Source organism: Phaeovulum vinaykumarii (genome assembly GCF_900156695.1).
Taxonomy (GTDB): domain Bacteria; phylum Pseudomonadota; class Alphaproteobacteria; order Rhodobacterales; family Rhodobacteraceae; genus Bieblia_A; species Bieblia_A vinaykumarii.
The window spans coordinates 225,941-281,845 of sequence record NZ_FTOM01000003.1 but is presented as its reverse complement, the minus strand read 5'-3'; the positions used below and the strand labels follow the sequence as shown (position 1 = coordinate 281,845).

The 55,905-nt window shown below is 70.1% G+C and carries 50 protein-coding genes and 1 pseudogene (2 of these 51 only partly in view); 26 read left to right on the top strand and 25 right to left on the bottom strand.

The features are described from left to right. The 3 genes from BW949_RS09355 to trpB form a co-directional block, all read left to right on the top strand. A protein-coding gene (locus BW949_RS09355) for a phosphoribosylanthranilate isomerase (protein WP_076365398.1) crosses the window boundary here: on the top strand, positions 1 to 468 show its 3' portion. Its footprint begins 171 nt before the window's first position; 468 of the gene's 639 nt are visible here — the last part of the coding sequence; the start codon falls outside the window, past its left edge; it ends in the stop codon at positions 466 to 468. 156 nt (positions 469 to 624) lie between these two features. After that, positions 625 to 867 (top strand): hypothetical protein, encoded by a 243-nt coding sequence (locus BW949_RS09350; protein WP_076365396.1) that lies wholly within the window; start codon positions 625 to 627, stop codon positions 865 to 867. A gap of 2 nt (positions 868 to 869) precedes the next feature. Continuing rightward, positions 870 to 2,102 (top strand): tryptophan synthase subunit beta, encoded by a 1,233-nt coding sequence (gene trpB, locus BW949_RS09345; protein ID WP_076365394.1) that lies wholly within the window; start codon positions 870 to 872, stop codon positions 2,100 to 2,102. 201 nt (positions 2,103 to 2,303) lie between these two features. Here the strand turns inward: trpB and BW949_RS09340 are convergent, their stop codons facing one another. The 4 genes from BW949_RS09340 to BW949_RS16795 form a co-directional block, all read right to left on the bottom strand. Beyond that, positions 2,304 to 2,795, bottom strand: a complete 492-nt coding sequence (locus tag BW949_RS09340) for a pentapeptide repeat-containing protein (RefSeq protein WP_097177025.1) — start codon at positions 2,793 to 2,795, stop codon at positions 2,304 to 2,306. Positions 2,796 to 2,988: 193 nt separating this feature from the next. Then, positions 2,989 to 3,930: a site-specific tyrosine recombinase XerD gene (locus tag BW949_RS09335; RefSeq protein ID WP_076365390.1), complete on the bottom strand. Its 942-nt coding sequence runs from the start codon at positions 3,928 to 3,930 to the stop codon at positions 2,989 to 2,991. Continuing rightward, complete coding sequence (locus tag BW949_RS09330; RefSeq protein ID WP_076365388.1) at positions 3,927 to 5,612, bottom strand: hypothetical protein; 1,686 nt, start codon at positions 5,610 to 5,612, stop codon at positions 3,927 to 3,929. The genes BW949_RS09335 and BW949_RS09330 overlap by 4 nt, the downstream gene beginning before the upstream one ends. Next, positions 5,599 to 5,811: a hypothetical protein gene (locus tag BW949_RS16795; protein ID WP_143524434.1), complete on the bottom strand. Its 213-nt coding sequence runs from the start codon at positions 5,809 to 5,811 to the stop codon at positions 5,599 to 5,601. The genes BW949_RS09330 and BW949_RS16795 overlap by 14 nt, the downstream gene beginning before the upstream one ends. A gap of 192 nt (positions 5,812 to 6,003) precedes the next feature. Here BW949_RS16795 and BW949_RS09325 point away from each other — a divergent pair, with 192 nt between their 5' ends. Genes BW949_RS09325 through BW949_RS09315 form a run of 3 tightly spaced genes read left to right on the top strand, consistent with a single transcriptional unit; the run spans position 6,004 to position 8,091 of the window. Then, on the top strand, positions 6,004 to 6,615 hold the full coding sequence (locus BW949_RS09325) for a shikimate kinase (protein WP_083947683.1): 612 nt from the start codon (positions 6,004 to 6,006) through the stop codon (positions 6,613 to 6,615). After that, the gene (aroB, locus tag BW949_RS09320; RefSeq protein WP_076365386.1) at positions 6,612 to 7,721 is read left to right on the top strand and encodes a 3-dehydroquinate synthase; all 1,110 of its coding nucleotides are present in this window, start codon (positions 6,612 to 6,614) and stop codon (positions 7,719 to 7,721) included. The genes BW949_RS09325 and aroB overlap by 4 nt, the downstream gene beginning before the upstream one ends. Before the next feature lie 16 nt (positions 7,722 to 7,737). Next, positions 7,738 to 8,091, top strand: coding sequence for a hypothetical protein (locus tag BW949_RS09315; protein WP_143524433.1), 354 nt, complete (start codon positions 7,738 to 7,740; stop codon positions 8,089 to 8,091). A gap of 96 nt (positions 8,092 to 8,187) precedes the next feature. On the opposite strand, the gene BW949_RS09310 is transcribed toward BW949_RS09315, so the two are convergent. The 6 genes from BW949_RS09310 to cobA form a co-directional block, all read right to left on the bottom strand. Further along, entirely contained in the window at positions 8,188 to 9,006 is an 819-nt protein-coding gene (locus BW949_RS09310; protein ID WP_076365382.1) for a ferredoxin--NADP reductase, read from the bottom strand. A gap of 64 nt (positions 9,007 to 9,070) precedes the next feature. Further along, positions 9,071 to 9,460: a DUF934 domain-containing protein gene (locus tag BW949_RS09305; protein ID WP_076365380.1), complete on the bottom strand. Its 390-nt coding sequence runs from the start codon at positions 9,458 to 9,460 to the stop codon at positions 9,071 to 9,073. Beyond that, positions 9,457 to 10,266, bottom strand: a complete 810-nt coding sequence (locus BW949_RS09300; RefSeq protein ID WP_083947695.1) for a phosphoadenylyl-sulfate reductase — start codon at positions 10,264 to 10,266, stop codon at positions 9,457 to 9,459. Before BW949_RS09300 ends, BW949_RS09305 begins: the two co-directional genes overlap by 4 nt. Next, positions 10,259 to 11,929, bottom strand: a complete 1,671-nt coding sequence (locus BW949_RS09295) for a nitrite/sulfite reductase (protein WP_076365378.1) — start codon at positions 11,927 to 11,929, stop codon at positions 10,259 to 10,261. Before BW949_RS09295 ends, BW949_RS09300 begins: the two co-directional genes overlap by 8 nt. A gap of 38 nt (positions 11,930 to 11,967) precedes the next feature. Next, the gene (locus tag BW949_RS09290; protein WP_076365376.1) at positions 11,968 to 12,339 is read right to left on the bottom strand and encodes a DUF2849 domain-containing protein; all 372 of its coding nucleotides are present in this window, start codon (positions 12,337 to 12,339) and stop codon (positions 11,968 to 11,970) included. Further along, complete coding sequence (gene cobA / locus BW949_RS09285) at positions 12,336 to 13,163, bottom strand: uroporphyrinogen-III C-methyltransferase (protein ID WP_097177016.1); 828 nt, start codon at positions 13,161 to 13,163, stop codon at positions 12,336 to 12,338. Before cobA ends, BW949_RS09290 begins: the two co-directional genes overlap by 4 nt. A gap of 136 nt (positions 13,164 to 13,299) precedes the next feature. Here cobA and BW949_RS09280 point away from each other — a divergent pair, with 136 nt between their 5' ends. After that, positions 13,300 to 13,761, top strand: a complete 462-nt coding sequence (locus BW949_RS09280; protein WP_076365374.1) for an Lrp/AsnC family transcriptional regulator — start codon at positions 13,300 to 13,302, stop codon at positions 13,759 to 13,761. Positions 13,762 to 13,885: 124 nt separating this feature from the next. On the opposite strand, the gene BW949_RS09275 is transcribed toward BW949_RS09280, so the two are convergent. From BW949_RS09275 to BW949_RS09265, 3 genes are all read right to left on the bottom strand, one after another. Then, on the bottom strand, positions 13,886 to 14,482 hold the full coding sequence (locus BW949_RS09275; protein ID WP_235816256.1) for a CinA family protein: 597 nt from the start codon (positions 14,480 to 14,482) through the stop codon (positions 13,886 to 13,888). Further along, entirely contained in the window at positions 14,479 to 14,976 is a 498-nt protein-coding gene (locus tag BW949_RS09270; protein WP_076365372.1) for a phosphatidylglycerophosphatase A family protein, read from the bottom strand. Before BW949_RS09270 ends, BW949_RS09275 begins: the two co-directional genes overlap by 4 nt. A 390-nt stretch (positions 14,977 to 15,366) precedes the next feature. Continuing rightward, positions 15,367 to 16,509, bottom strand: coding sequence for a bifunctional 2-C-methyl-D-erythritol 4-phosphate cytidylyltransferase/2-C-methyl-D-erythritol 2,4-cyclodiphosphate synthase (locus BW949_RS09265; RefSeq protein WP_076365370.1), 1,143 nt, complete (start codon positions 16,507 to 16,509; stop codon positions 15,367 to 15,369). A 337-nt stretch (positions 16,510 to 16,846) separates the two neighbouring features. Between BW949_RS09265 and dusB the strand changes: the two genes are divergently transcribed. From dusB to ntrX, 5 genes are all read left to right on the top strand, one after another. Beyond that, entirely contained in the window at positions 16,847 to 17,896 is a 1,050-nt protein-coding gene (gene dusB, locus BW949_RS09260) for a tRNA dihydrouridine synthase DusB (RefSeq protein WP_076365368.1), read from the top strand. Next, positions 17,893 to 18,999, top strand: a complete 1,107-nt coding sequence (locus tag BW949_RS09255) for a two-component system sensor histidine kinase NtrB (RefSeq protein WP_076365366.1) — start codon at positions 17,893 to 17,895, stop codon at positions 18,997 to 18,999. The genes dusB and BW949_RS09255 overlap by 4 nt, the downstream gene beginning before the upstream one ends. A 17-nt stretch (positions 19,000 to 19,016) precedes the next feature. Then, entirely contained in the window at positions 19,017 to 20,384 is a 1,368-nt protein-coding gene (locus tag BW949_RS09250) for a response regulator (RefSeq protein ID WP_076365364.1), read from the top strand. Between the two features lie 177 nt (positions 20,385 to 20,561). Next, entirely contained in the window at positions 20,562 to 22,913 is a 2,352-nt protein-coding gene (locus BW949_RS09245; RefSeq protein WP_083947693.1) for a sensor histidine kinase NtrY-like, read from the top strand. Beyond that, positions 22,910 to 24,331 (top strand): nitrogen assimilation response regulator NtrX, encoded by a 1,422-nt coding sequence (gene ntrX, locus BW949_RS09240; RefSeq protein ID WP_076365360.1) that lies wholly within the window; start codon positions 22,910 to 22,912, stop codon positions 24,329 to 24,331. The genes BW949_RS09245 and ntrX overlap by 4 nt, the downstream gene beginning before the upstream one ends. Positions 24,332 to 24,418: 87 nt before the next feature. On the opposite strand, the gene BW949_RS09235 is transcribed toward ntrX, so the two are convergent. Beyond that, complete coding sequence (locus tag BW949_RS09235) at positions 24,419 to 26,818, bottom strand: putative bifunctional diguanylate cyclase/phosphodiesterase (protein WP_159440059.1); 2,400 nt, start codon at positions 26,816 to 26,818, stop codon at positions 24,419 to 24,421. Between the two features lie 366 nt (positions 26,819 to 27,184). Then, positions 27,185 to 28,234 carry an ABC transporter substrate-binding protein gene (locus BW949_RS09230; protein ID WP_076365356.1) on the bottom strand — a complete coding sequence of 350 codons (1,050 nt, stop codon included), beginning with the start codon at positions 28,232 to 28,234 and terminating at the stop codon, positions 27,185 to 27,187. Between the two features lie 309 nt (positions 28,235 to 28,543). On the opposite strand from BW949_RS09230, the gene BW949_RS09225 reads away from it, so the two are divergent. The 7 genes from BW949_RS09225 (at position 28,544) to BW949_RS09195 (ending at position 37,512) form a co-directional block, all read left to right on the top strand. Beyond that, positions 28,544 to 29,779 carry an aminotransferase class V-fold PLP-dependent enzyme gene (locus tag BW949_RS09225; protein WP_179747541.1) on the top strand — a complete coding sequence of 412 codons (1,236 nt, stop codon included), beginning with the start codon at positions 28,544 to 28,546 and terminating at the stop codon, positions 29,777 to 29,779. Between the two features lie 454 nt (positions 29,780 to 30,233). Continuing rightward, positions 30,234 to 32,366, top strand: a complete 2,133-nt coding sequence (locus BW949_RS09220) for a malate synthase G (RefSeq protein ID WP_076365354.1) — start codon at positions 30,234 to 30,236, stop codon at positions 32,364 to 32,366. A 168-nt stretch (positions 32,367 to 32,534) separates the two neighbouring features. Beyond that, positions 32,535 to 35,126: an aminopeptidase N gene (gene pepN / locus BW949_RS09215; protein WP_076365352.1), complete on the top strand. Its 2,592-nt coding sequence runs from the start codon at positions 32,535 to 32,537 to the stop codon at positions 35,124 to 35,126. A gap of 173 nt (positions 35,127 to 35,299) precedes the next feature. After that, positions 35,300 to 35,731 carry a hypothetical protein gene (locus BW949_RS09210; protein WP_076365350.1) on the top strand — a complete coding sequence of 144 codons (432 nt, stop codon included), beginning with the start codon at positions 35,300 to 35,302 and terminating at the stop codon, positions 35,729 to 35,731. Positions 35,732 to 35,877: 146 nt separating this feature from the next. Continuing rightward, entirely contained in the window at positions 35,878 to 36,252 is a 375-nt protein-coding gene (locus tag BW949_RS09205) for an NADH:ubiquinone oxidoreductase subunit NDUFA12 (RefSeq protein WP_076365348.1), read from the top strand. Between the two features lie 268 nt (positions 36,253 to 36,520). Further along, positions 36,521 to 37,024, top strand: a complete 504-nt coding sequence (gene mlaD / locus BW949_RS09200) for an outer membrane lipid asymmetry maintenance protein MlaD (RefSeq protein WP_076365346.1) — start codon at positions 36,521 to 36,523, stop codon at positions 37,022 to 37,024. Then, entirely contained in the window at positions 37,021 to 37,512 is a 492-nt protein-coding gene (locus BW949_RS09195; protein WP_235816255.1) for a DUF2155 domain-containing protein, read from the top strand. The genes mlaD and BW949_RS09195 overlap by 4 nt, the downstream gene beginning before the upstream one ends. Here BW949_RS09195 and aat read toward each other — a convergent pair. From aat to accB, 3 genes are all read right to left on the bottom strand, one after another. Next, entirely contained in the window at positions 37,476 to 38,129 is a 654-nt protein-coding gene (aat, locus tag BW949_RS09190) for a leucyl/phenylalanyl-tRNA--protein transferase (RefSeq protein WP_076365344.1), read from the bottom strand. The genes BW949_RS09195 and aat overlap by 37 nt on opposite strands. A gap of 96 nt (positions 38,130 to 38,225) precedes the next feature. Continuing rightward, positions 38,226 to 39,572, bottom strand: a complete 1,347-nt coding sequence (gene accC, locus BW949_RS09185; protein ID WP_076365342.1) for an acetyl-CoA carboxylase biotin carboxylase subunit — start codon at positions 39,570 to 39,572, stop codon at positions 38,226 to 38,228. An 8-nt stretch (positions 39,573 to 39,580) separates the two neighbouring features. Beyond that, positions 39,581 to 40,075: an acetyl-CoA carboxylase biotin carboxyl carrier protein gene (gene accB / locus BW949_RS09180; RefSeq protein ID WP_076365340.1), complete on the bottom strand. Its 495-nt coding sequence runs from the start codon at positions 40,073 to 40,075 to the stop codon at positions 39,581 to 39,583. A gap of 294 nt (positions 40,076 to 40,369) precedes the next feature. On the opposite strand from accB, the gene BW949_RS09175 reads away from it, so the two are divergent. Together BW949_RS09175 and preA are read left to right on the top strand one after the other, a co-directional pair. Next, positions 40,370 to 41,692: an NAD(P)-dependent oxidoreductase gene (locus BW949_RS09175; RefSeq protein WP_076365338.1), complete on the top strand. Its 1,323-nt coding sequence runs from the start codon at positions 40,370 to 40,372 to the stop codon at positions 41,690 to 41,692. A gap of 19 nt (positions 41,693 to 41,711) precedes the next feature. Continuing rightward, positions 41,712 to 43,016 carry an NAD-dependent dihydropyrimidine dehydrogenase subunit PreA gene (preA, locus tag BW949_RS09170; RefSeq protein ID WP_076365336.1) on the top strand — a complete coding sequence of 435 codons (1,305 nt, stop codon included), beginning with the start codon at positions 41,712 to 41,714 and terminating at the stop codon, positions 43,014 to 43,016. A 153-nt stretch (positions 43,017 to 43,169) separates the two neighbouring features. On the opposite strand, the gene BW949_RS09165 is transcribed toward preA, so the two are convergent. After that, complete coding sequence (locus BW949_RS09165) at positions 43,170 to 43,862, bottom strand: TetR family transcriptional regulator C-terminal domain-containing protein (protein WP_083947681.1); 693 nt, start codon at positions 43,860 to 43,862, stop codon at positions 43,170 to 43,172. 223 nt (positions 43,863 to 44,085) lie between these two features. Here BW949_RS09165 and aptA point away from each other — a divergent pair, with 223 nt between their 5' ends. Then, positions 44,086 to 45,411, top strand: a complete 1,326-nt coding sequence (aptA, locus tag BW949_RS09160) for an omega-aminotransferase AptA (RefSeq protein ID WP_076365334.1) — start codon at positions 44,086 to 44,088, stop codon at positions 45,409 to 45,411. Positions 45,412 to 45,479: 68 nt separating this feature from the next. On the opposite strand, the gene BW949_RS09155 is transcribed toward aptA, so the two are convergent. From BW949_RS09155 to BW949_RS09140, 4 genes are all read right to left on the bottom strand, one after another. Further along, positions 45,480 to 46,232 carry a TSUP family transporter gene (locus BW949_RS09155; RefSeq protein WP_076365474.1) on the bottom strand — a complete coding sequence of 251 codons (753 nt, stop codon included), beginning with the start codon at positions 46,230 to 46,232 and terminating at the stop codon, positions 45,480 to 45,482. 191 nt (positions 46,233 to 46,423) lie between these two features. Next, positions 46,424 to 47,302, bottom strand: coding sequence for a phosphoserine phosphatase SerB (serB, locus tag BW949_RS09150; RefSeq protein ID WP_076365332.1), 879 nt, complete (start codon positions 47,300 to 47,302; stop codon positions 46,424 to 46,426). 90 nt (positions 47,303 to 47,392) lie between these two features. Continuing rightward, the gene (locus BW949_RS09145; protein WP_076365330.1) at positions 47,393 to 48,598 is read right to left on the bottom strand and encodes a DegT/DnrJ/EryC1/StrS family aminotransferase; all 1,206 of its coding nucleotides are present in this window, start codon (positions 48,596 to 48,598) and stop codon (positions 47,393 to 47,395) included. Beyond that, positions 48,595 to 49,275 carry an HAD hydrolase-like protein gene (locus tag BW949_RS09140; protein WP_076365328.1) on the bottom strand — a complete coding sequence of 227 codons (681 nt, stop codon included), beginning with the start codon at positions 49,273 to 49,275 and terminating at the stop codon, positions 48,595 to 48,597. The genes BW949_RS09145 and BW949_RS09140 overlap by 4 nt, the downstream gene beginning before the upstream one ends. Positions 49,276 to 49,387: 112 nt before the next feature. On the opposite strand from BW949_RS09140, the gene glmU reads away from it, so the two are divergent. Both glmU and glmS read left to right on the top strand, forming a co-directional pair. Continuing rightward, positions 49,388 to 50,749 carry a bifunctional UDP-N-acetylglucosamine diphosphorylase/glucosamine-1-phosphate N-acetyltransferase GlmU gene (gene glmU / locus BW949_RS09135; protein WP_076365326.1) on the top strand — a complete coding sequence of 454 codons (1,362 nt, stop codon included), beginning with the start codon at positions 49,388 to 49,390 and terminating at the stop codon, positions 50,747 to 50,749. Further along, positions 50,749 to 52,563, top strand: a complete 1,815-nt coding sequence (glmS, locus tag BW949_RS09130; RefSeq protein ID WP_076365324.1) for a glutamine--fructose-6-phosphate transaminase (isomerizing) — start codon at positions 50,749 to 50,751, stop codon at positions 52,561 to 52,563. The genes glmU and glmS overlap by 1 nt, the downstream gene beginning before the upstream one ends. A gap of 13 nt (positions 52,564 to 52,576) precedes the next feature. On the opposite strand, the gene BW949_RS09125 is transcribed toward glmS, so the two are convergent. Then, entirely contained in the window at positions 52,577 to 53,377 is an 801-nt protein-coding gene (locus tag BW949_RS09125; RefSeq protein ID WP_076365322.1) for a pyrroline-5-carboxylate reductase family protein, read from the bottom strand. Continuing rightward, on the bottom strand, positions 53,374 to 54,009 hold the full coding sequence (locus BW949_RS09120) for a TetR/AcrR family transcriptional regulator (protein WP_076365320.1): 636 nt from the start codon (positions 54,007 to 54,009) through the stop codon (positions 53,374 to 53,376). The genes BW949_RS09125 and BW949_RS09120 overlap by 4 nt, the downstream gene beginning before the upstream one ends. Before the next feature lie 220 nt (positions 54,010 to 54,229). Here BW949_RS09120 and BW949_RS09115 point away from each other — a divergent pair. Together BW949_RS09115 and BW949_RS09110 are read left to right on the top strand one after the other, a co-directional pair. Then, positions 54,230 to 55,752 (top strand): annotated as a pseudogene (locus tag BW949_RS09115) (oxidoreductase); the annotation flags it as partial. A 68-nt stretch (positions 55,753 to 55,820) separates the two neighbouring features. Beyond that, positions 55,821 to 55,905, top strand: partial view of a DNA alkylation repair protein gene (locus tag BW949_RS09110; RefSeq protein WP_076365318.1) — the 5' portion only. The gene runs 608 nt beyond the window's last position; only the first 85 of its 693 coding nucleotides appear in the window; its start codon is at positions 55,821 to 55,823; the stop codon falls past the right edge of the window.

Below are 55,905 nucleotides of genomic sequence, written 5' to 3'. Positions count from 1 at the left end.
CTGACGGTCGATGCGACCGACGCCGAGCTGGACGCGATCCTGGCGCGTGTGCCGATCGAGATCCTTCAATTGCACGGGCGCGAGAGCCCCGCGCGCGTGGCCGAGATCCGCGCGCGCTTCGGGCTGCCGGTGATGAAGGCGGTGGGCGTGGCCGGGCCGGAGGATCTGGCGCTTCTGGCCCGTCACGAGGCGGTGGCCGACCGGGTTCTGGTCGATGCCAAGGCCCCCGCGGGCGCGGCGCTGCCGGGGGGCAACGGGCTGTCGTTCGACTGGCGGCTGGTGGCCGGGCGCGCCTGGCCGCGGCCCTGGATGCTGGCGGGCGGGCTTTCGCCCGAGAACGTGGCCGAGGCGGTACGGCGGACCGGGGCGCCGGCGGTCGATGTGTCCTCGGGGGTCGAGCGCGCGCCGGGGATCAAGGACGCCGCGCTTGTGCGGGATTTCGTGGCCGCGGCCAAGGCGGCGGGCTGAGGGGCCCCCTCGCCCGGCGGGGGGCGGGCGGCGGACGTGGCAGGGGGGCTGTCTGCCCCCCTGACCCCCCGAGGATATTTTGACCAGTTCGAAGGCGGGAACTTTACCCCGCGGGGCGGGCGCGCTATCTGCGGGGCAGGTAGGCGGAGGCGTGGCATGGCGCTTGTGGTGTCTTTGGAGAAGGATGAGGGCCGAGAGCTTCGCGCGGCGCATCCGACGCGTGTTCCCTGCAAGTATATCGTCGGGGAATGCGACGGCCGAAAGGTGCTTCAACTGAACACCTACGGCTCGGGGGAGCGCGCTCACCCTGGCAAGCTCAGTCAGACGCTTCAATTCGACGAGGATGCCGCGTCGCAACTTTTCCGGATGTTGAAATCCGAATTTGGTTTCGAGGAATGACCATGGCCGAAGATCTGCTCAACAGCTACATGACCGCGCCGGACGAGAATGGGCGCTTCGGCATCCATGGCGGGCGGTTCGTCTCGGAAACGCTGATGCCGCTGATCCTGGAGCTTGAGGCGCAATACGAGCATGCCAAGACCGACCCGACCTTCTGGGCGGAGATGGATCTCCTGTGGCGCGATTACGTGGGCCGGCCGTCGCCGTTGTATTTCGCGCCGCGCATGACCGAGGAGCTGGGCGGGGCCAAGGTCTATCTCAAGCGCGAGGAGCTGAACCACACCGGCGCGCACAAGATCAACAACGTGCTGGGCCAGATTTTGCTCGCGCGGCGCATGGGCAAGACCCGGATCATCGCCGAGACGGGGGCTGGCCAGCATGGCGTGGCCACGGCCACGGTCTGCGCCAAGTTCGGGTTGAAGTGCATCGTCTACATGGGCGCGACGGATGTCGAGCGCCAGGCGCCCAACGTCTTCCGCATGCGGCTGCTGGGGGCCGAGGTGGTGCCGGTGACGAGCGGCCGCGGCACGCTCAAGGATGCGATGAACGACGCGCTTCGCGATTGGGTGACCAATGTGCGCGACACCTTCTATTGCATCGGCACGGTCGCCGGCCCCGCGCCCTATCCGGCGATGGTGCGCGATTTCCAGTCGATCATCGGTCGCGAGACCCGCTGGCAGCTTGAGGCCCACGAGGGTGAGGGGCGTCTGCCCGACACGATCATCGCCGCCGTGGGCGGAGGGTCGAACGCGATGGGGCTGTTCCACCCGTTCCTGGATGACAAATCCGTCCGCATCATCGGCGTCGAGGCCGGCGGGCATGGCGTCGATGACCGGATGGAGCATTGCGCCAGCCTGACGGGCGGGCGTCCGGGCGTTCTGCACGGCAACCGCACCTATCTGTTGCAGGACGAGGACGGCCAGATCCTTGAGGGGCATTCGATCTCGGCCGGGCTCGACTATCCCGGCATCGGCCCCGAACACAGCTGGCTGCATGACATCGGGCGGGCGGAATATGTGAGCATCACCGATGCCGAGGCGCTCGACGCGTTCCAGTTCTGCTGCCGGACCGAGGGCATCATTCCGGCGCTGGAAAGCAGCCACGCACTGGCGCATATGATGAAGATCGCGCCCGATCTGCCCAAGGATCATATTATCGTGCTCAACCTTTCGGGGCGCGGCGACAAGGACATCTTCACCGTCGCCAAGCATCTGGGCGAGGAGATGAAGGTTTAATCGGGCGGGAGGCAGGGCGCGCCGAGAAGGCGTCTCTGGCTTTCGGCCATGGGCCGGTCGCGTGCGCCGAGCGTGACCGGCCCGGCCAGCCCCCTGGCGGCCGGTCCGCCATCGCCCAGAGCGCGGGCAGGTCGCTGTAGGTCAGGGTGGCGGCGCCGAAGTTCGTGTCGCTGACATGGGCGCCTGTCAGATCGGCCGAGATCAGGACCGCGGCGCCGCGGCCGCCCCCGCGAGGTCGGCGCCGCGCAGCTTGCCCAGCGACAGGGCCGCGGCGCGCAGATCGGCACCGTCGAGCCGCGCGCCTGACCGCGTGGCGCCGGCCAGCCTCGCCCCGCCCATCTGCGCATCTTCCAGATCGGCGCCGGTCAGGTCCACGCCGTCAAGACGGCTCAGGCGCAGATCGACGCCTTCGCCGTTCGGGCCGCGCAGACGCAGCCCGGTCAGATCGACCGGGGCGCGGCAGCTCATGGCCTTGGCATCCCAGCCGCCGCCCATGCGCGCGCAGGAGAGGTCAATCCCGCGCAGCGACACGCCCTGTCCGGCCAGATATTCCAGCGCCGCGCGCTTGCCCGAGTTGCCGGTGGCGGGGGTGGTCAGGATGCTCCAGGCCCAGTTGATCGCTTCCTCGCGGCGGGTCTGGCGTTCTTCCTTGTAGACCCAGACCCCGAAGATGATCGACACGAAAGTCGCCATCAGCACCAGGCGTTCGGCCCAGTCCCAAAGGCCGGTGAGGCCGCGACCGCCGGCGGTCCGGGCGGGGGGCGGCCCGCGCGGCGGCGGCTCTGGCGCAGGTTCAGGGCGTTACGATCCGGCATGGGGGCTTCCTTGTCCCGGTCCCGACCGCCCCCGCCTGGGCGGCCCCCCGCGCAAGGTCAAGGCGCGGGTGTCAGTCCTCGCGCGCCAGCGGATGGTGGGTCAGCACCAGCGCGCGCAGGCGGTCTTCCAGCACATGGGTATAGATCTCGGTCGTCGAGAGATCGGCATGCCCCAGAAGCGTCTGGATCGCGCGCAGGTCGGCCCCGCCTTCCAGCAGATGCGTGGCAAAGGCGTGGCGCAGGACATGCGGGCTGACGCGGGCGGGGGGGATGCCGGCGCGGGCGGCGATGTCCTTGAGGAGCGCGTGAAACCCCTGCCGCGTCAGATGCCCCTCGACGCCCGAGGACGGAAAGAGGAACCGCGAGGGGGGGGCGCGGCGGGCGAGACGGGCCTCTTCCTCGGCGGCGTCGCGCAGCGCCAGCCATTCGGCCAGCGCCGTGCGCGCGGGCCCCGACAGCGGCACCATGCGTTCCTTGCCGCCCTTGCCGCGCACCAGGATCATGGCCGGATCACCGCGCACGGCGGCCACGGGCAGGCCGACCAGCTCGCTGACGCGCAGCCCGGTGGCATAGAGCAGCTCGATCAGGCAGGTGGTGCGGGCGCGCTCGGCCTCGGTGCGGCCGGTGTCGCGCGCGGCGGCCAGCAGCGCCTCGACCTCGGCCGGCGACAGCGTGCGCGGCAAGGCGCGCTGCCGCCCCGGCCCCGAGAGGCGCTGCGCGGGGTTGTCGGTGCGCCAGCCCTCGTCATAGGCAAAGCGGTAGAGCTGGCGGATCGAGGACAGGCGCCGGGCGCGGGTGCTCTGGGCCAGGCCCTGGGCCTCGCAGGATATCAGATAGTCGCGGATGTGATCGGCCCCGGCCGCCGCCATGTCCAGACCGCGATGCGCCAGCCAGCCGGCAAAGTCGTTCAGGTCGCGGCCATAGCCCAGAAGCGTGTTGCGCGCGGCCCCGCGTTCGGCGCTCTGGGCCTGAAGGAAGGTCGAGATCCAGCGCGCATCGGGGGTGGCGCTCATGTCGCCTCCTCGGCCAGCAGCAATTCGAGCGAGACCCGCCGCGCCACCGTCTCGAGCCCGGCATTGCGCAACAGCACCAGTCCGCGCGTCAGATCGCGCGTATCGCCGCGCGCGGCGCGGGCAATGTCCTCGATGGCCAGCAGGAGCGCCTCGCCCAGACGGTCGCCGGCAACCAGATCGGCATAGGGCGGCCCGACCGGGGGCAGCGTGTCGAAAGCGGCGGTGATGGCTTCAGCCAGCGCGCCGCGCCGCGCGGTTTCGGGAACGCGCGCGGTGCCGCCCTGCGCCACCGCCTTGAGCAGCAGCTCGGCGTCGTCCACGGGGCGGCGGTCATGCGCGATGGTCTCGTAATCCTCGGACAGAAGGCCCAGCCGGAAGGCCGCGGCGCGGGCCTGGGGCGTCAGTCGCGGCGCCAGATCCCAGACCGCGCGGGCGGCAAAGCCCGCCAGCTGCGTTTCCAGGCCCGCCTTGCGCATGGCCGCGATCGCGCGGGGCAGGGCGGCCGAGACCCGTGCCGGATCGCGCGCCCCCAACGCCGCATCGAGCGCCGAGACCGCGGCGACGCGCTCCCACACCCCGCCCGAGGCCGCGGCCGCGCGTTCGGTGTAAAGGCCCAGCAGCTGGTTGGGGTCGATCGCGCCGGCGCGGGCCAGCCGTTCGGCCGCCTCGAGCCGGGCCTTCCAGCCGACCTGCGCGCCCAGATCCGATTGCGCGAAGGCCAGCGGCAGATTGGCGGTGGGCAGCGCCTGGCCGATGGCCTCATAAAGGCGCAGCGTCAGCGGCGTCACCCGCGCGGGCGGCGGCAGATCGGCGGCGCCGTCGGCCATCTCGGGGTCGAGGAAGCGCTCCAGAAGGTCTTCGGTCAGCGGGTCGAGCGGTTCCAGGTTACGCCCGGTGGTGAAGGCCAGATCCGCCGCCGGCCAGTCGCCCGCGCGCGCCAGACAGAAGATCCGCGCCGCCAGCGCCGGTTGCGCACCGGGCGCGGCGCGCAGGGCGTCACAGGCGCGCTCCTCCTCGCCCAGCAGAAGCGCCACGTCGAAGAGCCGCTTGAGCCGCTCGGGATCGGCGGTCCCGGCGGTCATCAGAAGCGCATAGGCAGGCTCCAGCGCGCCCATCTCCAACAGCCGGTCGATGCGCGCCAGAAACAGCGAATTCCGCGCCCGGTCGGCGCTGCCGGCGCGGTTGCGCGGCGGGTCCAGCTCGGCCAGGAGCAGCCGCTCGAACAGGTGATGCAGCGCGGGCGGCATCTGCGTGCCCTCGCGGCGCACCAGGCGCGCCAGTTCGCCCTCGGGCGTGGCCCCCCACAGCCCCTTGGGCAGCCCCGAGCGCGTCAGCCCCAGAAGCCCCGCGGTTTCGGGGTCGGGGGCGTCCAGGGGCGTGATGTCGATGGGGTCGACCGCCAGCAACCCGGCCAGATCCGGGGCGGTCAACGCCGGATCGGGCGTGCGCACCGTCCCGCCCGCACCCGAAGCGGATGCGCCCGAATGCGATCCCGACACCCCAGGCCGGACGGCCCCTGCGGCCGGGGTCAGGCGCGGGGCCCCATCGGCCGGTTCCTCGAGCGATTGCGACAGCCAGTCGATGCTGGACAGGGGCGCGCCGGGCGCCGTCTCGGCCCCGGCGGCGCCCGCCCAGGCCAGTTGCCCGCACAGGAGGAGGATCGCCCCGTCATTCCCCCGCATTCAGCATCACCGGAACGCTCACGGGGATGCGCCGCGGCGCCATATCCCCGAAATAGGCAAAGCCCACCAGCCCCAGAGCCGCCAGGATTGCCAGATATATCAATGCCTTGAAAATTCGCCCCATGCCTCGATCGTCGTCCCTTTTGCGGATCTTGTCGATATCTTCATGACCGAAACCACGCCGCGGGCCTGTGGTCAAAGCGCCGCGCAACCTTTGATATCTCGGATTATATATGGCTTTTTTTGCGAGATCACGTCATTCAGGGCGAAATTTCGCTCCGGCGGCGAAGGCTTGCGCATCTGCGGGCCGGCCCCCGGAAACCCGCTCGTTTCGGCCCCGTTCCGGCGGTGCCGCCCCGTTCCCCTTGTTGTTGCGAAGCTGTCCGCCCCGATGCCGTTTCCGCCGTCTCCGCCGCCCGCCGCCCCTGCCGCAGATGCCACCGGGGGGCATGGCGGCCCGCGCCTTCTGTGCCCCGTCGTTCTGGTGGGGATGATGGGGGCGGGCAAGACCGCGGTCGGGGCCGAGCTGTCGCGCCGGCTGGGGGTCGCGTTTCTCGATTCCGATGCGCAGATCGAGCGCGCCGCCAATGCCACCATCGCCGAGATCTTCGCCCGCGACGGCGAGGCCTTCTTCCGCGCCCGCGAGACCGAGGTGATCGCGCGGCTGATGGCGGCGGGGCCGGCGGTCATCTCGACCGGGGGCGGGGCCTTCCTGTCCGAGGTCAACCGCGCCACGATTGCCGCGTCGGGGGTGTCGGTCTGGCTCAAGGCCGATCTCGAGATCCTGTGGAACCGGGTGCGCCACAAGACCACGCGGCCGCTTCTGCGCACCGCCGATCCACGCGCCACGCTGGCGGGGCTTCTGGCGCAGCGCGAACCGCTCTACGGGCTGGCGCAGGTGATCGTGGAGGCCGAGCCGGATCTGAGCATCGAGGGCATGGCCCTCAAGGTGATCGAGGCGCTTCGGGCGCGGGGCGGCGTTCTGGCCGCGGAAGGGGAATGAGCATGCAGGCTGTGAACGTGGATCTGGGGGCGCGCGCGTATCAGGTGCGCATCGGCGACGGGCTGCTGGCGCGGGCCGGCGCCGAGATCGCGCCGCTGCTGCGCCGTCCGCGCGTGGCCATCGTCACCGAGGAACGGGTGGCCGCGCTCCATCTTGACGCGCTGCGCGCAGGTCTGGGCGAGATCGAGGCCCCGGCGCTGATCCTGCCGCCGGGCGAGGCCACCAAGGGCTGGCCGCAATTCACCCGCACGGTCGATTGGCTCCTGGAACAGAAGGTCGAGCGCGGCGGCATCGTCGTGGCCTTTGGCGGCGGCGTGATCGGCGATCTGGCGGGCTTTGCCGCCGCCGTCCTGCGCCGCGGCGTGCGCTTCGTGCAGATCCCGACCACGCTTCTGGCGCAGGTGGACAGCTCGGTCGGCGGCAAGACCGGGATCAACTCGGTCCACGGCAAGAACCTGATCGGCGCCTTTCACCAGCCGTCTCTGGTGCTTGCCGATATCGGCATCCTGGGCACGCTCGATCCGCGCGACTTTCTGGCCGGCTATGGCGAGGTGGTCAAATATGGCCTGCTGGGCAGTGCCGAATTCTTCGACTGGCTCGAGGTGAACGGCCCGGCGCTGGCGGCCGGCGACATGGCGCTGCGCGCCGAGGCGGTGGCGCGTTCGGTGAAGATGAAGGCCGACATCGTGGTGCGCGACGAGACCGAACAGGGCGACCGCGCGCTGCTCAATCTGGGCCATACCTTCGGCCATGCGCTCGAGGCGGCGACGGGCTATTCCGACCGGCTGCTCCACGGCGAAGGGGTGGCGATCGGCTGCGCGCTGGCGTTCGAGTTGTCGGCGCGGATGGGGTTGTGTGCGCAAGAGGCCCCCTCGCGCGTGCGGGCGCATCTGCGCGCCATGGGGATGCGGGTCGATCTGCGCGACATCCCCGGCGATCTGCCCGGCCCCGAAGGGCTGATGGACCTTATGGCGCAGGACAAGAAGGTGCAGGACGGGCGTTTGCGGTTTATCCTTGCGCGCGGAATCGGGGCGTCCTTCGTGACGGATGCGGTCGATCCGCAATTGGTGAAATCGCTTCTGGCCGAGGCGCTTTCCATGCGTTGAAGGCCGGGGAGGCTGGATGCGCAAACATGACAGACAGATGACGGCGCGGGCGGTGGCCGCGGCGCCGTGGGCCAATGTCCCGAGAACCAGTGTTCTGGGGGGCGCCTTGCTGGGGGGCGCCGTTCTGGGAAGTATTGTCCTGGGCGCGGCCCCCGCCTGGGCGGCCAAGATCCCCCGCGACGCGGGCTATGCACGGGTCAAGATCGAATGCACCCGCTGCCATCGGCTGGACAATATCGTGCAATCCGAGGGCTTCACCGCCCCCGACTGGCGCGATTTCGTCGTCGAGATGACCGACCTCGAACGCCGCCCGGCCGTGCTCGAGGAAATCGTTGGCTATCTGGCGCGCAATTTCCCGCCCGACGACTGAACCGCGCGGCCTCCCTTCCCTTGGGGGGGCGGGCCGCACATGAAAACGCCGCCCCCCTGGGGGCGGCGTTTCGGGATCGTCGGGGGGCAGGTCGGCTCAGACGCCGTCGCCCACGAAGGCCTTTTCCACCACATATTCGCGGGGTTCGGAATTGGCGCCCTCGCGCAGGCCGAAGCTTTCCAGAACCGCCATCACGTCCTTGTTGAAGGCCAGCGACCCGCAGACCATGGCGCGGTCGTTCTCGGCGCACATCGGATCGAGGCCGAGATCGGTGAAGACCTTGCCCGAGGACAGGTTGTCGGTGATCCGTCCCATGTGATGGAAGTCTTCGCGCGTGGTGGTGGGATAATAGAGCAGCTTGCCCTCCACCATCTCGCCGATCAGCGGGTCGTCCTTGAGGCTTTCCACCAGCTGGCGGCCGTATTCCAGTTCGCCCACCTGGCGGCAGGTGTGCATCATGATGACCTGGTCGTATTTCTCATAGGTCTCGGGCTCGCGCATCAGGCTGGCAAAGGGCGCGATGCCGGTGCCGGTGGCCAGGAACCAGATCCGCTTGCCGGGCAGCAGCGCGTCATGGACCAGCGTGCCCACGGGCTTGGGCCGCAGGATGATCTGCTCGCCCACCTGGATATGCTGGAGCCGCGAGGTCAGCGGGCCGTCCTGCACCTTGATCGAATAGAATTCCAGCTCCTCGTCCCAGGCGGGCGAGGCGATCGAATAGGCGCGCTGGATCGGCTTGCCGTTGTCGTCGAGCAGCCCGATCATCACGAATTCGCCCGAGCGGAAGCGCAGCGAGCGCGGCCGCGTCACCCGGAACGAGAACAGCGTGTCCGTCCAGTGCTTGACGAAGGTCACGGTCTGCGCGTCCGGAAGGATCTTGCCGGCGGCGGCGGGGGTCTGGGACACGTCGTTCACGTCTTACGTCCTGCCGTTTCAGAGATATCGGCGCCTTTTAGGCCGAAACGTCCTGCGGGAAAAGTCATTTCCGTGTCGCATCCAGCCCGTGGATCAGCGACCGATGGTCCCGACGTGACCGCGCCGCGGCCCGCAGCCATTCGGCCTCGGGCTGGCGGGCGGCCAGCGCCGGCGGGATCTCGATCTCGTCGAAGCCGGTCTTGCGGGCGTGGCGATACTGGTCCGACACCAGCGGCCCAAGCGCCCGCAAACGCCCCGTGAATCCGGCCGCACGCAGGCGCCGCGCGATGGTGAAGCCGCGCCCGTCGGTCATCGCGGCAAAGGCCACCCGCACCAGCGGCGCAGCCAGCGCGGCGTCCAGGTCGATCTCGGCCGCGGGGTCGATCTCGAACATGGCGCCGGTCCAGTCATCGGCGTGAAAGCCGTCGTCGCGCACGATCACATTTTCGTTCATGCCACTCTCTCCCTGCGCGGGGTGCTGTCTTCGGGGCGCTTCTCCGGGCCGTCGGCGGGCGTGGGCGCGGGCTCGGGCTCGGCTGCCGGGGCGACCGGGCCGCGCACCATGCGCCCGTTGACGAAATGAATGCCGCATTCGGTCTTGTCCTGCCCGCGCCAGCGCCCGGCGCGGGGGTCTTCGCCCGCCCGCACCGGCGAGGTGCAGGGCGCGCAGCCGATCGAAGGGTAGCCGCGCGCCACCAGCGGGTGCCGGGGCAGGCGGTTCTCGACCATGTAGTCCTCGATATCGGCGCGGCCCCAATGCGCCAGCGGGTTGATCTTCATCCGCGTGGGCGTCTCGACCTCGAAGAAGTCGAGGGCGGCGCGGGTGCTGCCCTGATAGCGCTTGCGCCCGGTGATCCAGGCCGAGAACCCCGCAAGCGCGGCCTCGAGAGGGGCGGTCTTGCGCAGCGCGCAACAGGCGTCGGGGTCGGTCCGGTGGAGCTGATCGCCCGGATCGTGGCGCGCCAGATCGGCGGCCCGGATCACGCGCAGATCGCGCAGATCCAGCGTCCGTGCCAGTTCGCGCTGATAGTCCAGCGTCTCGGGAAACAGAAGTGCTGTGTCGATGAACAGGACCGGCGTCTGCGGCGCCAGCACCGACACCATGTGCAGCAGCACGACCGATTCCGCCCCGAAGGACGACACCAGCGCCACCTGTCCCACCTGCGGGTCGCGCAGCGCATGTTCGACCACCGCCACCGCCGCGTGATGGCGGTAGCGGTCGTTGAGCGCGCGCACGCGGTCGTCGATCGCTTCAGGCATCGTCGCCCCCGGCATAGAGCGCGGCGCGGAAGCGGTCGGGGCCCTGCCGGCGCAACGTGTCGATGAACCGCTCGCCCGGCGCGCGCTCGGCCAGATAGGCGCGCAACAGCCGCTCCAGCGCGGGGATCAGCGCCTCGGAGGTGAAGCCGGGGCCCGCGATCTCGCCCAGCGCGGCAGCGTCGCCCGCATCCCCCCCCAGCGTGACCTGATAGCTTTCGACGCCCGCACGATCGAGCCCCAGGATCCCGATATGGCCCAGGTGGTGATGCGCGCAGGCATTGATGCAGCCCGAGATCTTGAGACGCAATTCGCCGATTTCCGCCTCGAGCCCGAGATCGCGGAAATGGGTGGCGATGGCCTGCGCCACGGGGATCGAGCGCGCCGTGGCCAGCGCGCAATAATCAAGGCCGGGGCAGGCGATGATGTCGGACAGAAGGCCCACGTTGCCGGTGGCCAGCCCCGCCGCCACCAGCCCGGCATGCAGCGCCGGCAGGTCGATCTGGGCGACATGGGGCAGGACCACGTTCTGGTCGTGGCTGATGCGGATCTCGCCGCGCGAATAGCGTTCGGCCAGATCGGCCAGCGCGCGCATCTGCGCCGCGGTCGCGTCGCCCGGCGGCAGCCCGTGGGGCTTGAGCGAGACCGTCACCGCGACATGGCCCGCCACCTTGTGCGGCGCGAGGTTGCGCGCGAAATCGGCCAGCGCCGGGGGCAGGGGCACGGGCGCGCGCGGCGCAGGCGGTGCGGGAAAGCGCGCCTTGATGGCGGCGAAATGGGCCGGATCGACGGGGGGAAAGCCCGGCCGGATGCGGGCGAATTCGGTCTCGACCATTTCGCGGAAGGCGGTCTCGCCCATCTCGGCCAGGGTGATCTTGATGCGCGCCTTGTATTTGTTGTCGCGCCGCCCGGCCAGGTTATAGGCCGAGAGCACCGCCTCGAGATAGGGCAGCAGATCGGCTTCGGGCAGGAAGTCGCGGATCACGCTGCCCAGACGGGGCGTGCGCCCCAGCCCCCCCCCGACGATCACGCGAAAGCCGATCGCATCGCCCTCGCGGCGCAGATGCAGGCCCAGATCATGGGCGCGGGTCACGGCGCGGTCGGTCTCGGCCCCCGAGATGGCAATCTTGAACTTGCGCGGCAGGAACAGATATTCGGGGTGATCGGTCGACCATTGCCGGATCAGCTCGGCATAGGGGCGCGGATCGGCGATCTCGTCGGCGGCCGCGCCCGCCAGCGCGTCGGTGGTCACGTTGCGGATGCAATTGCCCGAGGTCTGGATCGCATGCAGCCCCGCCCCGGCCAGATGGTCGAGGATGTCGGGCGCATCGGCCAGTGCGATCCAGTTGAACTGCACGTTCTGGCGGGTGGTGAAATGGCCATAGCCCCGGTCCCAGCGTTCGGCCACCTCGGCCAGGGCGCGCATCTGCGCCGCCGACAGCGTGCCATAGGGGATCGCCACGCGCAGCATGTAGGCGTGCAGTTGCAGATAGAGCCCGTTCATCAGGCGCAGCGGGCGGAATTCCTCTTCGGTCAGGCTGCCCGACAGGCGGCGGGCAACCTGGTCGCGGAATTCGGCCGCGCGTTCGGCCAGGAAGGCGGCGTCGAACGCATCGGCCTGCGGGGCGGGGGCAGCGGAAGCGGAAGCAGGAAGATCAAGGGACATCGGAGGCGCTCCGGGAAGGGGGCTCAGGAGACGGGGGCTCAGGGGGCGGGATCGGGAGGGGCGGGAAGGGGCCCGGCGTCCGGTCCCGTCTCGGGGAAAGGGGCGCCCGAGGGGAAAGGGGCGCCGGGCAGCGCAAGCGTCGGGCCGCCGGCGCGGATGCGGCCGCGCAAGGGCCGCGGCACCGGGCCGTCGGGGCCGGGATCGGCGGGCACCAGCTCGGGCCCGACAAGGCGCAGAACCTCGGCTTCGGCGGCGGTTAATGCCGCCTGGGCCTCGGTTGCGTCCTCGAAGAGATGCGCTGCGCGCGCCTCCTCGGTCCATCCTTGTGCCGTGCGCCACAGGACGCGCCCGCTCAGCAGGCAATTGGCGCCCAGAAGCGCGGGGGTGAAGCGGCGGGCCGGGCGGCTCATGCGCGGCCCTCCCGGATCTCGGCGGTGAGGGGCGCGGCGGTGACGGGCGCTGCGGAGCGGTGCGGGGCGGAGAGGGCCGGGGCGGGGGCGCGCTGCGCCAGCGCGGGGCGCGCGGCGCGCGGGGCCAGCCCCAGCAGGATCACCGCCGGGCCGGCGAGGTCGGCCACCGTTGCCGGCAGTTCCGCCAGCGTGGTGCCGATCACGCGCTCGGACCCGCGCGAGACATTCTCGAGCACGGTCACGTCGGTTTCGGGGGCGGCGCCATGCATCATCAGCCGGCCCTGCACGAAGCGGGCCGCGCGCTTGCCCATGTAGATCGCGGCGACGGCGCCGGGGCGGGCCAGCGCGCGCCAGTCGGCCTCGGCGAAGCCGCGGGTGTCATGCGCCGAGAGCAGAAGGGCCGCGGTGTTGCGCCCGCGCCGGGTGAAGCTCTGGCCGATCCGCGCCACGGCGGCGGTGGCGGCGGTGATGCCGGGCAGGATGCGATAGCCGATGCCCGCGGCCTCGAGGGCCTCGATCTCCTCGTCGAGCCGGCCGAAGACACCCGGATCGCCCGCCTTGAGGCGCAGAACGCGCTTGCCCTCACGCGCGAGGGCGACCATCAGCGCCGAGATCTCCTCCTGTGCCATGGCGGGGCCGAAGCCTTCCTTGCCGGTCTCGATGACCTGCGCCTGGGGCGTGGCCAGCGCCAGGATCTCGGCGGGGACCAGACGGTCGTGGAGCACGACCTCGGCGGCGGCCAGCGCCTTGATGACCGCGATGGTCAGCTGGTCGGGGTCTCCGGGACCGGCACCGGCGATGACGACTTGGGGGATCAGGGACATGGGACACCTCGTGTTCTTGCGCCCCTTATAGAACAATGTTCCGATATTTCGCCAGATATGGGGATTGAAAAGGTCCGTAGTCCCGGAATATGACATTCGTGTGAAACGTATGTTCCGCTTTGGGGGGTATCCGGGAATGAGCGTCGCGCTGGATGAGATGGATCGGAAGATCCTTGCGCAATTGCAGCAGGATGCCAGCCAGTCGCTGGACGAGATTGCGCGCAAGGTGGGCTCGTCGAAGACGCCGGTGTGGAATCGCATCCGCAAGATGCGCGAGGGTGGCGTGATCGGTCGGCAGACGGTGATCCTGGATCCCGAGGCGCTGGGGCTCGAGGCGTGTTTCTTCGTGCTGATCCGCACCTCCGAGCATGATGCGGCCTGGCAGGAGAAGTTCCTGCATGCGCTTCTGGGCCGCCCCGAGGTTCTGGAGGCGCACCGGCTGGCGGGCGATATCGACTATATCCTGAAGGTGCGGGTGCGCAATGCGCGGGCCTATGACCAGTTCTATCAGGCGCTGATCGCCGAGGTGAAGGTGCACAATGTCACCGCGCTTCTGTCGATGGAGGAGATCAAGTCGACGACGCTGCTGCCCCTGTGACATCCGGCCGGGCCGGGGGAGCGCGCGCCGCGGGGATCGACCCCGCGGCGCGCGCGGGCGCCCTGTCGGGCGCCGGTCACGGTGGCGGCCGGACGTGAAGGGGGGCGGTCGTGAAGGAGGGCGCTCAGGCGACGGTCGTGCCGTCCATCACCGGCAGCGCGGGCCAGAGCGCCAGCGCCCCTTCGAGCCGCGTCAGCGCGTGGCGCGCGCTGGCCAGGCGCACCGCCCCGCGGCCGCGTGCGCCGAATTCCACCGTCTCGGCGCGAATCTCCGGGGCATGGCCCGGTTGCATCTGCGCCAGCGCAAAGCAGACCCGGCCTTCGGGCTTGAATTCGGACCCGCCCGGCCCCGCGATCCCGGTGATGGCGATCGCCAGGCGCGCACGCGGGCCGGCGTTCTCGGCCGTGGCGGCGTGTTCGGCCATCGCCAGCGCGCCTTTCGCCATCTCGCGGGCGACGGGCTCGGAGACGGCGCCAAAGCCCTGAAGGCTGCGCGCGCTCACCCCCAGGACCGCGCGCTTGACGCCGTTGGAATAGCTGACCACGCCCCCTTCCACCACGCGCGAGGCGCCGGCGATCTCGGTCAGGCTGGCGGCCAGAAGGCCCCCCGTGCAGCTTTCGGCGGTGACGATCCAGACGCCCTGCGCGCGCGCGGCCGCGATCACGGCCTCGGCGCGTTCGGCCAGGTCCGCCCCCAGCCCGGAGAGCCCCTCCGCGCTCACATCAGCACCCCATGCGCGATCCCCGCCGCGATCAGCGTGGCGATGCCGGCAAAGAGCCCCGCCCAGAGATCGTCGAGCATCACCCCATCGGCGTCGCCGCGCGCATCGGCGCGCCCGACCAGCCAGGGTTTCCAGATGTCGAAGAGGCGGAAGAACACGAAGGCCGCGAGCCAGCCGGGATAGGGGAAGGTCCAGCTGGGCAGGCCCATCAGCCAGAACGCGGCCGAGGGAAACAGCAGCGCCAGCCATTGCCCGGCCACCTCGTCGATGACGATCTCGGAGGGGTCTTCGCCGGGGCGGTCGCGCAGGGCCTGGCGCACCGACCAGAAGCCCAGCGCCGTGACCAGCACGGTGGCCGCCGCCAGCAGCGGGAAATGGCCCAGCCCATGCAGCAAAAGGCCCAGAGCCACGGCCGCGGCCGAGCCCCAGGTGCCCGGCGCGGGCCGCAACAGGCCGACATGGCCGAAAGTGGTGAGAAGGCGGATCATGTCCATGCGGGGGCTCACTTCGGGATTTGGGGGTGTCGGGATCTGGGGCCGGATCGCGGCCGGTGCAGGCATGCTGCCCCCGTCCGCGGCCGAGATCAACGCCAAGTGCCGGGGGGGCGGTGCCAGTGCGCGGCTGTTGTGCGCGGCTGCTGATCAAACGGCGCAAAACGCCTTTGGCCAAATCGCGCCTCGGGGCGCGCTGTGGGGCGCGTCGGGTTGCGACCGGGCGCCTCAGCCTGCGCGCGCCCCGATCCATGCGCTCGGGCTGAGGCGGGGCGGGCGCAGGGGGCGGCGCCTTTGGGTGGGGGGCGGCGCCTTTGGCGCCCGCGCGCGGCGCGGGGTCGATCCCCGCGTCGGGCGCTCCCCTCCCCCGATCCCGCCGGTGTGCCCAAAGGCTCAGTCGGCGATCAGCGTCGCGGTGGCGATGGCGGCGATGCCTTCCTCGCGCCCGGTGAAGCCCAGCTTCTCCGAGGTCGTGGCCTTGACCGACACCCGCGCCGGATCGACGCCCATGATCGCGGCCAGCGCCTCCATCATCTTCGCGGCATGGGGCCCCACCTTGGGCCGCTCGCAGATCAGCGTCACATCGGCATTGGCAATGCGAAAGCCGCGCTCGCGCGCCAGATCGGCGGCATGGCGCAGGAAGATGTCCGACGGTGCCCCCTTCCATTGCGGGTCCGACGGCGGGAAATGCCGGCCGATATCGCCCTCGGCCATCGCGCCATAGATGGCGTCGGTCAGCGCATGCATGCCCACATCGGCATCCGAATGCCCCAGAAGCGCCTTGTCATGCGGGATCTCCACCCCGCACAGGATGACGCTTTCGCCCTCGCAGAAGGCATGCACGTCATAGCCGTTGCCCAGCCTCACATCCATGTCGGTCCTCAATATCCGTTCGGCGCGCTGGAAGTCCTGCGCATAGGTGATCTTCAGGTTGTCCTCGTCGCCCGCGACGATGGCCACGTCAAGCCCGGCCTTGCGCGCGATCTCCACATCGTCGGCCGCGCTTTCGGGGAAGGCGCGGTGCGCCCCCAGGATCGCGTCGAATCGAAAGCCCTGCGGCGTCTGGGCGCGAAACAGCCCCTCGCGGCTCTGGGTGCCGGCCACGCGATGCCCCTTGGGCCCCGAGGCCGTCCCGCGCCAGAGCGCATCGGTCACCGCCAGCGCCGGTGCCGCGGCGGGGTTGCGCTCGAGCGCCTCGAGCACCCGCGCGATCAGATCGGGCCGCACCAGCGGGCGCGCGCCGTCGTGGATCAGCACCCGCATGACCTCCGAGCCCGCCAGCGCCTCGAGCGCATTGCGCACCGACCCGGTGCGATCGGCGCCGCCCTCGACCATGGTCACCGTGCCGCCGAAGAGATGAAGCGCGCGCTCCATGTCCTCGGGGTGGATCACCAGAACGATGCGCCCCAGGCTGCGGAAGGCATCGACGGTATGTTCAAGCACGGTGCGTCCGCGCAGCTGGCGCCATTGCTTGGGTTCGCCCTCTCCGGCGCGGGTGCCGCGGCCTGCGGCAACGATGATGGCGGCTGTGGTCATCTGATCCCCCGTCTGGTGGCTGCCTGCGGGCGCAATGCCTGCCGGCGGTCTGCGGGCCCGCGTGCCGGCCCCTTGCTGCCCGACCCCTTGGGCTGCCCCAACCCCTGGGCAAATCCCTGCGGGCAGGACCGCGCGCGCCTTCATCTTCGCGTCGGGTGCCCGCGGTCGGAGGAAATCCTTAGGCGAAGCGGGGCGGCGGCGCAATGCGCACTTTTGACGGGCTATTTGCCCAAAAGTTATGCATGCTTTCGCCTGTCACGGGAAAAATACCAGCCCCACGATTGCGATTCCCCGCGCTGGGGGTTAGCAGGTGGGCGAGTGCTCAAGGAATAGGCATGTGATTTCGCTCGGCCCGCATCTTCTGGACCCCCCTGTTTTCCTCGCTCCGATGGCGGGGATCACCGATGTTCCCTTCCGCCGCCTGGTTGCGCGCTTCGGCGCGGGGCTTGTCGTGTCGGAGATGGTGGCCTCGGGCGAGATGGTCACCACCCGCCCCTCGGCCCGTGCCGAGGCCCGCGCCCGCGCCGATCTGGGCGGCGAGACCGGGGTGCCGGTCGCGGTGCAGCTGGCCGGGCGCGAGGCCGCGCCGATGGCCGCGGCGGCGGCGCTGGTGGCCGACATGGGCGCTGCGGCGATCGACATCAACATGGGCTGCCCGGCGCGCAAGGTGACGGGCGGGGCCTCGGGGGCGGCGCTGATGCGCGACCCCGACCACGCGCTGCGCCTGATCGAGGCGGTGGTGGGCGCCGCCGCGCCGCGGGGCGTGCCGGTCACGCTGAAGATGCGGCTGGGCTGGGACGACGACAGCCGCAACGCGCCCCTGATCGCGGCGCGGGCGGTCGCGGCCGGGGTGGCCATGATCACCGTGCACGGACGCACCCGGATGCAATTCTATGGCGGCCAGGCCGATTGGGCCGCCATCGCGCCCGTGGTGGCGGCGGTGCCGGTGCCGGTGGTGGCCAATGGCGATATCCGCTGCGGCGCCAGCGCGCGCGCGGCCCGTGCGCAGAGCGGGGCGGCCGCGGTGATGGTGGGGCGCGGCGCCTGTGGTGCGCCCTGGCGGCTGGCGCAGATCGCGCATGCGCAGGGCCACGCCCCCGCGCCCGTGCTCCCCCGGGGGGCGGAACTGGTGGATCTGATCGGGGAGCATTACGAGGACATGCTGAGCCATTACGGCACCAAGGTGGGCGCCCGTGTCGCGCGCAAGCATCTGGGCTGGTATGCCGAGACCCTGGGCGGCACCGCCCTGGCCCGGCGCGCCGAGCTGCTGCGCGCGGATGATCCCGCCGCCACGCGGGCGCTGATCGCGTCGGCCTTCGCGGAAGCCGCCGTCGCCCCATCTGACGCGGCGTCCCAGGCGCCTGACGCGGGGAGGGTCGCGGCATGAGCCTGCCTGCCCCCGGCATCATCTGGACCAGCCTGCCGATCCCGGCGATCCTGGTCGATGCGCGCGACCGCGTGCACGAGGTCAACCCGGCCGCCGAATTGTTCCTCAACCTTTCGGCGCGGCATCTGCGCGGCCAGCGCCTGCTCGAGCGGCTGGCCATCGACGCCCCCCTCGAGGAGGTCTTCCTGCGCGTGCGCAAGAACCATTCGGCGCTGTTCATCAACGATGCCGACATCTCGACCGGGGAACGCGCGCCCGTGGCCTGCACGATCCAGGCCGCCCCCTTGGGCGATGATCCGGACATGATCCTGCTTCTGATCCAGCCGCGCGAGCTGGCCGACCGGCTGGGCCGCGCGCAGCAGGTCAAGTCGGCGGCGCGTTCGGCCATCGGCATGGCCGAGATGCTGGCCCACGAGATCAAGAACCCGCTGGCGGGGATCGCGGGGGCGGCGCAGCTTCTGTCGATGAATCTCTCGCCCGAGGACATGGAGCTGACCGACCTGATCGTCGAGGAGACGCGCCGCGTGGTCAAGCTGCTCGAACAGGTCGAGCAATTCGGCAATGTCCGCCCGCCCGATCTGAAGCCCGTCAACATCCACGACGTGCTGGACCGGGCGCGCAAATCCGCCGTGGTGGGCTTTGCCGCGCATATGACCATCATCGAGGATTACGACCCCTCGCTGCCACCGACGCCGGGCGATGCCGACCAGCTGACGCAGGTCTTCCTGAACCTGCTCAAGAATGCCGCCGAGGCCTCGAAGGGCCGGCCGGGCACGATCCGCATCCGGTCCTTCTATGACGTGTCGCTGCGTCTGCGCGGGGCCGATGGCACCGGCCAGCCGCTGCCGATCCAGGTCGAGATCATCGACGACGGCCCCGGCATCCCGCCCGAGATCGCCTCGGACCTGTTCGAACCCTTCGTCTCGGGCCGCGAGAACGGCACCGGGCTGGGCCTCGCGCTGGTTTCCAAGATCGTCAACGAGCACAGCGGCTGGATCAGCCTCGATTCCGTGCCCGGCCGCACGATCTTCCGCATTTCCCTGCCGCGCATGCCGCGTGGCATCCGCCTTCCCAACGACACTTCCCCTGCCGCGACAGGCTGACCCCCCGGAGACCCCAGATGGACGGCACCGTTCTTGTTGCTGATGACGACCGCACGATCCGCACCGTGCTGACCCAGGCCCTGACGCGGGCGGGCTGCAAGGTGCATGCGACCTCGTCGCTGATGACGCTGATGCGCTGGGTCGAGGAGGGCAAGGGCGACCTCGTGATCTCGGACGTGATGATGCCCGATGGCAATGGCCTCGAGGCGCTGCCGCGGATCGGCAAGGAACGCCCCGGCCTGCCGGTCATCGTCATCTCGGCGCAGAACACGATCATGACCGCGATCCAGGCCGCCGAGGCCGAGGCCTATGATTACCTGCCCAAGCCCTTCGATCTGCCCGACCTGATGAAACGCGCCGCGCGCGCGCTCGAACGCAAGCGCCGTGCCGCGCCGGTGCGCGCGCCCGAACCGCGCGAGGATGCGGGCGATCTGCCGCTGGTGGGGCGCACGCCGTCGATGCAGGCGCTCTACCGGCTGGTGGCGCGGGTGATGAACGCCGATCTGCCGGTGCTGGTCTCGGGCGAATCCGGGACCGGCAAGTCCCTGATCGCGCGGGCGATCCACGATTTCTCGGACCGGCGCACGCTGCCTTTCGTGGTGGCGCAGGCGGCCGACCTGGCGGGCGCCGACGGCCCCTCGGCGCTGATCTCGAAGGTGCGCGGCGGCAGCCTGGTCCTGGACGAGGTGGGCGATTTCGACGACGATTCGCAGGCGCGGCTGGTGCGCATGCTCGACGCGCTGCCCGATCCCGCGCCGCGGATCATGGCCACAAGCCAGGTCGATCTGATGGCGCAGATGGAGGCCGGCAAGTTCCGCCAGGATCTCTATTACCGCATCGCCGGCGTGCAGATCGCGGTCCCGTCGCTGCGCGAGCGGGTCGAGGACATCCCGCTTCTGGCCGATCACTTCCTGGCCCGCGCCGAGCGCGAGGGTGCGGGCTATCGGCGCCTGTCGAACGAGGCCGCGTCCCTGGTGCGCGCCTATTCCTGGCCCGGCAACGTGCGCCAGCTGGAAAACGCCATCCGCCGGCTGGTCTTCACCGCCCCCGAGGAAGAGATCACCCGCGCCGAGGTCGAGCAGGTCCTGGGCAACCAGCCCGTGACCGAGCCCACCCGCGGCGGCGGCGAGGCCGAGAAGCTGTCGGCCTCGGTCGCGCGGCACCTGCGGCGCTATTTCGACCTGCATGGATCGGCGCTGCCCGCGCCCGGTCTCTATGATCGGATCCTGCGCGAGGTCGAGGCGCCGCTGATCGAGATCGCGCTGGATGCGACCGGCGGCAATCAGGCCAGATGTGCGGATCTTCTCGGGATCAACCGCAATACCTTGCGAAAAAAGATCACCGATCTGGATATTCAGGTGACACGCCGCCGCAAGCTGATGTAAAACGGCCACAGAGGGGCGTTGCTTTTCTGTCGCGGTTCCGGGTCTTGGCCGGGGCGCACAGGCCTGCCGAACCGTCGCGGGACGGGCGGCGGGGCGTGCCGCGCCCGACCGGGCAGGGAGCATCCGTTGAGCGTGCAGAACGCACAACCCGCGGGCCGGGGCACGATCCCGGCGGGCATGGGCGACGAAGACGCCCGGCCGCGTGAGCGCGGGCGCTGGCTGCGGGCGCGGCGCCTGGCGGCCCTGGGCCTGGTGGGTCTGGGGCCGGTGCTGGCCATCGTCACCTTTCTGGTGTTGGGCCCCTTCGGCCAGGGCGCGGATTCGACCGCGCTGCGCCTCGTCTTCCTGGCCGATGCCGCCTATTTCCTGATCCTGGCCTCGCTGGTCGGCATCCAGCTGATGCGCATGGTGGCCGCGCGCCGCGCGCGCTCGGCCGGCGCACAGCTCCACCTGCGGCTGACGGGCATCTTCGCGGGCGTCGCGCTGGGCCCCACGATCCTGGTCGCCGTCTTTGCCGGGCTCACGCTCAATGCCGGCCTCGAGGGCTGGTTTTCCGAACGCGTGCGCCAGGTGGTCGGCGCCTCGCTGGCCGCGGCCGAAGCCTATCAGGAGGAACACCGCCGCGACCTGACCCAGGATGCCGAGGCGCTTGCGGGCTTTCTCAACCTGCGCCGGCAGGCCGCGGCCTTCCTGTCGGACGGGGACTTGCGCGAATTGCTGACCCAGGGGCAGGCGGCGATCCAGCGCGGCCTGCGCGAGGCCTATGTGGTCGATGCCGCAGGCGACATCCGCGCGCGCGGCGAACGCAGCTATCTCTTTGATTACGAACAGCCCCCCGCCGCCGACATGGCCCGCGCCGACACCGGCGAGACGGTGCTGATCGAGGATTGGGACAACAACGAATTCCGCGCGCTGATCCGGCTTGATGCCTTTGCCGACCGCTATCTCTATGTCTCGCGCGCGGTCGATGGCGATCTGCTCAGCCTTCTTGATGACACCCGCCAGACCGTGGGTCTCTATCAACAGCTCGAGGCCACGCGCGGCCGCGTCCTGTTCGAATTCGGGCTGGTCTACATGGGCTTTGCGCTGATCCTGGTGATGGCGGCGGTCTGGCTGGGGCTGTGGCTGGCCGAAGGGCTGTCGCGCCCGATCGGGCGGCTGGCGCAGGCGGCCGAGGCGGTGGGCGCGGGCGATCTGGACCACCGCATGCCCGAAGCCCCCGGCGAGGACGAGGTCGCGGTGATGAGCCGCGCCTTCAACCGCATGACGCGCCAGCTCAAGCGCCAGCGGCTGGCGCTGATCGAGAACACCCGCGAGATCGAGGAACGCGGCCGGCTGTTCGATTCCGTGCTGGGCTCGGTCACCTCGGGGGTGATCGGGCTCGACCCCGACGGGCGGGTCGATTTCCTGAACCCCGCCGGTCAGCGCCTGCTGGACATGAGCGCGGGCGCCGGCATCGGCAAGCCGCTGCCCGAGGCCGTGCCCGAGTTCGAGCCGCTGCTGGCGCGGCTACGGGCCTCGGGGCCGATGGGGACGGGCGCGGTCCAGGACGAGATGCAGATCGCGCGGGCGGGCCGGCTCGAGCGGCTTCTGGTGCGGCTGGCCGAACGGCGCGGGGCCGCGGGCGGGCTTGAGGGCTATGTTCTGGCCTTCGACGATGTGACCGAGCTGGTCAGCGCCCAGCGGATGGCCGCCTGGGGCGACGTGGCGCGCCGCATCGCCCACGAGATCAAGAACCCGCTGACGCCGATCCAGCTTTCGGCCGAGCGCATCCGCCGCAAGGCCGCGCGCAACCTGCCCCCCGACGAGGCCGAGGCGCTGACCCAGCTGACCGATGTCATCATCCGCCAGACCGGCGATCTGCGCCGCATCGTGGACGAATTCTCGCGCTTTGCCCGCATGCCCGAACCTGACCGGCGCGAACATGACATCGTGAAATTGCTGCGCGACGCCACGCTTCTTCAGGAAGAGGCGCTGCATGGCGCGCGGCTGGTGGTCGATCTGCCTGAGGCGCCCGAGCTGCTGGAGATCGACGCGACCATGATCGGGCAGGCGGTCACCAATCTTCTCAAGAACGCGGGCGAAGCTATTGAAAGCCTGCGCGAAAAAGGCGAACCTGCGGGCTGGCACCCGGAGGTGCGGCTGGGCTTCGAGACCGCCCCCGAAGGCGTGCGCATCCTGATTGCCGACAATGGCATTGGCCTGCCGCCCGACCGTGCGCGGCTCTTCGAGCCTTATGTGACCACGCGCGCCAAGGGCACCGGGCTTGGCCTGTCGATCGTGCGCAAGATCATCGAGGAACACGGCGGCGCGCTGACGCTTGGCGATGCGCCCGCCTTTGCGCCCGGTGCGCATCAGGGCGCGCTGGCCGAGATCCGGCTGCCGCGGGCGGTGGCGCGGCGGGGGCGCGGGCTGCGCGATCCCGCGGCCCCTTCGGGCAATTCCAACAGCCATCGGGGGGCGGATGCCGCCCCCTCGGCGCAGACCCAGACGAGTGGGGCATCCGATCCCCCGGCGGAGGCGACATGAGTGACATCCTGATCGTTGATGACGAACGCGATATCCGCGAACTGGTGGCGGACATCCTGCGCGACGAGGGCTATTCCACGCGCCTTGCCGCCAATGCCGATGAATGCATCGACGAGATCAACGCCGCCGAACCCGCGCTGATGATCCTCGACATCTGGCTCAAGGACAGCCGCATGGACGGGATCGACATCCTCAAGCAGGTCAAGCGCGACAATCCCGACGTGCCGGTCATCATCATCTCGGGGCATGGCAATATCGAGATCGCCGTGGCCGCGATCCGGCAGGGCGCCTATGATTTCATCGAAAAGCCCTTCAATATCGACCAGCTTCTGGTGGTGATCGCCCGCGCCATGGAGACCGCGCGCCTGCGCCGCGAGAACGCCAGCCTCAAGCGCCGCGAGGGCGGCCTGGGCGAGATGGTCGGCGCTTCGGCGGCGCTGCGGCGGCTGCGCGACCAGCTTGACCGCGTGGCCAAGTCGAACGGCCGCGTCATGCTGACGGGCGAGCCCGGCGCCGGCAAGGAGCTGGCCGCGCGCTATATCCACGCCAATTCCAACCGCGCCTCGGCGCCCTTCGTCACCGTCACCTCGGCCTCGATCGAGCCCGAGCGGATGGAGGAGGTTCTCTTCGGCCGCGAAACCCCCGAACGCGGGGTCGAGAAGGGGCTTCTGGAACAGGCCCACGGCGGGGTGATCTATTTCGACGAGGTCGCGGACATGCCGCTGGGCACCCAGTCCAAGATCCTGCGCGTGCTGACCGAACAGCAATTCACCCGCGTGGGCGCCACCGACAAGGTGCGCGTCGATCTGCGGGTGATCTCGTCGACCACGCGCGATCTGACCGCACAGATCGCCTCGGGCGCCTTCCGGCAGGAATTGTTCGACCGGCTGAACGTCGTGCCGGTGGCGGTGCCCGCGCTCTCGGAGCGGCGCGAGGACATCCCCGAACTGGCGCGCCATTTCATTGCCGCCTTCAACCGCAGCCAGGGCCTGCCCCTGCGCGAGCTGACCGACGAGGCGGCCGCGCTTCTCCAGACGCTCGACTGGCCGGGCAACATCCGCCAGTTGCGCAACGTGGTCGAGCGCGTGCTGATCCTGGGCGACGGAACCGGCCCGATCGAACCGCGCGAGATCGAGGGCACCGAGGCCCGCCCCGAGGAAGGCCGGCTGGTCCTGTCGGGGGCGCTGGCGGCGCTGCCCCTGCGCGAGGCGCGCGAATTGTTCGAACGCGAATATCTGGTCACCCAGATCAACCGTTTCGGCGGCAATATCTCGCGGACGGCGAATTTCGTCGGCATGGAGCGTTCGGCGCTGCACCGCAAGCTCAAGTCGCTGGGCGTTGTCGGCGCCGCCAAGAGCCGGGGCGCTGCGGGCGACGAGGGGGCCGAGGGCGACGCCGAGGACATCGTTTCGGCCTGATCCCCCTTTTTCCGGCGGTCGTTCCGGGCCGCCGGGTGCCGGGTCCGCTGGACGTCGGATCAGGCGGGCCGGGTCAGGCGTGGTGGGTCAGGCGCGGCGGCGGGTCTGGGGCGGCGGGGCATCGCCGATCAGGCTGCGGAATTCGGCCGCGCTGACGGGGCGGTGGAACAGGAAACCCTGCACGTAATCGAAGCCGCCCTCGATCACGCCTTCCAGTTCGGCCTCGGTCTCGACCCCTTCGGCCACCACGGCAAAGCCGTTGATCCAGGCCAGGTCGCGCACGGTGCGGATCAGCACGCGGCTGTTGGGGCGGCGGTCGCAATCGCGCACGATCGAACGGTCGAGCTTGATGATGTCGCAGCTATAGCGGTCAAGCGCACCCAGCGACGAATATCCCGCGCCGAAATCGTCGACCGCGATGCGCACGCCCAAGGCGCGCAGCCCCTCGAGGTTGCGCTCGACCGTGTCGGTGGCCGAGGCCAGGCGCTCCTCGGTGATCTCGATCCACAGCCGCCGCGGGTCAAAGCCCAGCCCCTCCAGAAGCCCCCGCACCCGTTCGGCGAAATCGGGCCGGTCGAGATCCGAGGGCGGGATGTTGACCGACACGAACAGATCCGGCGGCCAGCTCAGCGCCTCGCGGCAGGCCGCCTCGAGCATGAATTCCGACAGCGCCCCGCAATGCCCCTCGCGGGTGGCGATGGCCACCACCGTCATCGGGTCCATGGCGCCGAAATCGGGATGGGTCCAGCGCAGCAGCGCTTCGGCCCCCTGGATGCGGCGGTCGGGCACGTTCAGGATCGGCTGGAAATGCACGTTGAAGTCGCGCGACTTGAGCGCGCGGCCGATGTCATGCGTCAGGATGCGGTCGATCCGCACCGCCTCGCCCACGGTCGCGTCATAGATCTGGAGCACGCGCTTGCCGCGCGACTTGCCGAAATAGAGCGCCCGGTCGGCTTCGCGTTCCAGCGTGTCGAGCGCGCATTCGGGGTCGCAGCACAGCGCCGCCCCCATCGAGCACGACAGCGCGATCTGGCGTCCGTCGTGCTCGAACGGGCGGTTGAGCGCCGCCATCAGATCGGCGGCCATCGCGCGGCCCTGTTCGGCGGTATCCACGAAATCCAGGATCAGGAATTCGTCGCCCCCCTTGCGCGAGATCAGCGCCCCCGGCGAGATCGCCGCATTCAGCCGTTCGGCAATGGTGCGGATCAGCAGATCACCCGCCGCATGGCCGAAATTGTCATTGACCATCTTGAGGTTGTCGGCATCGAGAAAGAACAGCGCGACATGTCGGCCAAGGCTGCATTCCATCGGAATGGTGCGTGCGGCGATCTCGGAGAAGACGGCATGATTGACCAGCCCCGTCAGCGGGTCGCGGGTGGCCAGCAGCAGCGCGCGTTCCTTGGCCAGGAATTCCTCGGTCATGTCGCGCAAGAAGCCGTTGAACACCACCGTCGCGCGATCGGGCAGGGCGCTGCGCCGGCCCGCGATCTCCAGAATGCGGCGCCCGCCGGGGGCGGCGGGATCGATGCTGCATTCGATCGCGGCGCGGAAATGGTCAACCTCGCCCGGTTGCGCGCGCGCCAGCGTGTCCAGCGTGGCGCGGTCCTCGCTGCGGTAGCCATGACAGCCCGCCGTGGCCAGAAGGTCGGGCAGGCTCAGCCGCTTGGGCAGGGTTTCGGGGGCGTCGTGCCCGGCGCGCCCCAGCAGTTTCGAGACCCCCTCGGGCGGGGTGACGAAGCGCAGATCGGCATCGGTCTGCCACAGGCAATGCGCGCCGGTGCTCTGATAATCGCCGATCAACAGCTGGATCGTGTCGCGCTGGGTCTCGGCCTCCATCCGGCCCAGAAGCTCGGTCAGGAACAGCCCCGCATGCCGGCTGATCGAGCGCAGCACGACGACCACGAACATCGGGATCAGGATCAGGAAGGGCACCGCCTCGAAGCCCATGGAGGCGATCGCGGCGGGCACGGCCGCCGCGGCCAGGATGCCCACATGCACCAGGGCCGCCAGCGGCACCGGATAGAGCGCGATCGCGCCGCCGGCGATCATCCCGGCCTCGAGCGTCGAGATGAAGGTGATCATCAGCGGTGTGGCGTGTTCTGGGGTGACGAACATCGGAAAGCACCACAGAAGCGCCAGCACCGCCGAAGACACGACCAGCTTGCCCGTCGCGCGCGCCCGTGACCGCCGCCGCCCTTCGCGCCCGGCAAAATGACGCGCGCGCAGAAGGCCGATGCCGGCAAAGCCCAGCACCGCCAGGCACCAGCCGGTTTCGACCGGGGTCAGCATCCGCCCCATGTCATGGGCCAGCACGAAGGCGCCCACATTGACCATGTTGGCCGCCATCATCACGCGCGACAGCCCCATCACCGAACGGATCTGGGCATTGCGGATATAGGGCAGGCGGCTTTCGATCTGGGCACTTCCCGATCCCGACCGTGCGGCCAGCTTCAGGGTGATCCGGTCGGACAATCGTCCCAGGGACAAGAAAAGGTATTCAAGAATGCGCACGCCACCACCTTTACCCACCCCTGCTTACCTTATCAGATGCCGGCGGCTGGCAACAGTTCACCTTTCGGCTTCCCTGGGGGGGGGAGCGACAATTCGACGGCCAGGCGGGCGGCGTGAATGCGGGCGGAAGAAGGGGGGCGAAAGACGGCCGCGCCCCCGGTTGGAGCGGGGGCGCGGGATCATTCACGGGCAGAACGGGCAGCCCGACCGGGTCGCCGCGGGCGGGGCCCAGGAACGGGACACCGGGAACGGACACCGGGGGCTCCCCCGCCTCGGCCGCGCAAGGGCGGACCCAGGCGCGTGCCGGATCGGACCGGGGGCCCGATCCGGACGCCTTCCGGCTCAGAACCCCGCCTTGATCTTCTCGAATTCGGCCAGCTGGCGTTCGCGCTGGGCCGGATCGTTCGGCGTCTGCGACAGGACCGGGGCCGAAATCTCGGTCAGGCCGGCCTTGACCAGATCGTCCTGGCTCAGCATCGCCATGGCCGCGGTCGAGGTATGGCCATAGCCGATGGCGTCGATCAGCGCGGGGCCGGCCTCGGGGCGCAGATAGGAATTGACGAAATCATAAAGCTTGTCTTCCGAACCGGGCCCGTCCTTGAGGTTGACGAAGCCGCAGAAGAACGACGACGAGCCCTCCTTGGCCTCGCGCTGGAAGCCCACCGGGAAGCCCTCCTCCTGAAGCAGCGTCACCCCGTCGTTCCACGACCAGGCCACCAGAACCGGCCCCGAGGTCATCAGCTGCGTCATCTCGGAGGGGTCGCTCCAATAGGCGGCGACGTTCTGATTCGCCTCGCGCAGCCAGGCGGCAGCGGCGTCGAATTGCGCATCGGTCACCTGCGTCCAATCGGTCGTGCCGGTCGCCAGATAGGCCAGCGCCCAGACATCATCGGCGCTGTCGGGCAGCGAGGTGCGACCCTGATACTTGGGATCGATGAAGACCTGAAGCGAGGCGACATCCTCGGCCGGCACCTCTTCGGTGTTATAGGCGATCGCGGTGACGCCCCAGTCGAAGGGCAGATACCACAGGCCCTGATCGTCCTTGAAGATGGGCGAATTCAGGAAGCGCGGCTGGATCTTGTCGGCGCCGACCAGGCGGCTTTCGTCCCAGGGCTCGATCAGCCCGGCGTCGCGGTATTTTGACACCATCTGCGAACAGGGATGGGCCACATCGGCCTTGAAGCCCGAGGCCAGCTTCTGGAAGGCCTCGTCGTCGTCGCCGTAGAAGGAATAGGTCGGGCTGTCGCCGTATTTCTCGGTGTAGGCGGCAAAGAGGCCGGGCACCTCGAAGCCGGCCCAGTCGAAGACCAGAAGGTCGGGGTCGGCGGCGCGGGCGGGCAGCCCCAGCGTCAGGAGAGCGGCCGAAGCCAACAGAAGGTGGCGGGTGGTCATGGCGTGTCCTCTCGGGTGATGGTGGCGTGTCGCAGGCGAATGCGACAAGGACGCTAGCGAGTGTCCTGCAACCTCACAAGAGGGTAAACACTGCGGTTCCGCAGCTCGGTCCGTGCAGAGGTGGTGGCGGGGCGGGCGGCTGCGGGGCCCTCTGGCGCGGCGGCTCTTGACCCCGGCCGCCGCCGCGGGCCTGATGGCGGCCAGGGGCGGCCAGGGGCGGCCACGGGAGAGAGACGCAGGAAGGGGCAGGGCATGCAGGCAGACACGACGATGAACACCGGGGCCCGGCCTTCGGACGGTGCGGCAATGCTGCGGCCCTTCGATCTGGCGTTCGTGCGCGCCCAGTTTCCGGCGTTTTCCGACCCGGCCTGGGCGGGGCTTGCGCATTTCGAGAACGCCGGCGGGTCGCATGTCTGCGCGCAGGTGATCGACCGGCTGACCCGCTTTTACACCGCGCGCAAGATCCAGCCCTATGGTCCGGCCGCGCCTTCGCAGGCAGGCGGCGCCGAGATGGACGAGGCCCGCGCGCGGCTGGCCGCCATGCTGGGGGTGGAAACCGACGAGCTGTCCTTCGGCCCCTCGAGCACGGCCAATACCTATGTGCTCGCCCAGGCTTTCCTGCGCGGGCTTGAACCGGGCGCTGCGGTCGTGGTGAGCGATCAGGACCACGAGGCCAATTCCGGCCCCTGGCGGCGGATGGAATACGAGGGGATCGACCTGCGCGAATGGAGCGTCGACCCCGCCACCGGCCACCTGGACCCGGCCGATCTGGCGCCGCTTCTGGCGGATGGGCGGGTGCGGCTGGTCTGCTTCCCGCAGTGCTCGAACGTGGTGGGCGAGGTCAACCCGGTGGCGCAGATCGTGGCGATGGCGCATGAGGCCGGCGCCTTTGCCTGTGTCGACGGGGTGAGCCATGCCCCCCACGGGCTGCCCGATGTGGGGGCGCTGGGGGCCGATGTCTATCTGTTCTCGGCCTACAAGACCTGGGGGCCGCATCAGGGGGTGATGGTGATCCGGCGCGAGCTGGGCGCCAAGCTGCCCAACCAGGCGCATTGGTTCAACGACCGCCCGCTCTACAAGCGGTTCACGCCGGCGGGGCCCGATCATGCGCAGGTCGCCGCGGCGGCGGGGATCGCGGACTATATCGATGCGCTTCATGCCCACCATTTCGCGCCCGAGCCCGACCCGCGCCGGCGCGCGGCCGCGGTGGCCGGGCTGATGCAGGCGCAGGAGCGCACGCTGATGGCGCCGCTGCTCGATTATCTTGCGGGCCGGCCCGATCTGCGGCTGCTGGGCCCCGCGCGTCCCGAAGGCCGGGCGCCGACGCTTGCGCTGGTGCCGCAGGCCGATCCGCAGGCGCTGGCCGCGGCGCTGGCGGCGCGCGGGATCGCCTGTGCGGCCAGCGACTTCTACGCCCGCCGCCCGCTCGAGGCGATGGGGATCGACCCGGCGCGCGGCGTGCTGCGGCTGTCGTTCCTGCATTACACCAGCCCCGCCGAGATCGACGCGCTGATCGCCGCGCTCGAGGCGACGCGCAGGCTTTGACCGCCGGTGGGGCGCGGTCAAGTGGCGCGGGAGAATGGGGGCGCCTGCGACGGGCTGCCGCGGTTCGGCGCCCGCCCCGGGCCGGGCCCGCAAAGCCCATGAAACAAGGGGTTTCGGCCCGGCGCGCGAGTCTTGCGCTTTTGTCGCAGGGCGGGCTCACGCAAACTTGACCTGAGTCAAAGTTGGCGGGGATGGGCAGGCGTATTCCGGGCTTCAAGGGGTTCCGGTTCTCCCTGACACGCGGCTCTCCCGCCGCAAGGAACCCTTCTCGGCCAGGCGCTCTCCCTCGTCTGACCATATAAGGCGCCGCGGGCCTCCCTCCCGCGGCGCATTTATTTTATGCCTTCCCCTTCCGCAGCCCCGCCCGCGTGCGGCCCTTTGGGCTGGTCAGCCTGCGGGGGGCGGGCTAGAACCGCTCTCGAACGGGAACGGGCACGCCAGCAGGGAGCGGCAGATGGACGAACGGGTCGAGCGCGAAGGTCTGGGGGTGGATGCACGGCTGGCCGCTTTCGTCGAGGAACGCCTCTTGCCCGGCACCGGCGTGGCCGAGGCCACCTTCTGGGAGGGGCTTTCGGGCCTGATCCACGGCTTCGGCGACGCCAATCGCGCGCTGCTTGACACCCGCGCGCGCCTGGCCCGCCAGATCGACCATTGGCACAAGACCAACCCCGGCACGCCCGATCCGGACGCCTATCGCGGCTTTCTTCAGGAGATCGGCTATCTGGTGCCCGAAGGCGCGCCCTTCACCCTGTCGACCGGGCCGACCGACCCCGAGATCGGACAGCTGGCCGGGCCGCAACTGGTCGTGCCGGTCAAGAACGCCCGCTATGCGCTCAACGCCGCCAATGCGCGCTGGGGCAGCCTTTATGATGCGCTCTATGGCACCGATGCGCTGGGCACGCCGCCGCGTTCGGGGGGCTTTGATCCGGCGCGCGGGGCGCAGGTCGTGGCCTGGGGGCGGGACTTTCTGGATGCGGTGCTGCCGCTGGCGGCGGGGTCGCACCGCGAGGTGACGGGCTATGCCGTCGCGGCCGGCGCTTTGGTGCCGGCGCTGGCCGATCCCTCGGCGCTGGCGGGCTTTCAGGGCGACCCGGCTGCGCCTTCGGCGATCCTTCTGCGCCACCACGGGCTGCATGTGATCCTGCGCATCGACCGGACCCATCCGATCGGGGCCTCGGACAAGGCGGGCGTGGCCGATATCGTCCTTGAGGCCGCGCTCTCGGCGATCATGGACGGCGAGGACAGCGTGGCCGCGGTCGATGCACCCGACAAGATCGAGGTCTGGGGCAACTGGCTGGGGCTGATGAAGGGCGATCTGACCGAGGAGGTCGTCAAGAACGGCCGCCCGATCACCCGCCGCCTGGCCGCCGATCTGGAATTCACCGCCCCCGACGGCCGGCCGCTGGTCCTGAAGGGGCGGGCGCTGATGTGGGTGCGCAATGTCGGCCATCTGATGACCACGCCCGCGATCCTTGACCGCGAGGGGCGCGAGGCCTTCGAGGGCCTGGTCGATGCGATGATGACCGTGACCGCGGCGCTTCATGATCTGCGCGGGCCGGGCGCCAATTCCGTCACCGGCTCGGTCTATATCGTCAAGCCCAAGATGCATGGCCCCGACGAGGTGGCCTTTGCCGATGCCGCCTTCACCGCGGTCGAGGCGGCGCTGGGCCTGCCCCATGGCACCGTCAAGATGGGGCTGATGGACGAGGAACGGCGCACCTCGGTCAACCTGGCCGAATGCATCCGCGCCGCGGCGGGGCGCATCGCCTTCATCAACACCGGTTTCCTTGACCGCACCGGCGACGAGATCAACGCCTCGATGGAGGCCGGGCCGATGCTGCGCAAGGGCGACATGAAGGGCCAGCCCTGGCTGTCCGCCTACGAGGATCGCAACGTCGATATCGGGCTGGCCTGCGGGCTGCCGGGGCGGGCGCAGATCGGCAAGGGCATGTGGGCCGCCCCCGACCGCATGGCCGCGATGCTGGCCGAGAAGATCGCCCATCCGCGCGCCGGCGCCTCCTGTGCCTGGGTGCCCAGCCCGACGGCGGCGGTGCTGCATGCCACGCATTACCACCGCATCGACGTGGCCGCCCGCCAGCGCGAGATCGCCGCCCAGGCGCGCCCGCGCCGGCTGGGGGATCTTCTGACCCTGCCGCTGGCCGCGAAGGACCAATACAGCCCCGCAGAGATCACCCGCGAGCTGGAGACCAATGCGCAAGGCATCCTGGGCTATGTCGTGCGCTGGGTCGATCAGGGGATCGGCTGTTCCAAGGTGCCCGATCTCGACGACATCGGCCTGATGGAGGACCGCGCGACCTGTCGGATCTCGGCGCAGATGCTGGCCAACTGGCTGCATCACGGGCTGATCGCGCCCGAGGATCTGCGCGCCGCGCTGCGCCGCATGGCCGCCGTGGTCGACCGCCAGAACGCCAATGATCCGGCCTATCGCCCGATGGGGCCGCGTTTCGACGGGCATGCCTTTGCCGCGGCCGAGGCGCTGGTGTTCATGGGCCGTGCCCAGCCCTCGGGCTATACCGAACCGCTTCTGCACGCCCACCGCGCCGCGGTGAAGGCCGAGGCGGGCTGAGCCGGGGACGCCGGGGCAAGGGGCGACAGGCAGAGGGTGCAGGGGCCCGCGCGGGCGGCCGATCCCCGCCAGGCCCCCCGGTCCCGCACCGGCGGGGATGCCGCAGCCGCTTGCGGGGGGCGGGGGCGGTGACTAGGTTCGGGTCAAACCCACATATCGGAGCCCGTCATGTCCGACGCCCCCCATTCCGACGTGCCTCAGCCGACGCTTCTGGCCGATTACCGCCCCTATCCGTTCACGCTCGATCACGTGTCGCTGACCTTCCGCCTTGCGCCGAAGGGCACGCGCGTGTGCGCCAAGCTGTCGCTGGCGCCCAAGGACGGCCCCGCCGATCTGGTGCTGGACGGCGAGGACCTGCGCCTGATCTCGATCGCGCTTGACGGGACCGCGCTCGATCCCGCCACCCTGACCCTGACCGACCGGCAGCTGACCCTGCCCGCGGCGGCTCTGCCCGCCGGGCCCTTCACGCTGGAGACCGAGGTCGAGATCGACCCCGAGGCCAATACCGCGCTTGAGGGGCTCTATCTCTCGGGGGGGATGTTCTGCACCCAATGCGAGGCCGAGGGCTTCCGCCACATCACCTATTACCCCGACCGCCCCGACGTGATGGCGCGGTTCGACGTGCGCATCGAAAGCGACATGCCGGTGCTTTTGTCGAACGGCAACCCGGTGGCGCAGGGCGCCGGCTGGGCCGAATGGCGCGATCCCTGGCCCAAGCCTGCCTATCTGTTTGCGCTGGTGGCCGGCAATCTGGTGGCGCTGCGCGACGACTTCATCACCGCCTCGGGGCGCACGGTCGATCTGGCGATCTGGGTCCGCCCCGGCGACGAGGACCGCTGCGCCTATGCGATGGACGCGCTCAAGCGCTCGATGGCCTGGGACGAAAGCACCTATGGCCGCGAATATGACCTGGACGTGTTCAACATCGTCGCGGTGGACGATTTCAACATGGGCGCGATGGAGAACAAGGGCCTCAACATCTTCAACGCCAAGCTGGTGCTGGCCAGCCCCGAAACCGCCACCGACACCGATTATGAGCGCATCGAAAGCGTGATCGCGCATGAATATTTCCACAACTGGACCGGCAACCGCATCACCTGCCGCGACTGGTTCCAGCTCTGCCTCAAGGAGGGGCTGACCGTCTTCCGCGACCAGCAATTCTCGGCCGACGAACGCTCGGCCGCGGTGCGCCGGATCGAGGACGTGCTGGCCCTGCGCGCGCGCCAGTTCCGCGAGGATGCGGGCCCCCTGGCCCATCCGGTGCGGCCCGAAAGCTATGTCGAGATCAACAACTTCTACACCGCGACCGTCTACGAGAAGGGCGCCGAGGTCATCGGCATGTTGCGCCGCCTGGTCGGCCCCGAGGGCTATCGCCGCGCGCTCGATCTCTATTTTGACCGCCACGACGGCCAGGCCGCCACGATCGAGGATTGGCTCAAGGTCTTCGAGGATGCCTGCGACCGCGACCTGACCCAGTTCAAGCGCTGGTATACCGAAGCCGGTACCCCGCGGCTGCACGTGACCGAGGATTGGGACGCGGAGGCGGGCCGCTTCACGCTGGAGTTCACGCAGGAGACGGCCGCGACGCCCGGCCAGCCGGTCAAGGGCGCGCGGGTGATCCCGGTCGAGCTGGGCCTTCTGGGGCCGAACGGCGACGAGGTGCAGCCCTCGACCCTGATCGAGATCACCGAGCCCCGCCAGAGCGCGGTCTTCGAGGGGCTGTCGGCGCGGCCCGTGCCCTCGATCCTGCGCGGTTTCTCGGCGCCGGTTATCCTCGAGCGCGAGACCACGCAGGCCGCGCGCGCCTTCCTCTTTGCTCATGACACCGACCCGTTCAACCGTTGGGAGGCGGGGCGGAACCTGGCGCGCACGGCGCTGATGGCGCTGGCGCGCGGGGCGGCCACCGCCCCCGACCCGGAACTGATCGCGGCCTATGGTCCCCTGCTGCGCGACGCCGAGACCGACCCGGCCTTTGCCGCGCTGTGTCTGCGTCTGCCCGGCGAGGACGAGATCGCCGCGGCGCTGCATGGGGCCGGGCATACCCCCGATCCGGCCGAGATCCACGCCGCCCGCGCGCGGCTGGCCCGTGCCATCGCCCAGGCCCATGAAGAGGCTCTGGCCGCGCTTTACATCCGCATGAAGGACGACGGGCCCTATTCGCCCGATGCCGGCCCCGCCGGGCGGCGGGCGCTGCGGCTGGCCTGCCTTGGCCTTCTCAACCGGCTCGACAATGGCGCGCGGGCGCAGGCGCTCTTTGCCGAGGCCGGCAACATGACCGAAAGCCTTTCGGCGCTGGCCTGCCTGATCGAGACCAACAAGGCCGCCGGTGCCCTGGCCGAGTTCCGCGACCGCTGGGCGGGCGAGCGGCTGGTGATGGACAAGTGGTTCCTGGTGCAGATGCTCCATGCCGCGCCCGACCGCGCCGCGCAGGAGGCCGCGCATCTGGCCGCGCTGCCGGAATTCGACTGGAAGAACCCCAACCGCTTCCGGTCGCTGATGGGGGGGCTGTCGGCCAATCACGCGGGCTTCCACCATGCCTCGGGGGCGGGCTATCGCTTCTATGCCGACTGGCTGATCCGCATGGATGCGATGAACCCGCAGATCACCGCGCGCATGTCCACCGCCTTCGAGACCTGGCCGCGCTATGATGCGGGACGCCAGGCGCTGGCGCGGGCCGAGTTGCAGCGCATCGCCGCCACCGAGGGGCTGAGCCGCGACACCGGCGAGATGGTCGCGCGTCTTCTGGCCGCCGGCGGCTGAGCCCGCGCGGCCCCTCTCTTCGGCGGGGCAACGGGGGGCGCGGGGGGCGATTTCCCGCGCCCCGGAGACAGTCGCGCGTCTGGTCGGGCGTTGTTTCGCGCCCGGCGCCGCGCGGCGGTTTTCCCCGCGTCATTAACCTTGATTTCATGCGGGTGGTGGCACGAAGTGGTCCCATGCGCTTTGACGTCTACGAATATCGCAATCAGGGGCGGCACCCCGGCACCTATCTGGCCTTCGGGCTGGGGCTGGCCATCTGCCATCTGGTGACGCGCGCGCCGGCGGGCGTGGGCGGGTCGCTCGAGGGGACGCTTCAGGCGGTCATGGCGTTGGGGCTGGCGCTCTTTGCGCTGGCGATCCTGGCGCTCAACCCGGCCGCGGGGCTGCGCATCCGCGACGGCTGGTTCGAGGTCTTCAGCGGCCCCGACCTTCAGCGCATTCCGTTGGCGCGCATTCGCCGCGCGACGCGGGTGCGGCGCTGGCCGGGCACGGTCTGGCGGCTGGAATTGTCCGACGGCACGGTGCTGGAACTGCCGCCCGGCGCGCTGCCGCGGCCCGACCGTCTGGCGCGCGAGTTTCGCGCCCGCGGGGTGCCGGTTTCGCCCTGACCTGCGGCCCTTTGGGGGCGCTCTGGCGGTTCGGGGCGCGGGCGCGCGCCAAATTGCACACAATGGCATGCCGAAGGCTACGCGCGACTGGACCTGGGCGCGGAACTGCGCCATATCTTTTCCCAGCACGATGGAAGGGGAGAGCCATGAGTCTGCTGCTGCGTCTGGTCACCTGGTGGAACGATCAGACCTGGAACACCGAGCTTTACACCCGCCGCCATGGGGTCAAGGTGGGCAGTGACACCGAAGGCAACACCTATTACCAGACCCGCGACGGCAAGCGCCGCTGGGTGATCTACAACGGCGAATGCCAGGCCAGCCGCGTGGCGCCGGGGTGGCATGGCTGGCTGCATCACACCTGGGACGAGCCGCCGCTGGACAAGCCGCTGGCCCACAAGCCCTGGGAAAAGCCGCATCGCCCCAACATGACCGGCACGCCCGAAGCCTATGTGCCCAAGGGCTCGCTGCGCCGCCCCGACCCGGTGGTGCGCCGCGATTACGAAGCCTGGTCGCCCGAGTGACAACAGCCGCATGACCGCAGCCGGATGATCGCCCGCGCGTGATCCCGTGTCGCGCGGCGGCTCTGGCGGGGCGCGCGGGCGGCTTCCCGCGCGCGTGTCGGTGTTTGCCCGCTGTGTGGCTGGTGTGCGGCCGGGGTGGGGCTTGACCCCGCGGGCGCAGGATGCTTGACCATGAACCGAAACCGCCGCGGGGCGTGCATCTGCCCGTCGCGGCGGACGGCGTCCCCGCATCCGGGCGGGGGCCAATCAGGGGCGCGGAAAACACGAGATGAGCGAGAACAAGGCAGAGATTGCGACCGGGGCGGCCGTTCTGGCAGTGGCCATCGGCTTTGGCGCCTGGGCGATGCAGGGGCAGGGGTTCGGGCCGCAGGCGGGCAGCTATGACCTGCGGGCCTCGTTCCGGTCGGTCGAGGGGATCACCATCGGCTCGGATATCCGCATTGCCGGCGTCAAGGTCGGCACGATCACCGATCTGGATCTGAACCCCCAGACCTTCTTCGCCGATGCGAAACTGGCCATCCGCGAGGATGTCCAGCTGCCCGCCGACAGCGCCATCCTGATCCAGTCCGAGGGCCTTCTGGGCGGCGCCTATGTCGAGATCCAGCCCGGCGGCAGCTTCGACAACCTGTCCCCCGGCGACGAGATCGAGGACACGCAGGGCGCGGTCTCGATGGTGTCGCTGATGATGAAATTCGTCGATGGCGGCAGCGCGCCGCCCGCACCCGCCGCCGCGCCCGCGACGGGCGACGACCCGCTCGGGGGGGCGCAATGAAGCCCTTGCGCGCGGCCCGCCTGGCCCTTGGTCTTTCGGCCGTGCTGGCGGCCGGCGCGGCCCAGGCCCAGCAGGACGACCCGATGTCCGGTGACATGGGCGCTGACATGGGCAGCGGTATGGGCGCAGACATGGGCGGGTTCCTCGGCGGCGTGCTCGAGGACGAGACCTCGACCACCACGCCGCAATCCATGGCCGAGGCGCCCGGCGCGCTCTTGCGCGGGCTCGACAAGATCGCCGCCACCAGCACCGATCTGCGCATGGATGTGGGCCAGACCGAAAGCTACGGCGGCCTTGAGATCACGCTGTTCGAATGCCGCTATCCCGCCGACGACCCCGGCGCCAAGGCGGTGGCGCATCTGTCGATCTTCGATTTGCGGGCCAATCAGGAGGTGTTCCGCGGCTGGATGCTGTCCGACAGCCCGGCGCTCTCGGCGCTGGATCATCCGCGCTATGACGTCTGGGTCATCCGTTGCAGGATTGACTGAAGCGGCTCGGGCGGGGGCGGCACCGGCCCCGAAAGCCGCGCCACCCGGTTGAGCGCGCGATCAAGCCGGCGCAGATAATCCGCGCGCGGGATCTCGACACCGCCCAGGCTGGCCAGATGCGGCGTCAGGTATTGCGTGTCCAGAAGCGTGAACCCCTGCCGGCGCAGCCGCTCGACCAGCGCCAGCAGCGCCATCTTGGACCCGCCCGTCTGCCGCGAGACCATGCTTTCGCCGAAGAAGGCCGCCCCCAGCGACAGCCCGAAGACGCCCCCGACCAGCGCGCCCTGCGCATCGCGGATCTCGACCGAATGGGCAAAGCCCGCCGCATGCAGCCGCGCATAGAGCCGTTCGAGCCCGTCCGAGATCCAGGTTTCGTCGCGGTCGGCGCAGGCGCGCACCACTTCGGCAAAGGCGCCGTTCACCTGCGCGCTATATGTCCCGCGGCGGATCTGGCGGGAAAGCGAGCGCGAGACATGGAACCCGTCGAGCGGGATGATCCCGCGGTCTTCGGGCGAGAACCAGTGCAGCTGATCGTCCTCGCGCGTCAGCGCCATGGGGAAGATGCCGCGCGCATAGGCGCCCAGCATCATTTCCGGGGTCAGATCGGCCGCCCGCATCGGCCTAGCCCCCCCGCGCGCGGCCGGGCCCCTGCCAGAGCACGGCGGTAGCGGCTGCGGCGGCGGGGGCGCGTCCGGCCGGGGCGCGCATGCGGCTTAGCCGAAGGTGCGCGCCAGCCACTTTTCCAGCCAGTGGATCGAATAATCCCCGTTCTGGATGTCGGGCTCGGCCAGGAGCGCGTTGAACAGCGGCACCGTGGTATCGACCCCGTCCACGATCAATTCGCCCAGCGCCCGATAGAGCCGCGCCAGCGCTTCGTTGCGGTCGCGGCCATGGACGATCAGCTTGCCGATCAGGCTGTCGTAATAGGGCGGGATCACATAGCCGTCGTAAAGCGCGCTGTCGATGCGCACGCCCAGACCGCCCGGCGCGTGATATTGGGTGATCTTGCCGGGGCAGGGGGTGAAATTGGGCAGCTTCTCGGCGTTGATGCGCACCTCGATGGCATGGCCGCGGATCGTCAGATCCTCCTGGCGGAAGTCCATCGGCAGGCCGGCGGCGACGCGGATCTGTTCGCGCACCAGATCGACGCCGAAGATCGACTCGGTCACCGGATGTTCGACCTGAAGGCGGGTGTTCATCTCGATGAAGTAGAATTCGCCGTCCTCATAGAGGAATTCGATCGTGCCCGCGCCGATGTAATTGATCGCGGCCACGGCATCGGCGCAGACCTTGCCGATCCGCTCGCGCAGCTCGGGCGTGATGCAGGGGCCGGGGGCTTCCTCGAACACCTTCTGATGGCGGCGCTGGAGCGAGCAGTCGCGCTCGCCCAGATGGACCGCGCGGCCCTTGCCGTCGCCGAACACCTGGATCTCGATGTGGCGCGGGCGCTGGAGGTATTTCTCGAGATAGACCTCGTCATTGCCGAAGGCGGCCTTGGCCTCGGACCGCGCGGTGCGGAAGGCGACCTCCAGTTCCTCGGCGTTCTGGGCGACCTTCATGCCGCGCCCGCCGCCGCCGGCGGTGGCCTTGATGATGACCGGATAGCCGATCTCGGCGGCCACGCGGCGCGCGCTGTCCAGATCGGCGACCCCGCCATCCGAGCCGGGCACGCAGGGCACGCCCAGGCGTTTCATCGTGTCCTTGGCGGTGATCTTGTCGCCCATGATGCGGATGTGCTCGGACGACGGCCCGATGAAGGCCAGCCCGTGATCTTCCAGCACCTGCACGAAATTGGCGTTTTCCGACAGGAACCCATAGCCCGGATGGATCGCCTGGGCGCCGGTGATCTCGCAGGCCGAGACGATCGCGGGGATCGACAGATAGCTTTCGGTCGAGGATTTCGGCCCGATGCAGACCGATTCATCGGCCATGCGGACATGCATCGCGTCGGCGTCCGCAGTCGAATGGACGGCGACCGACGCGATCCCCATCTCGCGGCAGGCCCGGATGACGCGCAGCGCGATCTCGCCGCGGTTGGCGATCAGGATCTTGTCGAACATCCCCGACCTCACTCGATGATCATCAGGGGGGTGCCGTATTCCACCGGCGTGGCGTCATCGACCAGGATGCGTTTCACCGTGCCCGACTTGGGCGCCGGGATGTGGTTCATGGTCTTCATGGCCTCGATGATGAGAAGGGTCTGGCCCTCGCGCACCTGCGCGCCCACGCTGACAAAGGGATCGGCGCCGGGTTCGGGCGCCAGATAGGCGGTGCCGACCATGGGCGAGGGCACGGCACCGGGATGCGCGGCCGGGTCTTCGGCAGGGGCGGCGGCCGCGGCGGCCGGGGCCGCGGGGGCGGCGGCGGTCGGAACGGGGGCTGCGGGCGCGGCATAGGTCACGGGGGCGGCCATCATTGCGGTCTGGCGCACGACCCGCACCTCGAGGCTGTCATCCTCGCCGTAGTCGCGCTTGACCTCCAGCTCGGTCAGGTCGTTCTTGTTCAGGAGCTCGGCCAGCGCCTGGATGAAGGCAACGTCGCTTTCGTGGGGTTGTTTGGTCATGCCGTCCTCGGAAAGGGTCTCGGGCGCCCGGACGTGCCTTGGTCCGGACGGATCGGCTTGCGTTATACGCGAGGCGAGCGGACAGGAAAAGGCGCTGTTTTCTGCGGGTCTGCCAAGGTGGCGGGGCTTTGCTCTGGTCAAAGTGACGCAATTTGCGGCACGCGGCGCCGTTGCTGCCTGCGGATTCGGCGCCGGAGGGGCATTATCGCGCCTGTGCGTATTTTACCGTTTGATAAAAAATCGACCCCGTGCCAGCGTTTCCCAAAACCAGAGCCAGCAGGGAGGCCCTTCACCATGTCCTCAAGCCAGCGTCGTCCGGGTGTCGTGCCCGGCCGTCTCGATCCGGCCGACTATGCCGCGGCCTTTGCCGATTGCGCACCGCCGCTCGATCCGCATCGCGCCCGTGTGGCCGCGGACCGGTGCTATTTCTGCCATGACGCGCCCTGCACCGCGGCGTGCCCCACCGGCATCGACATCCCGCTGTTCATTCGCCAGATCGCCACCGGCACCCCCGAGGCCGCCGCGCGCACCATCCTGTCGGCCAATATCCTGGGCGGCACCTGCGCCCGCGTCTGCCCGACCGAGGTTCTGTGCGAGGGCAATTGCGTGCGCGTTGCCGCCGGCGAGGCCCCGGTCGAGATCGGCCTTCTGCAACGGTTTGCCACCGACCGCGCGATGGCCGCGCCCCAGCCCTTCACCCGCGCCGCGGCAACGGGGCGGCGCATCGCCGTGGTGGGGGCGGGGCCCGCGGGTCTGGCCTGCGCGCATCGTCTGGCCATGCTGGGCCACGAGGTCACGATCCACGAGGCCCGCCCGCGTCCCGGCGGTCTGAATGAATACGGGCTGGCCGCCTACAAGATGGTGGACGATTTCGCCGCGCGCGAGATCGACTGGCTGATGGGGATCGGCGGCATCACGATCGAGCACGGGCGCGTTCTGGGCGCCGATCTGAACCTGGCCGATCTGCGCGACGGGTTCGACGCGGTCTTCCTGGGGCTGGGTCTGGGCGGGACCAATGCGCTGGACTGCCCCGGTGCCGATCTGGCCGAACCCGCGACCGACTTCATTGCCCGCCTGCGTCAGGCCGACGATCTGTCCGAGGTTCCGGTGGGCCGGCGCGTGGTGGTGATCGGCGGCGGCATGACCGCGATCGACGCCGCCGTGCAGGCCCGCCTTCTGGGCGCCGAGGATGTGGCCATCGTCTATCGTCGCGACCGCGACGCGATGCCGGCCTCGGAGCATGAGCAGGACCACGCGACCTCGGCCGGGGTGCGTATCGTCGAATGCGCCGCCCCGAAGGCGCTTGCCCGCACCGACGCGGGCATTGCGGTCGCGTTCGCCTATACCGAGGCCGGTCCCGACGGGCTGGTGGTGACCGACGAGACCTTCACCCTGACGGCCGATCAGGTCTTCACCGCCATCGGCCAGACGCTGCTGCCGCCCGAGGGTTTCGAGACCCAACGCGGGCGCATCGCCATCGGGCCTGCGGGCCGGACCTCGGTGCCGGGCGTCTGGGCGGGGGGCGATTGCGCGCAGGGCGGCGAGGAGCTGACCGTGACCGCCGTCGCACAGGGGCGCGATGCCGCGCTCGACATTCACGCCAGCCTCCAGGGCTGAGCGAGGGGAGACAAGCACAATGGCCAATCTCGCATCCGAATTCCTGGGGATCCGCTCCCCCAACCCGTTCTGGCTGGCCTCGGCGCCGCCCACTGACAAGGAATACAACGTCCGCCGCGCCTTCGAGGCCGGCTGGGGCGGTGTCGTCTGGAAGACGCTGGGCCTTGACGGCGCGCCGGTGGTCAATGTCTCGGGGCCGCGCTATGGCGCGATCTATGGCCCCGACCGGCGGCTGATCGGGCTCAATAACATCGAACTCATCACCGACCGCCCGCTGGACGTGAACCTGCGCGAGATCAAGGCGGTCAAGCGCGACTATCCCGACCGCGCGCTGGTGGTCAGCCTGATGGTGCCGTGCGACGAGGACAGCTGGAAGTTCATCCTGCGCCAGGTCGAGGAGACCGGCGCCGACGGGGTCGAGCTGAATTTCGGCTGCCCGCACGGGATGGCCGAACGCGGCATGGGCTCGGCGGTGGGGCAGGTGCCCGAATACATCGAGATGGTGACCCGCTGGGTGAAGCAGAATTCGCGCATGCCCTGCATCGTGAAGCTGACCCCCAACATCACCGACATCCGCCGCCCGGCCGAGGCCGCCCGGCGCGGCGGCGCCGATGCCGTCAGCCTGATCAACACCATCAACTCGATCACCTCGGTCGATCTGGACCTGTTCGCGCCCGAACCCACCATCGACGGCAAGGGCACGCATGGCGGCTATTGCGGCCCCGCGGTCAAGCCCATCGCGCTGAACATGGTGGCCGAGATCGCCCGCAACCCCGAGACGCGCGGCCTGCCGATCTCGGGGATCGGGGGGGTGTCGACCTGGCGCGACGCGGCCGAGTTCATGGCGCTCGGGGCCTCGAACGTGCAGGTCTGCACGGCGGTGATGACCTATGGCTTCAAGATCGTCGAGGAGATGATCTCGGGGCTGTCGGATTACCTTGACGCCAAGGGCCTCGAGAGCCCGGCGCAGATCGTCGGGCGCGCCGTGCCCAACGTCACCGACTGGCAGTATCTGAACCTCAACTACACCACCAAGGCGGTGATCGACCAGGACAGCTGCATCAAGTGCGGGCGCTGCCATATCGCCTGCGAGGACACCTCGCACCAGGCGATCGCCATCGGCCCCGACCGCACCTTCGTCGTCAAGGACGAGGATTGCGTGGCCTGTAACCTGTGCGTCGATGTCTGCCCGGTCGAGGGCTGCATCACCATGAAGGAACTGCCCGAAGGGTCGGTCGATCCGCGCACCGGCAAGGTGGTCGGGCCCTATGGCAACTGGACCACGCATCCCAACAACCCGATGGCCGCCGAACCGGCCGAGTGACCCCCGAAAGACCGCGCGCCCGCCGTTCCCGGCGGGCGCCTGCGCCCTGGGGACGCAGCCGGCGGTTTTGCCTGTCGCCTGTGCATCCTGCCTGCGTCTTGGGCAATGGGGCAAAGCGGCCCTTTCCCCGCAGCGTTTGTCGCGCGCCCCGGCTCAGGGGGTCAGCAACCGCGTGAACAGCCGGTCCAGATGCCCGGCGGCCTCGGGCAGCGGGTCGCGCGCCGGGCCCAGAACTGCGCGCACCTGCACGTCGAAATCGGCGTAATGCTGGGTCAGCGCCCAGATCGAGAAGATCAGGTGATGCGGATCGCCCGGCGCCAGCCGCCCCGCGGCCATCCAGCCCGCGATCACCGCCGCCTTTTCATCGACCAGCGCCTTCAGATCGCCCTCGAGCACGGGCAGGATGCGCGGCGCGCCTTGCAAGATCTCGTTGGCGAAAAGCCGGCTTTCACGGGGAAAATCGCGCGCCATGTCCAATTTGCGGTGCATGTAGGCCAGGATCTCGGCCACCGGCTCGCCCTGCGGGTCCAGCGCGCGCAGCGGGTCCAGCCAGGTGGCCAGCAGATCGTCCAGCACCGCCAGATAGATCGCCTCCTTCGAGGCGAAGTAATACAGCAGGTTGGGCTTCGAGAGCCGCGCGGCCTCGGCGATCTGATCGAGCGTGGCGCCGCGGAAGCCATGGGCGGCAAAGACATCGAGCGCCGCCTCGAGGATGGTGGCGCGGTTGCGCGCCTGGATGCGGGTGCGCGGCTGGGCGGCCAGCCCCGAGATCTGACCCGAAAGCGGGCCGGAGGGCGCCGGCTCGGCGGCGGCGGAACGGGGCTGGTCGTCGTCGGGCGGGCTCATCGCGGGCTCCCTTTCGCGGCGTCTTTCCTTCGGGCATAGTCGAGTTTCCTTCGGGCATAGTCGAGCCCCCCGCGCGGTGCAATCCCGCCGCGCACCCGGCGAAGGGCTCGGCGCTTGACTGGTCTTGCCGCTCTGATAGCGTCATTTCCGACCGCATGGTCCGAAAATCTTGCCCGCAAGAGGCATGGATCACACGCCCCGGCCGGGGCACAGGGAGACCCCAATGGCGCTTGACCGCAAGACACCCAACGACCTCGCCGCCTTCTGGATGCCGTTCACCGCGAACCGGCAGTTCAAGGCCGCGCCGCGCCTCTTCGTGGGCGCGAAGGACATGCATTACACCACCCATGACGGCCGCCAGGTTCTGGACGGCACCGCGGGTCTGTGGTGCTGCAACGCCGGCCATTGCCGGCCCAAGATCACCGAGGCGATCCAGAAGCAGGCGGCCGAACTGGATTACGCGCCCGCCTTCCAGATGGGCCACCCGGCCGCCTTCGAGCTGGCCAACCGCGTGATCGACATCGCCCCCGACGGCATGGAGCATGTCTTCTTCACCAACTCGGGGTCGGAATCGGTCGAGACCGCGCTCAAGATCGCGCTGGCCTATCACCGGGCCCGCGGCGAGGGATCGCGCACCCGCCTGATCGGGCGCGAGCGCGGCTATCACGGGGTCAACTTCGGCGGCATCTCAGTCGGCGGCATCGTCACCAACCGCAAGAATTTCGGCACGCTGCTGGCGGGCGTCGACCATCTGCCCCACACCCATCTGCCCGACGAGAACCGCTGGACGCGCGGCCAGCCCGAGCATGGCGCCAACCTGGCCGACGATCTGGAACGCCTGGTGGCGCTGCATGGCGCGGACACGATTGCCGCCGTCATCGTCGAGCCCATCGCCGGCTCGACCGGGGTCATCATGCCGCCCAAGGGCTATCTCGAGAAGCTGCGCGCGATCACCCGCAAGCATGGCATCTTGCTGATCTTCGACGAGGTCATCACCGGCTTCGGGCGCACGGGGGCGGCCTTTGCCTCGCAGTTCTACGGGGTCACGCCCGACATGATGACCACCGCCAAGGGCCTGACCAACGGCGTCATCCCGATGGGCGCGGTGCTGACCACGGCCGAGGTGCACGACGCCTTCATGGACGGCCCCGAGCACATGATCGAGCTGTTCCACGGCTACACCTATTCGGGCAACCCCATCGCCTCGGCGGCCGGGATCGCCACGCTCGACACCTACAAGGAAGAGGGCCTCTTCGAGCGCTGCGCCGAGATCGCGCCCTATTGGGCCGATGCGCTGCACAGCCTCAAGGGCACGCGCCATGTGATCGACATCCGCAACGAGGGGCTGATCGGCGCGATCGAGCTGGAGCCGATCGCGGAGGCGCCGACCAAGCGCGCCTTCTCGGCCTTCCTTGCGGCCTATGAGAAGGGCGTGCTGATCCGCACCACCGGCGACATCATCGCCATGAGCCCGCCGCTGATCATCGAGAAGGACCAGATCGACCAGCTGATCGGCACGGTGCGCGAGGTTCTGGAAAGCCTCGACTGAGGGCGATCCTGCGCAAGGCTATCGGGGGGCGTTCCGGCCGGGGCGCCCCCCTTTTCGTGGCGTGCGGCTCAGCCCATCAGCAGCCGGATCGCCAGCGCCCCCGAGGTCACGACCAGAAGCGGCTTGATGAGGCGCGCGCCCACCTTCATCGCCAGATGCGAGCCCACCCAGGCGCCCGCCACCTGCGCCAGCCCCATCGCCAGCCCCGTGATCCACCAGGGCGCGCCCACCGCGGCAAAGGCCGCAAGCCCGCCGATGTTCGAGGCAAAGTTCAAGAGCTTGGTGTGGGCGGTTGCGCGCAACACGCCGTAACCGGCCAGCAGCACGAAGCCGATCATGTAGAAGGCGCCCGCGCCGGGGCCGATCAACCCGTCGTAAAAGCCCACGAAGGGCGCCACGAACAGCGCGAAGCTGCGCGCGGGGATGCGCTCGGCGCGGTCGGTGTCGTCAAGGCCGGGCTTGAGCGCGAAGAAGGCGGCGATGGCGATCAGCACGAAGGGCAGGGCGCCGCGCAGCGCATCGGTCGGGATGAAGCTGACCAGAAGCGCGCCCAGAAACCCCGCCGCCCCGGTCAGAAGCGCGGTGCCGATCTGGCGGCGCAGATCGACATGGCCGCGGCGCGCATAGCTGGCCGCCGCCGTCGCCGCGCCGAAGGCACCCTGCACCTTGTTGGTCGACAGCGCCTCGAGCGGGCTGGCCCCGGCCAGCATCAGCACCGGCAGCGTGATCAGCCCGCCGCCCCCGGCGATGGCATCGACAAAGCCCGCCCCGAAGGCGGCGGCAATCAGCAGGGCGGCAAGATCGGGGGCGACTTCGAACATGCGGTGGGGGCTTTCGGGCGGGTTTTCGGGCAGGTTTTCGGGCGGTGGACCCGCCTTCATCCGCCGTGTCCGCCGCAAAGTAAAGCCCCGGCGCGGGATGGCCGGCTTGCGGGCCGAGGCGCGCCGCGGCCTGGCCCCCCACGCGCCGCCTGTCGTGGCCCCAGCTGCCGTGGCCGCCGCCCGCCCCGGCGTCAGCCGGTCACGATCTCGTCGCGGCTGTAGCCCTGGATATAGAGCAGCGCGCTCAGATCGCCGTGGTTGATGCGGATGTCGCATTGCGCCGCGACCGAAGGCTTGGCGTGCAGCGCCACCCCCGCGCCGGCCCGGCCCAGCATGCCCAGGTCGTTGGCGCCATCGCCCACGGCCATCACCTCGGCCTCCGAAAGGCCCAGCCGCGCGGTGATCTCCTCGAGCGCGCGGACCTTGGCCTCGCGGCCCAGGATCGGGCGGGCCACATCGCCCGTCAGCCGGCCGTTCTCGGCCAGAAGGACATTGGCGCGGTGCTCGTCAAAGCCCAGATGCGCCGCCACCGCCGCCGAAAACGCCGTGAAGCCGCCCGAGACCAGCGCTGCATAGGCGCCCGCCGCCTTCATCGTGGCGATCAGCGCGCGCCCGCCCGGCGTATAGGTGATGCGGGTGGCCAGCACTTCGGCGATCACGGTTTCGGGCAGGTCGCGCAGAAGGCCCACGCGTTCGATCAGCGCGGCCTCGAAATCCAGCTCGCCATTCATGGCGCGGGCGGTGATGGCCGCGACCTTCTCCCCGATCCCGGCCATCGCGGCCAGCTCGTCGATGCATTCCTGCCCGATCATGGTGCTGTCCATGTCGGCCAGCAGCATCTTGCGGCGCCGGTCTGCTGCGGGCTGGATCACCAGGTCAAAGCCCAGCGCCTGCATGCCCGCCCAGGCATCCTCGAACGTGTCGGGCCGGGTGCCCAGGTCAAATTCGGCGGCGATGCCGGGGGCCAGCCAGCGCGCGTCGCCGCCGCCCCAGGCGTTGCGCAGCGTCTCGACATGGTGGCGTTCCAGATCGGCGCGCGCGGGCGCGGCCAGAAGCGTGGCGACGAACATCGGTTTCCCCCCGGGGCGTGGCTCTCGGCGCCCCCATAGCGCAAAGCCGGGCCAAGGGCCAGAGGATCGCCCCGCGGTCGGGCTGGGCGTTCAGCCGCGGGCGATCTCCTCGGCCAGGATGCGCGCGATCAGATCCACGTCCCCTTCCGAAAAGGTCAGCGGCAGGCGCAGGTCCAGAAGCGTGGCCAGCACCGCATCGGTGCGCGGCAGCGCCTGCGGCGGCAGATAGCGCCACGAGGCATGGGTCGAGGTGAAGCCCTGCGGCACGGGGGCGCCGAACCACTTGAGTTCCACCCCCCGTTCGGCGGCGCGCGCGACCAGCGCGGCGATCCGGTCCCCGCTCCAGCCCGGCAGGCGGAACTGGAAGGACGACCGCACCGGCGCCGCCCGTGCCGCGCTGCGGGCCAGCGCCACGCCCGCCACATCGCGCAGCCCCGCCGCCAGCCGGTCATGCAGCGCGTTCCAGCGGGCCGCGCGCGCGGGCAGGCGCGCCAGTTGCGGGCGCAGGAGCGCCGCGCGCAGGTTGTCCATCCGCCCCGAGACATTGGGCGTTTCAAGCCGCAGATCGGCAAAGGCCTCGGGCGGGGGGGCGGCGCGGTGGCGCGGATACAGCATGTAGCTGCCCGACAGCAGCACCGCGCGCGCCATGATCTGCGGATCGTCGCCCACGATCAGCCCGCCTTCACCGGAATTCATGTGCTTGTAGGTCTGGGTGGAATAGCAGCCCAGCACCCCATGCCGCCCCGAGGCCACGCCCGCGAAGCTGGCCCCCATCGTATGGGCGCAATCCTCGATCACCTGAAGCCCCAGCGCCTGCGCACAGGCCATCAGCGCGCCCATGTCGGCGATATGGCCGCGCATGTGCGACAGCATCAGCACCCGGGCCCCGCTGGCGCGCGCCTTCTGCGCCAGATCGTGAAGGTCGATCACCAGATCCTCGGTGATCTCGACCAGGATGGGGTGCGCCCCCACCGACACGATCGCGCCCGGCACCGGCGCCAGGGTGAAGGCATTGGTCAGGACCGGCGCGCCCGGCGCGACCCCCAGCGCGCGCAACGCACAGGCCAGCGCATAGCCCCCCGAGGCCACCGCCAGGCAATACCGCGCCCCGGTGAAGGCGGCGAAGTCCTCTTCCAGAAGGGCGGTCTCGCCGGCCTCGCCGGGGGCCAGGTTGTAGCGATGCAGCCGGCCGTGGCGCATGACCTCGAGGGCGGCGGCGATCGCGTCGTCGGGCAGGGGCTCCTGCTGGGTGAAGCTGCCGGTGAAACGGGGGGCAGGTGCTGCGGGGGCGGTCATGGCCGGGTGTCCGGAACCAGCGTCTCGGCCAATTCCGCCAGCCCGTCGTAATGATCGAGCATGGCCTCGGGCGCCAGCCGGGCGATGCCCGCGCCCTCGGGGCCAAAGGCCACCAGCGCGCAGGGAACGCCCGCGGCCTGCGCCGTTCGGCGGTCGGTTTCGGTGTCGCCCAGAAGGAAGCTGCGCCCCAGCTCGCCGCCCGCACGCGCCACGCATTCGGTATAGGCCAGTGGGTCGGGCTTGCGCACGGCCAGCGTGTCGGCCCCGATCAGCGCGCGGAAATGATGCGCCACGCCCAGCTTGTCCAGCAGCACGCGGGCCAGCCCCTCGGGCTTGTTGGTGCACACCGCCTGCACCCAGCCGGCCGCGGCCATCGCCTGAAGGGCCGCTTCCGCGCCTGGATAGAGCCGGGAATGGCGGTCGATGTTGGCGCCGTAATGCTCCAGAAGGCGGGGGTAGTCCTGCTCGATCAGGGGCGCGGCCTCGGCCTCGGACAGCCCGGCGCGCGCGAAGGCCGTGCGCAGCATCGCCCGCCCGCCATGAAAGGCCACCAGCGTATCGCCTTCGTCCAGCCGCACCGCCAGCCCGCGCGCCGCCAGACAGGCATTGGCCGCCGCCAGCAGATCGCCCGAGGTATCGGCCAGCGTGCCGTCGAGGTCGTAGATGATCGTGCGCATGGCGCGCCGCCCTTTCCGTTTGTAACCTGTGGCAAGGTTGCGTGAACGGGCCACCCTTGCGCGGCCACGGCTCATGGGTAAAACGGGTGCGAGCAGAATAAAAGGTGCGATCATGGCCACAGCCCTCATCGTCCTGGCCGCCGGCCAGGGCACGCGGATGAACTCGGACCTGCCCAAGGTCCTTCACCCCCTGGGTGCGGCGCCGCTGGTGGCCCATGCCCTGCGCACCGGCGCGATGCTCGACCCCGAGGCGGTGGTGGTGGTCACCGGCCACGGCGCCGAGGCGGTGGAACGCGCGGTCCGTGACTGGGCGCCCGAGGCGCGCTGTGCGCTCCAGGCCGAGCAGAAGGGCACGGGCCATGCCGTCGCCCAGGCGCTGCCGCTTCTGGAGGGCTTCGAGGGGCGGGTGATCGTCCTTTATGGCGACACGCCCTTCATCCGGCCCGAGACGCTTGAAGACATGCTGGCCGCGCCCGCCGATGTGGTGGTGCTGGGCTTCGAGGCCGAGGATCCGGGCCGCTATGGCCGGCTGATCGAGGGCCCCGAGGGCCTTGCACGCATCGTCGAATGGAAGGACGCGACCGAGGCCGAGCGCGCCGTGACGCTGTGCAATTCCGGCGTGATCGCGGCCGAGGCCGACCTGTTGCGCCGGCTGGTGGGGGCCTTGGGCTGCGACAATGCCGCCGGGGAATACTACCTGACCGACATCGTGGGCCTGGCCCGCGCCGAGGGCGCCCGCGCGGCGGTCGTGCGCTGCCCCGAGGCCGAGACGCTGGGCATCAACACCCGCGCCGAACTGGCCCGTGCCGAGGCGCTGTTCCAGGCCCGCGCGCGCGCGGCCGCGCTTGAGGATGGCGTGACGCTGACCGCCCCCGAGACGGTGTTCTTCGCGCTCGACACGGTGATCGGGCGCGACGCGGTGATCGGGCCGAACGTGGTCTTCGGCCCTGGCGTCACCATCGAATCCGGCGCCGAGATCGCGGCCTTCTGCCATCTGACGGGCTGCCATGTCTCGCGCGGGGCGACGGTGGGCCCCTTTGCGCGGCTGCGGCCGGGGGCGGAACTGGCCGAGGATGTCCATGTCGGCAATTTCGTCGAGATCAAGAACGCGCTTCTCGACGAAGGCGTCAAGGTCGGCCATCTGACCTATCTGGGCGACGCGCAGGTGGGCGCGCGCACCAATATCGGCGCCGGGACCGTGACCTGCAATTACGACGGGGTGATGAAGCACCGCACCGAGATCGGCGCCGACGCCTTCATCGGCTCGGACACGATGCTGGTGGCGCCGGTGCGGGTGGGGGACGGGGCGCTGACCGCCTCGGGCTCGGTCATCACCGAAGAGGTGCCCGCCGGCGCCGTGGCGCTGGCGCGCGCGCGCCAGGTGGTCAAGGCGGGCCTTGCGCCCAAGCTCTTTGCCATGCTGCGCGCCGAAAAGGCCCGCCGTCAGGCGGCCAGGGATCGGGGGGACGCGTAATGTGCGGGATTGTCGGGGTTCTGGGCCATCACGAGGTCGCGCCGCTGCTGGTCGAGGCGCTCAAGCGGCTGGAATATCGCGGTTATGACAGCGCCGGCATCGCCACGGTGAATGCCGGCCGGCTGGACCGGCGCCGGGCGGTGGGCAAGCTGGTCAACCTGTCCGACCTGCTGGTCCACGAGCCCCTGGCGGGCAAGGCCGGGATCGGGCACACCCGCTGGGCCACCCATGGCGCGGCCACCTGCACCAATGCCCATCCCCATCAGGCCGGGCCGGTGGCGGTGGTCCATAACGGCATCATCGAGAATTTCCGCGAATTGCGCGCCGAGCTCGAGGCCGCGGGCCTGCCGCCGCAGACCCAGACCGATACCGAGACCGTGGCGCTGCTGACGCGGCTGCACATGCAGCGCGGCCTGGACGCGCGCGCGGCCGCCCAGGCGACGCTGGCGCGGCTCGAGGGGGCGTTTGCGCTTCTGTTCCTGTTCGAGGGCGAGGACGATCTGATGATCGCGGCGCGGCGCGGCTCGCCGCTGGCGCTGGGCCATGGCGAGGGCGAGATGTTCGTGGGCTCGGACGCGATCGCGCTGGCGCCGCTGACCGACCGCATCACCTATCTCGAGGAAGGCGACCATGCCTTCGTCACCCGCGCGGGCGCGCAGATCTTCGACGCCGCGGGCCGGCCCGTCACCCGCGAGACGCTGCGCATCGAGCTGTCGCAGACCCAGGTGGACAAGGCCGGCTACAAGCATTTCATGGCCAAGGAAATCGCCCAGCAGCCTTCGGTTCTGGGCGATGCGCTGGCCCATTACCTGCCCGAGGACGGGCTGAACCTGCCTGCGGATCTGGACTTCACCGGGGTCGAGCGGCTGACGCTGGTGGCCTGCGGCACCGCGCATTACGCCTGCGCGGTGGCCAAATACTGGTTCGAGGCGCTGGCGGGCCTGCCCTGCGAGATCGACGTGGCTTCGGAATTCCGCTACCGCGCGCCGCCGCTGTCGGAGCGGGGCTGGGCGGTCTTCGTTTCGCAATCGGGCGAAACCGCCGACACGCTGGCCGCGCTGCGCCATGTGAAGGGGCAGGTGGCGCGGACGCTGGCGGTGGTCAACGTGCCCACCTCCTCGATCGCGCGCGAGGCCGATCTGGCGCTGCCGATCCTGGCCGGTGTCGAGGTCGGCGTGGCCTCGACCAAGGCCTTTACCTGCCAGCTTCTGGTTCTGGCGGCTCTGGCGCTCAAGGCCGGGCGCGACCGCGGGCGGCTGGATGACGCGGCCTATGCGGCGCATCTGGAGACGCTTCAGGCGCTGCCGGGGCTGGTCAATCAGGCGCTGGCGCTGGCCCCCGAGATCGAGGCGCTGGCCGCCGAGGTCGCGCGGGCGCAGGACGTGCTGTTCCTGGGGCGCGGGCCGCTCTATCCCCTTGCGCTTGAGGGGGCGTTGAAGCTTAAGGAAATCAGCTATATCCATGCCGAAGGTTATGCATCGGGTGAACTCAAGCACGGGCCGATCGCGCTGATCGATCGCGACGTGCCGGTGGTGGTTCTGGCGCCGCATGACCGGCTGTTCGACAAGACCGTGTCGAACATGCAGGAGGTGATGGCGCGGCAGGGCAAGGTGTTGCTGGTGTCGGACGGGCCGGGCCTGCGTGCGGCCGGTGCGGGCACCTGGGCCAGTTTGCGCCTGCCCGAGGTGGCCGAGCCCTTTGCCCCCATCGTCCATGCGATCCCGGTGCAATTGCTGGCCTATTATACCGCCATCGCCAAGGGCACTGATGTCGATCAGCCGCGCAACCTGGCCAAGTCGGTGACGGTCGAATAACGGGCGGCGGGTCTCAGGTTCGGGTGGCGCTTGCGGTCATCTCGCGCGCCGTGCGGGTGGCGGCATCGAGGCCTGCGCGCAGGGCGTCTTCGAACCCCTGATCGCAGGCCGCGCGCAGGCCCGCCGCAGTGGTGCCGGCATAATCGACATATTCCGCCACCAGCGCCGAGGCCGCCTCGATCTGCCCTTCCAGCAGTCGCGGCGCCGCGCAGACCACCGCCTCGACCGCCTGCCGCGCCGCCGTCTCGGGCACGCCGGCCGCGCGCGCCACATCCAGCATGACCGAAGCCATCAGCGCCGGAAAGGCCGGCCCCGCCCCCGAGAGCGCGGTCATCAGGTCAAGCTGGTCCTCGGCGGGCAGAAGATCGGTGGTGCCGATCGCTTCCAGAAGGCGGCCGACCAGCGCGCAATCCTCGGGCCTTGCGGTCGGTCCCGCGACATAGGGCGTGTAGGAGGCGCCGATCCCCGCGGCGGCATTGGGGATGGCGCGGATCACCCGCGCGCCGGTCGCGGCCTCCAGCGTGTCGGCCGAAACGCCTGCCATGAAGGACAGCACCAGCCGCCCCGGCGCGCGCAGTGCAACCGCAGGCCAGTCGGCCGGCCGCACCGCCAGCACGATCACCGCGCAGGCCGCGGCCATCTCGGCGGCATCGCGCGCCCAATGCACCGACGCATGGCCGAAATAGCCCGTCTCGGGGGGCGCGGAGCGGGTCAGCACCATCAGATCTTCGGGCGCCACGATCCCTTCGGCCAGAAGCGCGCGCCCGAAGGCGCCCCCCATCCAGCCCATGCCGCCCACGATCCCGATCTTCATGACAGATCCCCTTCGAAACGGGCGCGGAAGCGGGCCACCTCGGCGGCCGAGGGCGCGCGCCCGGTATAGATTTCAACGTAATGCGGGATGCGCATCAGCCGCGTGGCCAGCGCCTCGTCGGCCTGCATGGCGATATAGCCGATCTGCACCAGATAGACCGTGCGGGCGCGCACGTCGGCTTCGGCGGGGGCGTGGCCCCAGCCCGTCAGCATCACCCGCAGCGCCCCAAGCCGCGCCGCATCCGCCGCCGCCAGCCGCGCGCGCATCGTTGCATCGCCCAGCGCCCAGCCGCGCACCGCATGTTCAAGCCGCGCATCGAAGGTCTCGGGGCGCAGGAAACAGCCGATGACGTTCAGCATCGCCTCGGTCTCGGTTGCGGCATAGGCGCGGGTGGCCGCGATCAGGGGCGTGGTCGAGCGCGCCTCCCAGCGGTCGGCCAGCGCCGCCAGCAGCGCCTCGCGCGTTTCGAAGAACCAGTAGAAGCTCGACCGCGACAGCTTGAGCCGCCGCGCCAGCGCCTGCACCTTGACCGCGTCGATCCCCTCCTCGACCAGCGCCGCATAGGCCGCGTCGAGCCAGGCCTCGCGCGAGCCGCGCCATCCGGTTGCCGTGCTGTCTTCGGTGCCATCCATGGGCCGGAAAGATAGCCGCGGCCGGGCCGGTCACAAGCAAAATGTCCGGGGTTGAACATGAAATGGACAGGTGTGACCATTTTGCGAGGGAAGGCGCGATTCCCCCCGGAACACGCCCGCAAAGGTCTGCCCCATGTCCCGCGATCCGCTGCTTCAGCCCTTCCGGCTGAAACATCTCGAACTGCGCAACCGCATCGTCATCGCCAGCCACGAACCCGCCAACGATCTCGAGGCGCCCTGGGGCGGCGATCTGGACAACCGGCTGCGCTTCACCTTCGAGATCCTGCGCGAGATCCGGCAGCGCTGCGGGCCCGACTTCATCGTGGGCGTGCGCCCGACGCTGGACGAGGCCCTGCCCGGCGGGCTGGACCCCGACACGGGCCGCGAGATCGCGCGGCGGCTGGCGGCCTCGGGGATGGTCGATTTCCTCAATGTCGTGCGCGGGCATATCGACACGGATCCCGGCCTGACCGAGGTGATCCCGATCCAGGGCATGCCCAGCGCGCCGCATCTCGACTTTGCCGGTGCGATCCGGGCCGAGACCGGGTTGCCCACGCTTCACGCCGCGCGCATCCCCGATCTGGCGACCGCGCGCCATGCGATCCGGTCGGGGGCGCTGGATCTGGTGGGGATGACGCGCGCGCATCTGGCCGATCCGCATCTGGTCGCGCGGCTGATCGCGGGCGAGGAAGACCGGATAAGGCCTTGCGTCGGCGCCAATTATTGCCTTGACCGGATCTATCAGGGGGGCGCGGCCTATTGCATCCACAACCCCGCCACGGGGCGGAGCTGACCGAACCGCACGAGATCGCGCCCGCCCCCCCGCGCGCGCCGGGTGACGGTGATCGGGGCCGGGCCGGGGGGGGCCTTGAGGCCGGGGGGGGCCTTGAGGCCGCGCGGGTGGCCGCCGCGCGCGGTCATGCCGTCACCGTGCTCGAGGCCGCCGGCCAGCCCGGCGGGCAGCTGCGTCTGGCCGCGCGCCAGCCGCGCCGGCGCGAGATGCTGTCGATCATCGACTGGCGGATGGCCGAATGCACCCGCGCGGGCGTCGATGTCCGCTTCAACATCTGGGCCGAGGCCGCGGATGTGCTGGCCACCGCGCCCGATGTCGTGGTCGTGGCCACGGGCGGGATGGCGCAGGGCCTGCCGCTGGCCGAAGGGGCGGATCTGGCCGTCACCGCCTGGGACATCCTGTCGGGCGACGTGCGCCCCGGCACGCGGGTTCTGGTCTGCGGCGATGCGGGCGATCACGCGGGCCTTCAGGCCGCCGATCTGCTGGCCGAGGCCGGGGCGCAGGTCGAGATCGTCACCCCCGACCGCAGCTTTGCCCCCGAGGTGATGGCGATGAACCTCGTGCCTTACGTGCAATCGCTCCAGGCGCGGGGGGCGGTCTTCACCGTCACCTGGCGGCTGGGCGCGATCCGGCGCGCGGGCAATGATCTGTGCGCGCGGCTGGTCAGCGATTACGGCCCCGCGGTGATCGCGCGGACGGTCGATCAGGTGGTGGTCAATCACGGGACCGAACCGCTCGACAATCTCTATTTCGCGCCCAAGCCTCTGTCGCGCAACCTGGGCGCCGTCGATCACGAGAGCCTTGTCGCGGGCCTGCCGCAGGATCTGGAACAGGATCTGGCGCCCAACCCCGAGGGGCGTTTCGCGCTCTACCGGATCGGCGATGCGGTGGCCGCGCGCAACACCCATGCCGCGATCTATGATGCGCTGCGGCTGATGAAGGCGGTCTGAGGGGGCTCTGGCCCCCGGGGCTCGGCCGGCTTATAGCGGGGGGAAGGATCGCAACAAGAGGGGCTGTGATGACCGAGGTCGAGGCATGTCTGGAAGCCCTGCGCGGGCAAGGCACGCAGGCGCGCGCCGAAGCGGCGGCGGCCCAGCACAAGG

Bases quoted from the DNA above. Each gene is read 5' to 3' on its own strand.
- BW949_RS09220 (WP_076365354.1), top strand. From the start codon at position 30,234: ATGGACGAACGGGTCGAGCGCGAAGGTCTGGGGGTGGATGCACGGCTG.
- BW949_RS09305 (WP_076365380.1), bottom strand. From the start codon at position 9,460: ATGAACGAAAATGTGATCGTGCGCGACGACGGCTTTCACGCCGATGAC.
- glmS (WP_076365324.1), top strand. From the start codon at position 50,749: ATGTGCGGGATTGTCGGGGTTCTGGGCCATCACGAGGTCGCGCCGCTG.
- pepN (WP_076365352.1), top strand. From the start codon at position 32,535: ATGTCCGACGCCCCCCATTCCGACGTGCCTCAGCCGACGCTTCTGGCC.
- BW949_RS09175 (WP_076365338.1), top strand. From the start codon at position 40,370: ATGTCCTCAAGCCAGCGTCGTCCGGGTGTCGTGCCCGGCCGTCTCGAT.
- BW949_RS09290 (WP_076365376.1), bottom strand. From the start codon at position 12,339: ATGAGCCGCCCGGCCCGCCGCTTCACCCCCGCGCTTCTGGGCGCCAAT.
- aat (WP_076365344.1), bottom strand. From the start codon at position 38,129: ATGCGGGCGGCCGATCTGACCCCGGAAATGATGCTGGGCGCCTATGCG.
- BW949_RS09210 (WP_076365350.1), top strand. From the start codon at position 35,300: ATGCGCTTTGACGTCTACGAATATCGCAATCAGGGGCGGCACCCCGGC.
- BW949_RS09195 (WP_235816255.1), top strand. From the start codon at position 37,021: ATGAAGCCCTTGCGCGCGGCCCGCCTGGCCCTTGGTCTTTCGGCCGTG.
- BW949_RS09140 (WP_076365328.1), bottom strand. From the start codon at position 49,275: ATGCGCACGATCATCTACGACCTCGACGGCACGCTGGCCGATACCTCG.
- BW949_RS09265 (WP_076365370.1), bottom strand. From the start codon at position 16,509: ATGACCACAGCCGCCATCATCGTTGCCGCAGGCCGCGGCACCCGCGCC.
- ntrX (WP_076365360.1), top strand. From the start codon at position 22,910: ATGAGTGACATCCTGATCGTTGATGACGAACGCGATATCCGCGAACTG.
- cobA (WP_097177016.1), bottom strand. From the start codon at position 13,163: ATGTCCCTGATCCCCCAAGTCGTCATCGCCGGTGCCGGTCCCGGAGAC.
- accB (WP_076365340.1), bottom strand. From the start codon at position 40,075: ATGACCAAACAACCCCACGAAAGCGACGTTGCCTTCATCCAGGCGCTG.
- BW949_RS09335 (WP_076365390.1), bottom strand. From the start codon at position 3,930: ATGAGCGCCACCCCCGATGCGCGCTGGATCTCGACCTTCCTTCAGGCC.
- BW949_RS09300 (WP_083947695.1), bottom strand. From the start codon at position 10,266: ATGCCTGAAGCGATCGACGACCGCGTGCGCGCGCTCAACGACCGCTAC.
- aptA (WP_076365334.1), top strand. From the start codon at position 44,086: ATGGCGCTTGACCGCAAGACACCCAACGACCTCGCCGCCTTCTGGATG.
- mlaD (WP_076365346.1), top strand. From the start codon at position 36,521: ATGAGCGAGAACAAGGCAGAGATTGCGACCGGGGCGGCCGTTCTGGCA.
- BW949_RS09230 (WP_076365356.1), bottom strand. From the start codon at position 28,234: ATGACCACCCGCCACCTTCTGTTGGCTTCGGCCGCTCTCCTGACGCTG.
- BW949_RS09330 (WP_076365388.1), bottom strand. From the start codon at position 5,612: ATGCGGGGGAATGACGGGGCGATCCTCCTCCTGTGCGGGCAACTGGCC.
- BW949_RS09340 (WP_097177025.1), bottom strand. From the start codon at position 2,795: ATGGCGACTTTCGTGTCGATCATCTTCGGGGTCTGGGTCTACAAGGAA.
- BW949_RS09250 (WP_076365364.1), top strand. From the start codon at position 19,017: ATGGACGGCACCGTTCTTGTTGCTGATGACGACCGCACGATCCGCACC.
- BW949_RS09205 (WP_076365348.1), top strand. From the start codon at position 35,878: ATGAGTCTGCTGCTGCGTCTGGTCACCTGGTGGAACGATCAGACCTGG.
- aroB (WP_076365386.1), top strand. From the start codon at position 6,612: ATGAGCATGCAGGCTGTGAACGTGGATCTGGGGGCGCGCGCGTATCAG.
- BW949_RS09155 (WP_076365474.1), bottom strand. From the start codon at position 46,232: ATGTTCGAAGTCGCCCCCGATCTTGCCGCCCTGCTGATTGCCGCCGCC.
- BW949_RS09165 (WP_083947681.1), bottom strand. From the start codon at position 43,862: ATGAGCCCGCCCGACGACGACCAGCCCCGTTCCGCCGCCGCCGAGCCG.
- BW949_RS09270 (WP_076365372.1), bottom strand. From the start codon at position 14,976: ATGGACATGATCCGCCTTCTCACCACTTTCGGCCATGTCGGCCTGTTG.
- BW949_RS09255 (WP_076365366.1), top strand. From the start codon at position 17,893: ATGAGCCTGCCTGCCCCCGGCATCATCTGGACCAGCCTGCCGATCCCG.
- BW949_RS09315 (WP_143524433.1), top strand. From the start codon at position 7,738: ATGCGCAAACATGACAGACAGATGACGGCGCGGGCGGTGGCCGCGGCG.
- glmU (WP_076365326.1), top strand. From the start codon at position 49,388: ATGGCCACAGCCCTCATCGTCCTGGCCGCCGGCCAGGGCACGCGGATG.
- trpB (WP_076365394.1), top strand. From the start codon at position 870: ATGGCCGAAGATCTGCTCAACAGCTACATGACCGCGCCGGACGAGAAT.
- accC (WP_076365342.1), bottom strand. From the start codon at position 39,572: ATGTTCGACAAGATCCTGATCGCCAACCGCGGCGAGATCGCGCTGCGC.
- preA (WP_076365336.1), top strand. From the start codon at position 41,712: ATGGCCAATCTCGCATCCGAATTCCTGGGGATCCGCTCCCCCAACCCG.
- BW949_RS09245 (WP_083947693.1), top strand. From the start codon at position 20,562: ATGGGCGACGAAGACGCCCGGCCGCGTGAGCGCGGGCGCTGGCTGCGG.
- serB (WP_076365332.1), bottom strand. From the start codon at position 47,302: ATGTTCGTCGCCACGCTTCTGGCCGCGCCCGCGCGCGCCGATCTGGAA.
- BW949_RS09120 (WP_076365320.1), bottom strand. From the start codon at position 54,009: ATGGATGGCACCGAAGACAGCACGGCAACCGGATGGCGCGGCTCGCGC.
- BW949_RS09280 (WP_076365374.1), top strand. From the start codon at position 13,300: ATGAGCGTCGCGCTGGATGAGATGGATCGGAAGATCCTTGCGCAATTG.
- BW949_RS09125 (WP_076365322.1), bottom strand. From the start codon at position 53,377: ATGAAGATCGGGATCGTGGGCGGCATGGGCTGGATGGGGGGCGCCTTC.
- BW949_RS09350 (WP_076365396.1), top strand. From the start codon at position 625: ATGGCGCTTGTGGTGTCTTTGGAGAAGGATGAGGGCCGAGAGCTTCGC.
- BW949_RS09145 (WP_076365330.1), bottom strand. From the start codon at position 48,598: ATGACCGCCCCCGCAGCACCTGCCCCCCGTTTCACCGGCAGCTTCACC.
- BW949_RS09325 (WP_083947683.1), top strand. From the start codon at position 6,004: ATGCCGTTTCCGCCGTCTCCGCCGCCCGCCGCCCCTGCCGCAGATGCC.
- BW949_RS09295 (WP_076365378.1), bottom strand. From the start codon at position 11,929: ATGTCCCTTGATCTTCCTGCTTCCGCTTCCGCTGCCCCCGCCCCGCAG.